The 57,671-nt window shown below is 32.3% G+C and carries 59 protein-coding genes and 1 pseudogene (1 of these 60 running past the window's edge); 20 read left to right on the top strand and 40 right to left on the bottom strand.

The features are described 5' to 3' along the window. The 3 genes from Z054_RS0105410 to hisS form a co-directional block, all read right to left on the bottom strand. Positions 1–1,822, bottom strand: partial view of a hypothetical protein gene (locus Z054_RS0105410; RefSeq protein WP_024769063.1) — the 5' end (the start) only. It extends 2,918 nt beyond the left edge of the window; only the first 1,822 of its 4,740 coding nucleotides appear in the window; the start codon lies at positions 1,820–1,822; the stop codon falls past the left edge of the window. 394 nt (positions 1,823–2,216) lie between these two features. Continuing rightward, positions 2,217–2,708, bottom strand: a complete 492-nt coding sequence (locus tag Z054_RS0105405; protein ID WP_024769062.1) for a hypothetical protein — start codon at positions 2,706–2,708, stop codon at positions 2,217–2,219. A 90-nt stretch (positions 2,709–2,798) separates the two neighbouring features. Beyond that, positions 2,799–4,169 carry a histidine--tRNA ligase gene (gene hisS / locus Z054_RS0105400; RefSeq protein WP_024769061.1) on the bottom strand — a complete coding sequence of 457 codons (1,371 nt, stop codon included), beginning with the start codon at positions 4,167–4,169 and terminating at the stop codon, positions 2,799–2,801. A 319-nt stretch (positions 4,170–4,488) separates the two neighbouring features. Between hisS and Z054_RS0105395 the strand changes: the two genes are divergently transcribed. After that, entirely contained in the window at positions 4,489–5,724 is a 1,236-nt protein-coding gene (locus tag Z054_RS0105395; RefSeq protein WP_024769060.1) for an ABC transporter permease, read from the top strand. Positions 5,725–5,795: 71 nt separating this feature from the next. Here Z054_RS0105395 and Z054_RS0105390 read toward each other — a convergent pair whose 3' ends face one another. Beyond that, positions 5,796–6,275 (bottom strand): DUF6495 family protein, encoded by a 480-nt coding sequence (locus Z054_RS0105390; protein ID WP_024769059.1) that lies wholly within the window; start codon positions 6,273–6,275, stop codon positions 5,796–5,798. Between the two features lie 217 nt (positions 6,276–6,492). Here Z054_RS0105390 and Z054_RS0105385 point away from each other — a divergent pair, with 217 nt between their 5' ends. Next, positions 6,493–7,734, top strand: coding sequence for a M20/M25/M40 family metallo-hydrolase (locus tag Z054_RS0105385; RefSeq protein ID WP_394331055.1), 1,242 nt, complete (start codon positions 6,493–6,495; stop codon positions 7,732–7,734). Between the two features lie 74 nt (positions 7,735–7,808). Here the strand turns inward: Z054_RS0105385 and Z054_RS0105380 are convergent, their stop codons facing one another. The 4 genes from Z054_RS0105380 to rpsF all read right to left on the bottom strand — a co-directional run bounded on the left by Z054_RS0105380 (position 7,809) and on the right by rpsF (position 12,239). After that, positions 7,809–10,970, bottom strand: a complete 3,162-nt coding sequence (locus Z054_RS0105380; RefSeq protein ID WP_024769057.1) for a TonB-dependent receptor — start codon at positions 10,968–10,970, stop codon at positions 7,809–7,811. Positions 10,971–11,130: 160 nt separating this feature from the next. Continuing rightward, on the bottom strand, positions 11,131–11,583 hold the full coding sequence (gene rplI / locus Z054_RS0105375; RefSeq protein ID WP_024769056.1) for a 50S ribosomal protein L9: 453 nt from the start codon (positions 11,581–11,583) through the stop codon (positions 11,131–11,133). An 18-nt stretch (positions 11,584–11,601) separates the two neighbouring features. Beyond that, positions 11,602–11,901 carry a 30S ribosomal protein S18 gene (gene rpsR, locus Z054_RS0105370; protein ID WP_174412104.1) on the bottom strand — a complete coding sequence of 100 codons (300 nt, stop codon included), beginning with the start codon at positions 11,899–11,901 and terminating at the stop codon, positions 11,602–11,604. After that, complete coding sequence (gene rpsF, locus Z054_RS0105365) at positions 11,901–12,239, bottom strand: 30S ribosomal protein S6 (protein ID WP_024769054.1); 339 nt, start codon at positions 12,237–12,239, stop codon at positions 11,901–11,903. The genes rpsR and rpsF overlap by 1 nt, the downstream gene beginning before the upstream one ends. Positions 12,240–12,410: 171 nt before the next feature. On the opposite strand from rpsF, the gene Z054_RS0105360 reads away from it, so the two are divergent. Beyond that, positions 12,411–13,118, top strand: coding sequence for a LytR/AlgR family response regulator transcription factor (locus Z054_RS0105360; protein WP_024769053.1), 708 nt, complete (start codon positions 12,411–12,413; stop codon positions 13,116–13,118). Here the strand turns inward: Z054_RS0105360 and priA are convergent. From priA to nadC, 7 genes are all read right to left on the bottom strand, one after another. Then, positions 13,115–15,568 carry a replication restart helicase PriA gene (gene priA / locus Z054_RS0105355; RefSeq protein ID WP_024769052.1) on the bottom strand — a complete coding sequence of 818 codons (2,454 nt, stop codon included), beginning with the start codon at positions 15,566–15,568 and terminating at the stop codon, positions 13,115–13,117. The genes Z054_RS0105360 and priA overlap by 4 nt on opposite strands. 144 nt (positions 15,569–15,712) lie before the next feature. After that, positions 15,713–16,279, bottom strand: a complete 567-nt coding sequence (locus Z054_RS0105350; RefSeq protein ID WP_024769051.1) for a chalcone isomerase family protein — start codon at positions 16,277–16,279, stop codon at positions 15,713–15,715. Between the two features lie 114 nt (positions 16,280–16,393). Beyond that, positions 16,394–16,831 (bottom strand): DUF2147 domain-containing protein, encoded by a 438-nt coding sequence (locus tag Z054_RS0105345; protein WP_241461389.1) that lies wholly within the window; start codon positions 16,829–16,831, stop codon positions 16,394–16,396. Positions 16,832–16,934: 103 nt separating this feature from the next. Beyond that, complete coding sequence (locus Z054_RS0105340; protein ID WP_024769049.1) at positions 16,935–17,498, bottom strand: chalcone isomerase family protein; 564 nt, start codon at positions 17,496–17,498, stop codon at positions 16,935–16,937. A gap of 143 nt (positions 17,499–17,641) precedes the next feature. After that, positions 17,642–18,202 carry a chalcone isomerase family protein gene (locus Z054_RS0105335; RefSeq protein WP_024769048.1) on the bottom strand — a complete coding sequence of 187 codons (561 nt, stop codon included), beginning with the start codon at positions 18,200–18,202 and terminating at the stop codon, positions 17,642–17,644. A 33-nt stretch (positions 18,203–18,235) separates the two neighbouring features. Further along, positions 18,236–19,159 (bottom strand): YihY/virulence factor BrkB family protein, encoded by a 924-nt coding sequence (locus tag Z054_RS0105330; protein ID WP_024769047.1) that lies wholly within the window; start codon positions 19,157–19,159, stop codon positions 18,236–18,238. Positions 19,160–19,162: 3 nt separating this feature from the next. Beyond that, a complete protein-coding gene (gene nadC / locus Z054_RS0105325) occupies positions 19,163–20,020 on the bottom strand; it encodes a carboxylating nicotinate-nucleotide diphosphorylase (RefSeq protein ID WP_024769046.1) in 858 nt (285 codons plus the stop codon). A gap of 141 nt (positions 20,021–20,161) precedes the next feature. On the opposite strand from nadC, the gene rlmH reads away from it, so the two are divergent. After that, positions 20,162–20,635 (top strand): 23S rRNA (pseudouridine(1915)-N(3))-methyltransferase RlmH, encoded by a 474-nt coding sequence (gene rlmH, locus Z054_RS0105320; protein WP_024769045.1) that lies wholly within the window; start codon positions 20,162–20,164, stop codon positions 20,633–20,635. A 104-nt stretch (positions 20,636–20,739) separates the two neighbouring features. Here rlmH and Z054_RS0105315 read toward each other — a convergent pair whose 3' ends face one another. From Z054_RS0105315 to Z054_RS0105295, 5 genes are read right to left on the bottom strand one after another with little or no spacing between them, the layout of a single operon-like run. Next, positions 20,740–21,765 carry a hypothetical protein gene (locus Z054_RS0105315; RefSeq protein ID WP_024769044.1) on the bottom strand — a complete coding sequence of 342 codons (1,026 nt, stop codon included), beginning with the start codon at positions 21,763–21,765 and terminating at the stop codon, positions 20,740–20,742. Positions 21,766–21,790: 25 nt separating this feature from the next. Beyond that, the gene (locus tag Z054_RS0105310) at positions 21,791–22,207 is read right to left on the bottom strand and encodes a hypothetical protein (protein ID WP_024769043.1); all 417 of its coding nucleotides are present in this window, start codon (positions 22,205–22,207) and stop codon (positions 21,791–21,793) included. Positions 22,208–22,235: 28 nt separating this feature from the next. Then, positions 22,236–22,682, bottom strand: a complete 447-nt coding sequence (locus Z054_RS0105305) for a hypothetical protein (RefSeq protein ID WP_024769042.1) — start codon at positions 22,680–22,682, stop codon at positions 22,236–22,238. Between the two features lie 24 nt (positions 22,683–22,706). Next, positions 22,707–23,387: a response regulator transcription factor gene (locus tag Z054_RS0105300; RefSeq protein ID WP_024769041.1), complete on the bottom strand. Its 681-nt coding sequence runs from the start codon at positions 23,385–23,387 to the stop codon at positions 22,707–22,709. A gap of 3 nt (positions 23,388–23,390) precedes the next feature. Continuing rightward, positions 23,391–24,785 carry a sensor histidine kinase gene (locus tag Z054_RS0105295; protein ID WP_024769040.1) on the bottom strand — a complete coding sequence of 465 codons (1,395 nt, stop codon included), beginning with the start codon at positions 24,783–24,785 and terminating at the stop codon, positions 23,391–23,393. A gap of 293 nt (positions 24,786–25,078) precedes the next feature. On the opposite strand from Z054_RS0105295, the gene Z054_RS0105290 reads away from it, so the two are divergent. From Z054_RS0105290 to Z054_RS0105265, 7 genes are all read left to right on the top strand, one after another. Beyond that, positions 25,079–25,981 carry a geranylgeranylglycerol-phosphate geranylgeranyltransferase gene (locus tag Z054_RS0105290; protein ID WP_051473678.1) on the top strand — a complete coding sequence of 301 codons (903 nt, stop codon included), beginning with the start codon at positions 25,079–25,081 and terminating at the stop codon, positions 25,979–25,981. A gap of 3 nt (positions 25,982–25,984) precedes the next feature. Beyond that, on the top strand, positions 25,985–26,566 hold the full coding sequence (locus Z054_RS0105285; RefSeq protein WP_024769038.1) for a Maf-like protein: 582 nt from the start codon (positions 25,985–25,987) through the stop codon (positions 26,564–26,566). Between the two features lie 184 nt (positions 26,567–26,750). Further along, complete coding sequence (locus tag Z054_RS31580) at positions 26,751–26,912, top strand: hypothetical protein (RefSeq protein ID WP_161635244.1); 162 nt, start codon at positions 26,751–26,753, stop codon at positions 26,910–26,912. A gap of 286 nt (positions 26,913–27,198) precedes the next feature. Next, positions 27,199–28,149: a hypothetical protein gene (locus Z054_RS0105280; protein ID WP_024769037.1), complete on the top strand. Its 951-nt coding sequence runs from the start codon at positions 27,199–27,201 to the stop codon at positions 28,147–28,149. 36 nt (positions 28,150–28,185) lie between these two features. Continuing rightward, positions 28,186–28,473: a 4a-hydroxytetrahydrobiopterin dehydratase gene (locus Z054_RS0105275; RefSeq protein ID WP_024769036.1), complete on the top strand. Its 288-nt coding sequence runs from the start codon at positions 28,186–28,188 to the stop codon at positions 28,471–28,473. 171 nt (positions 28,474–28,644) lie between these two features. After that, positions 28,645–29,370, top strand: a complete 726-nt coding sequence (locus tag Z054_RS0105270; protein ID WP_024769035.1) for a YebC/PmpR family DNA-binding transcriptional regulator — start codon at positions 28,645–28,647, stop codon at positions 29,368–29,370. A gap of 98 nt (positions 29,371–29,468) precedes the next feature. Further along, entirely contained in the window at positions 29,469–29,969 is a 501-nt protein-coding gene (locus Z054_RS0105265) for a hypothetical protein (RefSeq protein WP_241461388.1), read from the top strand. Here the strand turns inward: Z054_RS0105265 and Z054_RS0105260 are convergent. The 4 genes and pseudogenes from Z054_RS0105260 to Z054_RS0105250 all read right to left on the bottom strand — a co-directional run bounded on the left by Z054_RS0105260 (position 29,966) and on the right by Z054_RS0105250 (position 33,953). After that, the gene (locus tag Z054_RS0105260) at positions 29,966–30,484 is read right to left on the bottom strand and encodes a 1-acyl-sn-glycerol-3-phosphate acyltransferase (RefSeq protein WP_316929919.1); all 519 of its coding nucleotides are present in this window, start codon (positions 30,482–30,484) and stop codon (positions 29,966–29,968) included. The genes Z054_RS0105265 and Z054_RS0105260 overlap by 4 nt on opposite strands. Positions 30,485–30,544: 60 nt before the next feature. Then, entirely contained in the window at positions 30,545–31,606 is a 1,062-nt protein-coding gene (locus Z054_RS32400; RefSeq protein WP_024769032.1) for an iron-containing alcohol dehydrogenase family protein, read from the bottom strand. A gap of 78 nt (positions 31,607–31,684) precedes the next feature. Further along, a pseudogene (kdsB, locus tag Z054_RS32395) lies at positions 31,685–32,389 on the bottom strand (3-deoxy-manno-octulosonate cytidylyltransferase); the annotation flags it as partial. Positions 32,390–32,525: 136 nt separating this feature from the next. Then, complete coding sequence (locus tag Z054_RS0105250; protein ID WP_024769031.1) at positions 32,526–33,953, bottom strand: ATP-dependent DNA helicase; 1,428 nt, start codon at positions 33,951–33,953, stop codon at positions 32,526–32,528. Between the two features lie 136 nt (positions 33,954–34,089). Between Z054_RS0105250 and Z054_RS0105245 the strand changes: the two genes are divergently transcribed. The 3 genes from Z054_RS0105245 to rsmD are packed head-to-tail and all read left to right on the top strand — an operon-like array spanning position 34,090 to position 36,078. Further along, positions 34,090–34,734, top strand: a complete 645-nt coding sequence (locus Z054_RS0105245) for a type II secretion system protein (protein WP_024769030.1) — start codon at positions 34,090–34,092, stop codon at positions 34,732–34,734. Beyond that, positions 34,715–35,539 (top strand): DUF3822 family protein, encoded by an 825-nt coding sequence (locus Z054_RS0105240; RefSeq protein ID WP_024769029.1) that lies wholly within the window; start codon positions 34,715–34,717, stop codon positions 35,537–35,539. Before Z054_RS0105245 ends, Z054_RS0105240 begins: the two co-directional genes overlap by 20 nt. 2 nt (positions 35,540–35,541) lie before the next feature. Beyond that, on the top strand, positions 35,542–36,078 hold the full coding sequence (gene rsmD, locus Z054_RS0105235; protein WP_024769028.1) for a 16S rRNA (guanine(966)-N(2))-methyltransferase RsmD: 537 nt from the start codon (positions 35,542–35,544) through the stop codon (positions 36,076–36,078). Positions 36,079–36,103: 25 nt separating this feature from the next. On the opposite strand, the gene Z054_RS0105230 is transcribed toward rsmD, so the two are convergent. The 9 genes from Z054_RS0105230 to Z054_RS0105190 form a co-directional block, all read right to left on the bottom strand. After that, positions 36,104–36,559, bottom strand: a complete 456-nt coding sequence (locus tag Z054_RS0105230) for a hypothetical protein (RefSeq protein ID WP_024769027.1) — start codon at positions 36,557–36,559, stop codon at positions 36,104–36,106. Between the two features lie 261 nt (positions 36,560–36,820). Continuing rightward, positions 36,821–37,723, bottom strand: coding sequence for an aldo/keto reductase (locus Z054_RS0105225; protein WP_035090713.1), 903 nt, complete (start codon positions 37,721–37,723; stop codon positions 36,821–36,823). Positions 37,724–37,769: 46 nt separating this feature from the next. After that, positions 37,770–40,694, bottom strand: a complete 2,925-nt coding sequence (locus tag Z054_RS0105220) for a glycoside hydrolase family 3 N-terminal domain-containing protein (protein ID WP_084050110.1) — start codon at positions 40,692–40,694, stop codon at positions 37,770–37,772. Positions 40,695–40,701: 7 nt separating this feature from the next. Then, complete coding sequence (locus Z054_RS0105215) at positions 40,702–41,187, bottom strand: hypothetical protein (RefSeq protein ID WP_024769024.1); 486 nt, start codon at positions 41,185–41,187, stop codon at positions 40,702–40,704. Positions 41,188–41,300: 113 nt separating this feature from the next. Beyond that, entirely contained in the window at positions 41,301–42,092 is a 792-nt protein-coding gene (locus Z054_RS0105210) for a (Fe-S)-binding protein (RefSeq protein WP_024769023.1), read from the bottom strand. Positions 42,093–42,149: 57 nt separating this feature from the next. After that, the gene (locus Z054_RS0105205; RefSeq protein WP_024769022.1) at positions 42,150–42,596 is read right to left on the bottom strand and encodes an HAD family hydrolase; all 447 of its coding nucleotides are present in this window, start codon (positions 42,594–42,596) and stop codon (positions 42,150–42,152) included. Between the two features lie 80 nt (positions 42,597–42,676). Beyond that, positions 42,677–44,002 carry a (Fe-S)-binding protein gene (locus Z054_RS0105200; RefSeq protein WP_024769021.1) on the bottom strand — a complete coding sequence of 442 codons (1,326 nt, stop codon included), beginning with the start codon at positions 44,000–44,002 and terminating at the stop codon, positions 42,677–42,679. A gap of 6 nt (positions 44,003–44,008) precedes the next feature. Then, on the bottom strand, positions 44,009–44,959 hold the full coding sequence (locus Z054_RS0105195; protein WP_024769020.1) for an MlaD family protein: 951 nt from the start codon (positions 44,957–44,959) through the stop codon (positions 44,009–44,011). 86 nt (positions 44,960–45,045) lie between these two features. Next, the gene (locus Z054_RS0105190; protein ID WP_024769019.1) at positions 45,046–46,170 is read right to left on the bottom strand and encodes an N-acetylmuramoyl-L-alanine amidase family protein; all 1,125 of its coding nucleotides are present in this window, start codon (positions 46,168–46,170) and stop codon (positions 45,046–45,048) included. A gap of 201 nt (positions 46,171–46,371) precedes the next feature. On the opposite strand from Z054_RS0105190, the gene Z054_RS0105185 reads away from it, so the two are divergent. Both Z054_RS0105185 and Z054_RS0105180 read left to right on the top strand, forming a co-directional pair. After that, positions 46,372–49,140, top strand: coding sequence for a putative LPS assembly protein LptD (locus Z054_RS0105185; protein WP_024769018.1), 2,769 nt, complete (start codon positions 46,372–46,374; stop codon positions 49,138–49,140). A 57-nt stretch (positions 49,141–49,197) separates the two neighbouring features. Continuing rightward, positions 49,198–49,578 carry a RidA family protein gene (locus Z054_RS0105180; RefSeq protein WP_024769017.1) on the top strand — a complete coding sequence of 127 codons (381 nt, stop codon included), beginning with the start codon at positions 49,198–49,200 and terminating at the stop codon, positions 49,576–49,578. 188 nt (positions 49,579–49,766) lie between these two features. Here the strand turns inward: Z054_RS0105180 and Z054_RS0105175 are convergent, their stop codons facing one another. Further along, positions 49,767–50,084: a 2Fe-2S iron-sulfur cluster-binding family protein gene (locus Z054_RS0105175; protein WP_024769016.1), complete on the bottom strand. Its 318-nt coding sequence runs from the start codon at positions 50,082–50,084 to the stop codon at positions 49,767–49,769. Between the two features lie 113 nt (positions 50,085–50,197). Here Z054_RS0105175 and Z054_RS0105170 point away from each other — a divergent pair, with 113 nt between their 5' ends. Beyond that, a complete protein-coding gene (locus Z054_RS0105170) occupies positions 50,198–50,539 on the top strand; it encodes a cupin domain-containing protein (RefSeq protein WP_024769015.1) in 342 nt (113 codons plus the stop codon). A gap of 111 nt (positions 50,540–50,650) precedes the next feature. Here Z054_RS0105170 and Z054_RS0105165 read toward each other — a convergent pair whose 3' ends face one another. The 3 genes from Z054_RS0105165 to Z054_RS0105150 all read right to left on the bottom strand — a co-directional run bounded on the left by Z054_RS0105165 (position 50,651) and on the right by Z054_RS0105150 (position 53,458). Beyond that, the gene (locus tag Z054_RS0105165) at positions 50,651–51,652 is read right to left on the bottom strand and encodes a S41 family peptidase (RefSeq protein ID WP_024769014.1); all 1,002 of its coding nucleotides are present in this window, start codon (positions 51,650–51,652) and stop codon (positions 50,651–50,653) included. Beyond that, positions 51,652–52,527 carry a hypothetical protein gene (locus Z054_RS0105160; protein WP_024769013.1) on the bottom strand — a complete coding sequence of 292 codons (876 nt, stop codon included), beginning with the start codon at positions 52,525–52,527 and terminating at the stop codon, positions 51,652–51,654. The genes Z054_RS0105165 and Z054_RS0105160 overlap by 1 nt, the downstream gene beginning before the upstream one ends. A 484-nt stretch (positions 52,528–53,011) precedes the next feature. Continuing rightward, complete coding sequence (locus Z054_RS0105150; RefSeq protein WP_024769011.1) at positions 53,012–53,458, bottom strand: toxin-antitoxin system YwqK family antitoxin; 447 nt, start codon at positions 53,456–53,458, stop codon at positions 53,012–53,014. 104 nt (positions 53,459–53,562) lie between these two features. On the opposite strand from Z054_RS0105150, the gene Z054_RS0105145 reads away from it, so the two are divergent. Next, complete coding sequence (locus tag Z054_RS0105145; RefSeq protein WP_024769010.1) at positions 53,563–54,162, top strand: hypothetical protein; 600 nt, start codon at positions 53,563–53,565, stop codon at positions 54,160–54,162. Here Z054_RS0105145 and Z054_RS0105140 read toward each other — a convergent pair. Next, a complete protein-coding gene (locus tag Z054_RS0105140) occupies positions 54,110–55,165 on the bottom strand; it encodes a hypothetical protein (protein ID WP_024769009.1) in 1,056 nt (351 codons plus the stop codon). The genes Z054_RS0105145 and Z054_RS0105140 overlap by 53 nt on opposite strands. Before the next feature lie 144 nt (positions 55,166–55,309). On the opposite strand from Z054_RS0105140, the gene Z054_RS0105135 reads away from it, so the two are divergent. Together Z054_RS0105135 and Z054_RS0105130 are read left to right on the top strand one after the other, a co-directional pair. Next, entirely contained in the window at positions 55,310–55,675 is a 366-nt protein-coding gene (locus Z054_RS0105135; RefSeq protein ID WP_024769008.1) for a helix-turn-helix domain-containing protein, read from the top strand. Positions 55,676–55,885: 210 nt separating this feature from the next. Next, positions 55,886–56,230 (top strand): thermonuclease family protein, encoded by a 345-nt coding sequence (locus tag Z054_RS0105130; protein WP_024769007.1) that lies wholly within the window; start codon positions 55,886–55,888, stop codon positions 56,228–56,230. Between the two features lie 91 nt (positions 56,231–56,321). Here Z054_RS0105130 and Z054_RS0105125 read toward each other — a convergent pair whose 3' ends face one another. Further along, on the bottom strand, positions 56,322–56,729 hold the full coding sequence (locus tag Z054_RS0105125) for a hypothetical protein (RefSeq protein ID WP_024769006.1): 408 nt from the start codon (positions 56,727–56,729) through the stop codon (positions 56,322–56,324). Next, positions 56,707–57,671 (bottom strand): RHS repeat-associated core domain-containing protein (locus tag Z054_RS27900; protein WP_035090706.1); only part of this gene is annotated, 965 nt, incomplete at its 5' end. The genes Z054_RS27900 and Z054_RS0105125, both read right to left, overlap by 23 nt.

Below are 57,671 nucleotides of genomic sequence, written 5' to 3'. Positions count from 1 at the left end.
GAGCATCTGCAGCAAACCCCTTTCCCATCAGGTTTACCTTTAGGTCAAATTCAATTCCCGCTTCATGCTCATTTGAAGTAAAAGCAATATCGGCTATAGATACAGGGAAGCTGCTTAGTTTTACTTCATCTTTATATCCGAAATAATCAACTTTCATAATCGGTGAAGTCGTTTGAAGTACCAAATTTTGAAATTCGATTCCTTTAAATTGAACCGTTTTATCTTTATCAATTTTATCGCCTTCATTAGCCAATGATTCTTTTTGACTTGCAGAAATAGCCATTCTTCCATTAAGGATAGCTTTGGGTTGAAAAGAACCATCTTTTACCATTAGTTCTACGGCAGAATTAGGTAGTAATTCTGCTTTGGCTTGAAACACATCAAATTGTAGTGTGTCTAAAGTAGAAACAACAAGGCCATATTCTTCTTCTGATATGATTCCTTTATATCCCAATCCCATTTTCTTATCATCATTCTGTTTTTTTTCATTATCAGAAATCGGAAGTAAGATACGGCCACTAAAATCTGCTCCTATTAATCTATTTGAAGCCAATTCGATACCAATCTTATCAACAGAGAAAGCCCATGCCTTAGATTCTGATGTTCTTCCTGATTCTAAAGGGATTATATTTTCGGCAGCAAATTGCCCTGAAACTCCATAACTATCAATGAGTAAATTAGCAGCTTCAAAACGTACTCTATCATTTTTAGAAATACTTTCTTTTGTTTTAAATTCTTTTGGAAGCACTACTTCTAGGGACTCAACAAATACTCCTCGCCATGATTCTTCACTGGGTAATAAAAGTCCCTTTTCGTAATAGTGCTTTGGAAAAGTAACATTTTCTGTTCTTAGGTCACTAAAATCAAATACTGCTTTGTTTAGCGAAAACATAAATTTGTCTTTCTGATTGGTCAGAACAAATGGTGTAATTCCGATCTCTACGATCAGATCATTCCAATTTGATGCTACTGCTTTAAAATTTCCGCGTACTCTATTAGGTATCTGCCTAATTTTATTATCCGCACCAGTATATGATCTCGTTTCTTCTAAAAGTTTTCCTTTCTCATCAACCGGAAGTAACATATTACGAGAAAATTGAACTTCTCCATCCAATCTCATTTCTTTTACCCCATCGCAATTAATCGTTACAGACGTTTTGTTTTGGGTATCTCCGGTTTTAAAATCAAACCCTCCTTTTAATGACAGTAACCAATTTCCTCCATTAAAAGGTATAAACACATCTCCAAGTAATACTAAATTAGCATCGCCCATTAATCCACCTTGGTGTGAAAGTTTTACATTATTAGCTCCAAAAAAAATCTCTAGAGGATCTCCTTTTTCATCTGTTTGTGGGAGAATAACTCTTACAAAAACAGTGAGTTCTGTATATTCTTTATTAAACCTCGCTTTTGTAAAACCAAGTTGATATTCGACTTCGTTTGCTATGTATTTTACCCCAACAGGTAACGTTTGTATATCTTCATTACTAAATGATGTAACCCATTTTCCTTCCTTATCTATTTCTTCAAAACCAACTTTAGCTTCTTCTTTTCCTTTATTAACTAATTCTCCCGGTGCATTGTATTCTTTCTGAATATTACTAAATGTAAATTCTGGAGCATAGGAGACATCTAAAACATTTTTTAGAGGAAATTCTTTATCGAGTTCGGGAAATTTAACAAACTTAGAAATCGTTGTATTCTCTCTTACTACTTTTTCTCCTTTATCTGTTTTAACAGTAAGCGAATCTTTACCATTACTAAAAGGGTATAATAGTGCAGGGACTATCCAAGATAAGATTAGAAGTACTTTTATTTTCATAAAAAATAATTAAAAGTGATGGTACAATAATTATATACTTAAAATCTCTAAAACTGCTATAGTATTATTATTTATATAGGTATCTAAAAGTTTTAAAGAGTTAACATTCTGTGCAAATATATACATATGAATAGCAAATATATCCCCCTGAATTCAGTGAAAAAAGCATGTTATTCAGTATAATTAGTGATTTTTAGGAATTATAATCAAATGCACCCAACATAAGCTATGTTGTTAAAATTGAATATGAAAATCGATTACAAAAGCAGGTGTAAAGAAGTATTTAAGAATCAATACACCTTGCCTGTTTTGGTGTTTCAAATAGGTTATATTACCTACCGAAAGAGAAATTAGTGATTATTTATTCCCTTTTTAAAATATTGAATTAAAAAGACTACATTTTAGAAGATAGCTCTGCAAGTTGCTCGGATTTAACTTGCATATATTCACTTAATTTTTCTATTTCTTCCCCAGGAAGTATATTCATAAGGCGGTTATATTGCTTACTAAGATCGCTACTTGCGTCACTTAATTTAAGAAAAGAATCCATATCGTTTGCTTCTACAGCTTTCTCATAATTTGCCACATATCGTTCATAATCCTTTATATACTTTTTGGAATATGTATTATCTGTAGTATCAAAGGTTCCTGGTATATGGTATGTTTTATCATCAGTAGTACTTTCCTTCTTGGCAGGTTTTTTCTTTTTGGTCGACTTTTTCTTCTTTTTTGCTTCGGACTCCTCATCAACTTCTTCAATAAAATCAGATGTATCTCCTCTAGCAACTTCTACCGGCTCCAAATTATCAGTTTTAGCTTCTTTTTTGCAAGAAACTACAGATAATAATGCTAGACAAAGAAAAATGGTCAAAATAGGGGTTTTCATAATTTTAGTTTTAAGACAATATATAGTTAAATTAATGTTATAAGAAGTAACGTTAATTTAGTATTTTATTTCTTAAAAGTAACAAAAAAATTATCGTAAAAGCTCTTTTAAGCCCTTTAAATCCATTTCTTTTTGAGTTCCGGATTCCATATCCTTGACCGTAAATGTATTATTATTCATTTCTGAAGTCCCTGCAAGTACAACAAATGGTATTGTTCTTTTATTTGCATACCCCATTTGTTTCTTCATTTTGGCATTATCGGGATATAGCTCTGCTATTATCTCATCATTTCTAAGTGCATTAACTGCTTTCAGGCAATAAAACGCTTCTTCTTCTCCAAAATTTATGAATAGTACTTTTGTCGAAGGTGCAACCGTTTCTGGGAACAATCCTAATTCATCAAGAACAAGATAAATTCTATCCAAACCAAAAGAAATTCCTACACCACTAATATCTTTTAATCCAAAAATCCCTGTTAGATCATCATATCGACCGCCACCACCTATAGATCCCATTTTTACAGTATCTGGTGCTGATACTTCAAAAATAGCTCCTGTATAATAGTTTAATCCTCTCGCTAATGTAACATCAAGATCCAAAATTGCTGTTTCTAATGAAATCTCTTTAATAGCATTAACTATAAATTGTAATTCTTCTACTCCTTGCATCCCTTCTTCAGAAGAAGCTAACATATTTCGTAATTTATCTAACTTTTCTGATGTCGTTCCTGTAAAATTAAAAAGTGGTTTTACACTTTCTATAGCTGTTTCGGAAATACCTTTATTCAACATCTCCTTCTTCACTCCATCTTCTCCAATTTTATCTAATTTATCCAGTGCAACCGTAAAATCAATTAATTTATCGCTTGCTCCTATTACTTCTGCAATCCCAGAAAGAATTTTGCGATTATTAATTTTAATGGTTACCCCCTGAAGTTTTAGTTTGGTAAAAACAGAATCATATAGCTTGATAAAATCAACCTCTTGCCATAAAGAAGCGCTTCCTACCACATCTGCATCACATTGATAAAACTCTCTAAAACGTCCCTTTTGTGGTCTATCTGCCCTCCATACGGGTTGCATTTGGTATCTCTTAAACGGAAAATCAATTTCATTCTGGTGTTGCACAACATAACGTGCAAATGGTACCGTAAGATCATAACGAAGTGCTTTTTCGCTAATCTTTGTAGTCATTTTAGTACTATTCTTAGATGAATATAAAGCTTCATCCACCTTATTTAGATAATCTCCACTATTTAATATCTTAAAAATCAATCGATCTCCCTCTTCTCCATATTTACCCATCAAGGTTTCACTATTCTCAAAACTAGGGGTTTCGATAGGATGAAAACCGAATAATTGAAACTGTGATTTAATAACATTCATAATATAACTTCTCTTAGCCACTTCTATAGGTGAAAAGTCACGTGTTCCTTTTGGTATTGATGGTTTTTGTGCCATTATCTAGTTTTTAGTGAGTATTGGATAGACTATAGATATAGTACAGTACCTATTTATCTTTGTAAGCCTGCAAATATAATATTCTATTAGTACTCATAAATCATTTTAATTCGTACATAAGCAGCAATTAGTTTACTGATAATCAATATCATAACTACAAATCATTAACTAACCTTTACTAACTACCTGTTATTTCAAGCTGCAAATATCTAAAAAAAGTATAAAGACCTTGATCAATACTTATAAAAAATCTGGTTTTTTGAGTAACTTTAAACACGTTTTGTAGTCCTATATAAAGAACTCACTATTAAAAACTATTATGTTTTCACTTTTTAGAGAAAATATCCGAATTGCAATGGACTCTATAAAAGGGCAAGTTCTACGAACTGTTCTTACTATATTAATTATTGCAATTGGTATTACATCATTGGTTGGAATACTTACTTTGGTTGGTGCTTTAGAAAATACAATTTCTGGAGATTTTGCTTCAATGGGTGCTAATACTTTTAATATCCAACGCTACGAATTTAGTACGAGAAACAGTAGAGATCGAGATAAAATCAATCCTATTATTAGCTATCGTAATGTAAAAGAATTTAAAGATAAGTATAGTTACCCTTTCTCAAAAACATCTATTCATTTTACTGGTACTCGTAATGCCGAAGTAAAATATGATAGTGAAAAAACAGACCCGGAAGTATCTGTAGTAGGAATTAATGAAAATTACCTTGAAAATACCGGAACCGAAATAGATAATGGTAGAAATTTCACTTTTTTTGATGTAGAAAACAATAACCACGTATGTCTTATTGGATCCGATTTTAAAAAGAATTTATTTAAGGATACTAATCCTATGGGTAAAACCATAAGTATTAGAGGAGTAAAATTTAAGGTAATCGGGCTTCTGGAGAGCAAAGGAGCTACATTTAGAAATAATCAGGATTTACGAGTCCTGATTCCTTTACAGATAGCGAGATCCATTTTTACACTTCCTAATATTAATTATGGTATCAGTGTAAAGGTAGATGACAAACAATTTCTAGAAGGTGCTCAGGATGAGGCTATTCTGACTTTTAGAAACATAAGAGGACTAAATCCGATCGAAGAAAATAATTTTGGACTTGAGCGTAGTGATGACTTATTAAATCGAATAGCCAGTATTACTGTTTATCTGTACTATGCTGCCTGGATTATTAGTATTATTACCATATTTGGTTCTTCAATTGCTTTAATGAATATCATGTTGGTTTCTGTTACCGAACGAACCCGAGAAATTGGAGTGAGAAAAGCCTTGGGAGCCAAAAAACATACTATCGCAGGTCAGTTTTTTATGGAAACCGTTATTATCGGTCAAATTGGTGGCTTTGTGGGTATTATTCTAGGAATCCTGATTGGTGGAGGAATTTCGGTAATGATGAGTTTCTCCTTCAGCACTCCTTGGCTTGCTATATTTGCTGCTACTACTATTTCTTTTGTAATTGCAGTTGTTTCTGGATTGTATCCTGCCGTAAAAGCAGCAAAACAAGATCCTATAGAATCTTTGAGATACGAATAGTAATTAACTCCATATTACCTTTCACAATATAATAAGACATTTCTTATGATACTGTGATCACTATTTTGCTATTATTCTCTGTTTTCGATCATATTAGCAAAATAGTGATATAACTCTCCTTTAGTGATATTTGCTCCTTTTTGGATTAATGTAAATTTATCCATGTTTTTATCATCACTATATTCCTTAGACGCATTATAAAATACCACTTCGTCATTTAGTAAATTACCTTGCAACCATTGATACCCTTCTTGTGTAGTGATATCAATAGCTTCATTATTCACCTTTACCGCAATAAGACACATCTCGTTATCCTGTAATTCGAACAAATGTATCTGATCTTTCGAAAAATGTTCTAGATATTGCGCATTGGCAAGTACTTTTTCCCATACCAAATCACTAAAAATATCAATTTCTTCTTCGGCGACCTGAGGTTTATTTTCTTTAATATCACTCCACTCTTCCGCTGTAATGGATTGTGTTGCCAAAAAGTTGATGAACTCTGCATGTAATTCTTCTAATTGTTCCTTGCTTAATCTTTGATATTTCATTGTAAAAAAATTGACTGCAAAAGTAATTATAAAAAGATGATTTTAAAACAATAAACACTGTCTTCTAACCTCTATTTTCCCTTTACCCCAAAATATAAAATCTATAACCTCTAAAGTCCTTATATTTATCATTCAACAAATAACATCACACAAAATGAATACTTTTTTCACTACACGTACTTCACATATCTTTTTATTTCTCTTCATAACACTTACTATGAATGCTCAAGAACTTTCTAAAACAGAAAAAAAAATCATTAAATCGATAGAAGCCAATCATAAATCAGCTATTCAATTTCTAGAGAAAGTAGTAAATATTAATAGTGGAACAATGCATCATGCTGGTGTAAAAGAGGTAGGAATGGTATTTAAAGAACAATTTGATGCAATTGATTTTAACACACGTTGGATTGATATGCCTGCAGAAGTAAATCGAGCCGGACATTTGTTTGCAGAAATTTCTGGAAGTAAAGGAAAAAAAATATTACTCATTGGGCATTTGGATACCGTATTTGAAAAAGATAGTCCTTTTCAAAAATTTAAGAAAGATGGAGATATTGCATATGGTCCCGGGACTAATGATATGAAAGGCGGAGATGTTGTTGTGTTATATGCCTTAAAAGCATTACATGAAAATAAATTACTTAATGATGCACAGATCATAGTTGCCTTTACGGGAGATGAAGAAAGCACAGGTCAACCATTAGATATTAGTAGAAAAGATTTGATCGATGCTGCTAAAAAAAGTGAAATAGCATTAGGGTTTGAGACATCTACAGGATTTAATTATGCCACAGTTGCCCGAAGAGGGTCTTCTGGATGGAAATTAGAGGTTAAAGGAAAAAGAGCACATTCATCTGGCGTTTTTAATGAACGAGTAGGTGCAGGTGCCATTTTTGAAGCTTCCAGAATTTTAAACGCCTTCTATACAGATGTTAAAGGAGAAGAGTTTTTAACTTTTAATCCTGGAGTAATTCTGGGAGGAACAGAAGTTAAATTTGATAGCTCAATAAGCGAAGGAGAAGCTTTCGGAAAAAGCAATGTAGTACCACAAACGGTTATGGTAAAAGGAGGATTACGTTTTATTTCTGAGGAACAAAAAGAAAGAGCACGCTCAAAAATGAAAAAAATTACCGAAGAAAATTTACCACAGACCAGTGCTACTATCTCTTTTAATGATAGTTATCCTGCTATGCAACCCACAGAAGGCAACCTAAAACTACTAACATTATTAAATAAGGTAAGTAAAGCTCTTGATCAAGGGGTAGTTGAGGCATATGACCCGGGTAAACGAGGAGCAGCAGACACTTCTTTTGTAGCTGATTATGTAGACTGCCTGGATGGATTAGGAACAATGGGAAGTGGAGCACATACTCCAAAAGAAACATTAGATCTAACTACCTTTGAAGCTCTAACCAAACGTACAGCAATACTTATCTATCGATTAATCAATCAATAGTTTTAATAAAACAATAAAAAAAGCCTTCAATGTGAAGGCTTTTTTTGTTCTTTAAAATAGAAATAAATTCTCTTTTAGAATATATATCGTAATCCTACCTGAGCCTGCCATCTTGATTGAAGACTCGAATCATATCCATAAGTATCAACCAAATTTGAATCAAAAGAATAGGTAGGTGTATTTGTAGCTGTATCTACATTAACTCCTAAAACCTGTACATTATTTGGTTGTTGTACTAATCCCCAATCCGAATTAATTAAATTACCAACATTTAAAACATCTAAGCTAACCTGAATCGTATTCGTTCTTTCTCCTACATTAATATTAAAATCCTGTAGCAGCTTAACATCCACCTTATTTCTCCATGGTGCTATAGCTCCATATCGTTTTGCATAGCCTCCTCTATTATCCCTAAGATAATCATCTTGTTGAACATACGCTTCAAAAGCTGCTCTCTGCGCTTCTCTTTCATTAAAAGAAGCTCCGCTAAATGAATACGTAGCTAATTCGGTCTGTGTAGGAATATAAATCAAATCATTCAAAGAAGATCCATCTCCATTAATATCGCCTGCATAGGTGTAATTAAATCGACCACCTTGAGCAAATTCAGCAAAACCAGAAATAGTAGTTGCAAATTTCTCGTTACCATATGTCCATTTTTTAGAAGCAATAGCAATGATTCTATGTTTATCTCCATATTTAGAGTACGATAGAACATCATTATTTACATTTCCTAAAGCAGGATTACCTGCAAATGCATCTCCGGTAATTTCTGCTTCAATAGAATTTACATCCTTAGCATCCAAATAACTATAGGCTACACTAGCATACAGGTTATTATCAAAATTCTTAGCTGCTTTAAAAGAAGCGTTTACAATTCTTCCTTTGTTAGAATTGGTTAGCACAAAAGCATTATTAGCACCTCTATCTGTAGCTCCATATATTTGTCTATTATCAACTCCTGATAATGTTTGAGTTGGTTCACGTAATCCCCAATTCTGAACATGAATTCCATTTATATCCTCTGTATACGCAAAATCACCAGTAAGGATCACACCATTATTCAATCTATAATCAACTCCTAAGCTAGATCTCCATACCTGCGGAAACTGAAAATCAGGATCTACAATCTGGAAAAAACCATCATCTGCCCCACTCACCTGGTTTCCTATCCACACAAATGGTAGTCTACCTGTAAATATACCTGTACCTCCACGGAGTTGGAAAGTTTTATCTCCTTTAACATCATAATTAAATCCTAATCTTGGTGATATCAAAAGTCTATCTGTAGGTAAAGTAGTTGAGTTTAAAGATACCTCTCCTTCGTTAGGATTAAAATATACAATACTTTCATCTCTGCTAGCTCCATTATCAGTATCTATATATTCCTGAATACGCTCATCGGTATCAAAATATAATGGTTTATCAAACCTAATCCCGTAACTAAACTTAAATCGTTCTGTAATATTCCATTCTTCCTGAATATAAAAAGCCAATTGCCCCACATTTAACTCTGCTAGTTTCCAACCTCCATCATTACCATCTCCTGCAGCGTTTAGTGCTGTAAAACGATCTTGAGCAAATTGTATATTAGCAGCGACTACACCATTATTTGCATCATCCAAAAAGGAACTTACCGAACCATAGGGTGAAAATAACCCACGATATGTAGATCCAAAATTAGCAAAATCTTCATATGCCGTTAAATTAAACGAGTTCTTAAATCTAAACATCTCGAAAGAAGCTCCAACTGTAACCGTATGATCTCCAAGAAAAATATTAAGATTATTAGTTGCCTGAATTACTTTTTGATCTAATTTATTATTGATAGAAAATGGTTCATGACCAGCAATGATATAATTTGATCCAGCTCCATCCTGAATTGTTATTACAGGTGCAGGTGCTGATAATGGATTTCTAAAATCATCAAAATGCGTGTAACCTGCCTGGAATTTATTAGCAAACTTGCTTGAGAATGTAGAATTAACTTCTAACTGAAAAGAGTTTATATTATTATTAATCTCATAACCCGAATTTTCAAACTGCAATGTAGAAGCGCTAGGTCCTCGGATTCCTAATGCCGTTGGGTGTGCAGGTTTTTCTTTAGAAGCTCTTAAAAAATTATAAATAATAGCTGCTCTATGTTTATCATTGATATTCCAATCTAGCTTAAGGATTCCTTTGGTAGATTCAGAATCATAAGTAAATCCCTGATATGCGCCTGTAGTATACCCCAAATTTGCCAGTGCATTGCTAACCGCAATCATATCCGATTCTAATACACGAGATTCATTAATACCACCACTACCCGTATTAGGTAACCAGGATGAACCTAAATCAGTACGTTGATCTCTTTCTGCATTAGCAAAAAAGAACAGTTTATTCTCAATGATAGGTCCGCCAATACTAAATCCGTATTGAGTTTGCTCCAGATCAGACTTAAATACATCCTCTCCCTTTACTTTACCACCGGTAAGGTCTTCATTTCTAAAGAATCCATAAACAGTCCCTTTAAAAGTATTGGTTCCACTTTTTGTAACTGCATTAACAGATGCTCCTGTAAACCCTGATAATGTTACATCATAAGGAGCTGTAGATACTTGAATCTGTTCGATAGCATCCAACGAGATTGGTTGTGAATCAGTCTGGCCTCCCGGAGTTGCAGCATCTAATCCAAAAGGATTATTAAATACAGCTCCATCTAAACTGAAATTATTAAATTGATCATTTCTTCCTCCAAAAGAGTTTCCGCTTGCTGTAGGTTCTAATCTTGTAAAATCAGCAGCAGAACGTGATATTGTAGGTAATGTTTGTAATTCTCTTCTACCAACACTAGTTTCTGCACCAGTGCGATCACTACTGAATGTAGAATTTTTATTAGTAGTAATTATAACTTCTTCTAATTGATTACTATCCTCAACCAACGTTATATTAAGGTTAAAGGTTTGTCCCAATTGTAAAAACACTTCATCAATAAGTTGCTTTTTAAAACCTACATAACTTATTGTTATTCTATAGGGCCCGCCTACACGTAAATTGTTTAGATTAAAACGCCCGTCAAAATCAGTCACTCCACCATAAGAAGTACCTGTAGGTCCATGGACTGCCGTAACATTAGCACCTGGTAGTAATTGACTCCCATTATCACGTACTATTCCCGAAATATTGGAAGTAGTAACCTGAGCATTGATCGTAGTCCCCATCAACACTAAAATTAATAGAATAATTTTTTTCATGTAATAATAACTTTTAATTAATTGATTAAGAATGAAGTTGTTTAAACTTTTTCGCTAGAATCAAAAAAGTTTAAACAACTTCAATAAAAATAAAATAAAAAAATCGCTCAAAAGAGCGATTTTTCATAATATTATAAAACAGTTATCAACTGTTATTTACCTATTTAGCTTTAGTAATTACTTCAAAAGCAACAGGAATAATTACTTCTCTATGAAGGCGTACAGAAGCTTCATACTGACCTAAACGTTTAATTGTTCCACCAGGTACAGTAATAAATTTCTTTTCTAATTCAACACCTTCCTTAGCAAATACTTCTGCAACATCAGCATTAGATACAGAACCAAATAATTTATCTCCAGCTCCAGCCTTCGCTAAAATTTTGATTTCTAATCCAGTAAGTTTCTTTCCTATTTTTTCTGCATCTTCGATCTCTTTCTTTTCTTTAAAAGCACGTTGTTTCAACGTTTCAGCAAGTACTTTTTTTGCAGAAGGAGTTGCTAATAATGCAAATCCATTAGGAATTAAATAGTTACGACCATAACCATTCTTAACTTCTACTACATCGTCTGCGAATCCTAGATTCTCAACGTCTTTCTTTAATATAAGTTCCATAATATGTTATGACGAATTTTATTTTAATAAATCACCAACGTATGGCATTAAAGCTAGATGTCTTGCTCTTTTTACAGCAACACTTACTTTACGTTGATATTTTAATGAAGTTCCTGTAAGGCGACGAGGTAATAGCTTACCTTGTTCATTTACAAATGCCATCAAGAAATCCGGATCTTTATAATCAATATACTTGATACCAGACTTTTTAAAACGACAATATTTCTTCGTTTTTGATGTATCTATATTAAGAGGAGTAAGATATCTAATCTCTCCGTCTTTTTTTCCTTTAGCTTGTTGTTCTATAGATGACATAATTAAGCTTTTTGTTTGTTTCTATTTCTTCTCTTCTCTGCCCAAGCAATTGCATGCTTATCAAGGCGTACAGTAAGGTAACGCATTACTCGTTCGTCTCTTCTGTACTCAACTTCTAAAGCATTGATAGCTTCACCAGGTACCTGGTATTCAAATAAGTGGTAAAATCCACTTTTTTTGTGTTGGATTGCATATGCAAGCTTTTTAAGCCCCCAATCCTCTTTTGATATCATCTTGGCACCATTAGAAACAAGAATGTCTTCGTATTTCTTAACTGTTTCCTTTATCTGATCTTCAGATAAAACGGGATTCAAGATGAAAACAGTTTCGTATTGATTCATAAAAATCTATATTTAAATTAAAATTGGCTGCAAAAGTAAGACTATTTTTTGGATTTTCAAACCCTAATATCATTTCGATGAAACACTATTTTTATCGATAAAAAGCCGAAATTGTTTGTGGAAATAAGATATATTCATTAATATTGTATTGGAATATATAACACTATACAAGTGGAGCAATCTCAATTAAAATGTGCGGTAGTAGATGATTCCCGCCTCCAAAGACTAGCTATTGTAAAGCTAATAGACGAACATTCTTCACTAGAATTAGTGGCTGAGTGGAATAATGCTATTGAGACAAAAAATGGTTTACTCGATACTCAAGTGGACTTATTATTCTTAGATATTGAAATGCCAATCCTTACTGGCTTTGATCTTTTGGATGATTTAGAGAATAAACCTCATATTATTTTTGTCACAGGAAAAACAAAATATGCATTTAAAGCTTTCGACTATGATGCAATAGATTATTTAAGAAAACCATTAAAAAAAGATCGTTTTAATGCTGCTGTTGACAAAGCTCTTAGCATGTCCCGTATAGGAGGAGAAAATGCTATTGTAGAAGATGACGATTATATTTTTGTAAAGAGTAATCTGAAAAAAAGGAAAATCTTCCTTAATCAATTAAAATATGTAGAAGCTTTAGGAGATTATGTGAAACTTATAATGGAAGAAGGTGATCCTATTGTTGTTTTAGCTACAATGAAATCTTTTGAAGCACAACTGCCTAGTGACCGTTTTTTAAGAATTCACAAATCTTATATTGTGAATCTGGATAAGGTAGAGCGTTATAATAGTCGTAATATAGAAATTGCGGATGAAAAAATACCGCTTAGCAGACATAAAAAACACTCTTTGATAGAAGCTTTGAATAACTAGTAGTTATCTACATTAATTATAACTCTTACTCCTGAAAATTCTTTTATACTTTTAAAAGAAGTGTTGATTTTTCTTATCACTTCTTTTGTTTTATTTAAAGATTGACCTTGCGGTATTTTTATAACTATATTTTTATGATATTGATTTCGTATTCTTGAGACAGGAGGAAATTCTGGACCCAGAACATTTTCATTAAATACGTTTCTAAAAGATCTAGCTAACCAGTTTGTAGCTTCATTTACCTTATTATAGTCCTTATGTTTACCTGTAATCTTTATTGTTTTATAAAAAGGAGGGTATTTATATTGATGTCTTTCTTCGATTTGATCTCTATACATCCCAGAATAATCATTAACAGATACTTGTTGTAAAATCTGATGAAAAGGATTGTATGTTTGGATCAAAACTTTACCTCTTTTTTTGGTTCTACCTGCTCGACCTGCTACCTGCTGCATTAATTGAAAACTACGTTCATGCGCTCTAAAATCTGGAAAATTAAGTAGGTTATCTGCATTCATTATACCGACTAAGCTTACATTTCTAAAATCCAATCCTTTAGAGAGCATTTGTGTACCCACCATAATATCAATATCTCCTTCTTCAAAACGGTTTATGATCTTTTCATATCCATGTTTTCCTCTGGTTGTATCCTGATCCATTCTCCCAATATTATGATCAGGAAAAAGCTCTTGTAGCTCTTTCTCTATTTGCTCAGTTCCAAAACCTTTTGTAGTTAAATCAACGCTATCACAAGCCATGCATTTTTGGGGCATTGCAATATGGTACCCACAGTAATGACATCGTAACTGATTTCTGAAGCTATGAAACGTAAGACTAACATCGCAATTCGGACATTGAGGAGAGTGTCCACAAGTATTGCATTCTACTACAGGAGAATATCCTCTTCTGTTTTGAAAAAGAATAACTTGCTCTCCTTCTTTTAAAGCATCATGAATACCTGTTAACAAAGTATCACTAAAATGCCCAGTCATTTCTTTTTTTCGATATTTTGTTTTTATATCTACTAAATTAATTTCTGGCATTAGTACATCACCATATCTTCTGGTTAATTGTACAAATCCATATTTCTTTTGCCTGGCATTATAGTATGTTTCAAGAGCTGGAGTCGCAGATCCTAATACTACTTTGGCGTAAAACATTTTGGCTAAAACGATCGCTGTATCTCTGGCATGATATCTTGGGGCAGGGTCATATTGTTTAAAAGTGTTTTCGTGTTCTTCATCTACTATAATTAACCCCAAATTGGCAAATGGTAAAAATATTGCTGATCTAGCACCAATAACCACCTGTGCTTTTGGTTTTTTGGTTTTTACATTATTCCATGCTTCTACTCTTTCATTAACAGAATACTTAGAGTGATATACTGTGAGTTTCTCTCCAAAATATTCCTGTAATCGGGTAATAAGCTGTGTTGTTAGCGCTATTTCTGGCAGTAGATACAATACTTGTTCTCCTTTCTGAATAACTTGTTCTATAAGTTTTACGTACACTTCTGTTTTACCAGATGAAGTAACTCCATGAAAAAGACATACGTCTTTATCTTTAAAAGATTTCTTTATTTCTTCATAAGCCTTATCTTGATATTCATTAAGCTGTTTAGTATTTGCTGTCGTTTCTCCTGTATATTGAACACGATCGGTTTGCAAATGGTATTCGTCTAATATATTCTTATCAACTAATGCTCGTATTACAGCTGCAGAACTATTAGAAGCTTTTACAAGCTCACTTACCTTAATTGATTTGGTAGTTTGGGCCTGTAATGTAAATAAATGCATCAACACCTCTCTCTGTTTAGGCGCTCTAGACATTGTATCTAATAAAACTCGTAGTGATTCTTCTTTATTATATTCTGTGTTTAATCGAATATATCGTACTATTTTAGGCTTATATTGCTCATATATTTCTTCCTGAACCGTAATAACTTCTTTTTCTATTAATCGTTTTATGACGGGTAGTACATTTTTTTTACTAACAATATTCATCACTTCTTGTATACGAAGTAAGCTCTGATATTGTAATGCTTCATAAATCAGAAACTCATCATCTTTTAACAAGGATTCGTCAAAAAGAGATTTTTCATTTTTCAGAATTATAGTTTCACTTTCTAGTAAGAAGGCTCCAGGAAGAGCAGCTCTCATTACTTCTCCTTTTGTACACATATAATAGTTAGAAATCCAGGACCATAGCTCTAACTGATGTTGAGTAACTATTGGTGATTCATCAAGAATATGTTCTATTTCTTTAGCTTCATATACCAAAGGGGGATTTTGATGTATCTTCGTTACTAGAGCAGCATACACCTTACTTTTCCCAAATTGAACAGCCACCCGCATTCCTGGTTGCAAAAAAGTAGCTTCAGTTTTATTAATACTATAGGTAAACTCTTTATCAAGAGGTATAGGAAGAATTACATTTATAAAGTATGACATTACCAATTATAACAAAATTCGGAATAGTTTAGTCTAAAACAACAAAAATACAAGTTTAACCCATAGAATAAAGTTTAATCTTAAGAATAAAAAAGTCCGATTTATTAATTAAATCGGACTTACTACTATATAAACTTGTATTCTTTATTTACTTAACCCTAACATTCCGCCTTTAATAAGTTTGCAAGCAGGCTCATTTCCTAACCAGATTTTAAATAGGGCATATTTAAAATCTCTACCTTTTATAAAACCAAGTTCTTCACCATTTTTATAGGTTTTGATTCCTTTTCCTTTGATGTATACTAAATCAAAATAATCATTAATCTGCATTGGCGAAGTAAATAATTTTAAGAACTTTTCGATTCTAACATCTAAGGTTTGGGTATTACCAAACATTGCATCATCAAAGCCTTTTCTAAAAACTTTAATCATTCTCTTATTTGTTACTTTCTTAGATACTATATTTAAACGGATAGACATACTCTCATCAGAATCTAAAACTACTCCCGGATCATTATATTTTTTCTTGGTATATAAACCTCCCGAATAGGTATCAAACCCAAGAATACTTCTCATTCCTGCTCCGTTTAATGATAGCTCTTCTCCGTCAAAACTAACTTTATATGGTAATACAATATCCCCTACTCTTACCTGCGCCATAGCGAAGGTAGATATAAGGACTATAGTTGTTAATGTAATTATTTTTTTCATGGTTTAGATTTTTATAATTTCAAGGGGTTAGTCCTGAATCTTTAAAAACCTAACCAAAAGAATTGTTAAAATTTATAATTTGATAAATTCTAAGAAGGAAATATATCTTATGTATTACACACGAATCCACTTTTGTGTTCTATATAAAAAAGCTATATACCCTCTCACATTAAGGACATTTGGACTATCCTCATCAATCCAGATTTTACATCGATATATTTTTCCGTTCTCTGGGTCCATAATAGTTCCATCTTCATACTGATCCCCATCTTTTTCAAGCTCTTTGATAATCACCATTCCTTCTATAGGTTTATTATAATCACTGCCTTTACATTCGATACATAACTTATTCTTCTCTGCTTCATCTAATACTTGTAGAATCTTCCCAAACAGCTTGTTTCCTTTCTTATAAATTTCTACGATAGATCTCGGCTCTCCAGTATTATCATCAATAGTTTTCCATTGTCCCACTATTTGTTGTTGTGCATTTACTGTTGTCGATATTAGTAATATTGCTACAAAAAGAATTTTGCTAAAACTCATAACTTTCATGATAATTTGTGTTTATTAATCCTAAGATAAAAAAATATGATAAAAACAAAAAGCTACCAATTAAAATCGATAGCTTTTTACTTATTATTTTAATGGTATTAGGTTATTGTATTCCTAACATTCCATTTTTAATTTCTTCACTTGCTGGTTCATCTCCAAGCCAAATTTTAAATAAAGCATATTTAAAATCACGCCCCTTGATTACTCCAAGTTCTTTTTCGTTTTTAAAAGCAGTTACTCCTTTGTCTTTAATATATACTATATCAAAAACATCGTTCTTTACTATAGCTTCAGAGAAAAAACTAATAAATTTATTTATTCTTTTATCTAGTGCTTTTGTATTACCAAAAGTGGCTCTATTAAAACCATCTTTTACTGCTTTTATCATTTTCTTTTGTGTAACAAAACCAGAGACAATATTCAATTTTATAGCCATAGTTTCATTTGCATCAAGGATTTCTTTAGGGTCTTTGCTCTTTTTTGTTAAATAAAGTCCTCCTGCATACATATCAATCCAAAGTACTTTTCTCATTCCGGCACCATTCAATTTCAAATCGGTATCACCAAAATTCTCTTCATAAGGCAAAATAGCTTTACCAATCCTAATTTGCGCAGTAGCGGCAGACAGGGAAATTAGTGCTACCAGTACTAAAGTAATTTTTTTCATTTTAACTAAAGGTATTTGGGGTATTAATATTTGTTTGTACTTATTTTTTAAAGCGCACAAATATAAAAAATATTATGCACGCACAACATCTTGAAATACATTTACTTAATTTTTTAACAAAAATACGATTATATCCTATTGGTTTAACTACCAAGCATTTCTTTTTTAAGTCCTTTATCCGCAGGTTTATTTCCTAACCAGATTTCAAAAAGTGCTTTTTTAAAATCTAATCCCTTAACGTATCCTTTTTCTTTACCATCTTTATAGATTACACTTCCTTTTCCCTTTTCATATACCATATCATACACCTGATCTACTTCAATTTCATTATTAATAAAGCCAATAAATTTTTCTATTCTTTCATTATATGCCTCCATATTTCCGTTAGTTGATTTTTTAAACCCTTCACGTAAAGCATTAGCCATTTTACTTCTAGACATCATACCAGAAAGAATATGTAACTTAATTGCCATAGTTTCATCTGCTTTAGCTATTGCGCTGGCATTACTACTTTTTTTCTTAAGATATAAAGCTCCTGCATAAATATCAAAAAAGAATTTTTCTCTAAGGCCTCCTCCATTAATCGTCAAATCTTCTCCATTAAATTTTACCGTATTAGGTAATGTAGCATCCCCTATTTTGGTTTGAGCCTGTGCAGATACAATAGTAAAAAGGGCAACAAATAATATACTTAGTTTTTTCATATTAAAAATTATTAGAAATCTATGTTAGTGAAATTATGTATTAAAATTCTTTCTTAATTGGTTTAATGATGCATTTAGTTCAAAACCCAGCAGTACTAAATTAGCATTAAGCCATATATATAGCATTAATATCAACATTGCTCCAATCGAACCGTACAATTGGTTATAATTTGAGAAATTATCAATATATATCCCAAACAGATATGTTGTGATTATAATCAAAAAGGTAGTCATAAATGCTCCCGGTGAAAAGAACTTATTCTGTTTTCCTTCTGAAGTACCGAAATAAAATAAAGTAGCTATGATCACAAATATCATAAAAACAAATAATCCATATTTACCCAAAGTTAACCAAAAAACAGTATCATCAACAACACCCATTTTATTTAAATCATCTACTAAATACGAAAAGTATAAAGTTCCTATAACCGTAATTAACAATAACGATGCCACGATAATTGACACTCCCAACGCTACTACATACTGCCTTACAAAATTTCTATTTAGAGTTACATGATAAGAGTATTCAAAACCAGAAAAAACTGCATTGACTCCATTGGTCATAAAAAGTATAGATAGTACAAAAACAGTGGATAGTAGTCCTCCTCGGGGATTAGATGCTATATCTTCGAATATCCCAGAGAAAAAATCTGAAGATTGATTCGGTAATGCTCCTTTCACAAATTCAAAAAAATTCTCCTCAAATCCATCTATTGGTACATAAGGAATCAAATTAAGAAGAAATAACAAGAATGGAAACAGAGAAAGGAAAAAACTCCATGATATCGCACTGGCTCTAGCCGAAAAAGTACCTTTTATAATCCCGATAACATAGATTTCTATTAGGTCGTATATCGATAACCCTTCAAAACCAGGAAGAATAAGTTTCTTCCCTATTTTGACCAATATATTGATCACAGGAATCTTGTTAAGCTTATCTTCTACGGGTTTTGACATATATTATACAGCTTTCAAACTCAAATCCAGATTATAAACAGAATGTGTTAGCGCACCGCTGCTAATATAATCTACTCCACATTCTGCATATTTACGAACAGTTTCTTCATTAATTCCTCCACTGGATTCGGTAAGACACGAATCACCAATTAATTTCACAGCTTCTCGAGTATCTTCATAATTAAAATTATCAATTAATATTCGATACACTCCTGGTGTTTGAAGTATTTCTTTGATCTCATTAAGATCTCGGGCTTCAACAATAATTTTAAGATCAAGGTTTTGGTCAGAAAGATATTTTTTAGTCTTTACTATAGCTTTGGTAATTCCTCCGGCAAAATCGATATGGTTATCTTTTAGCATTACCATATCATATAATGCAAACCTATGATTCTCTCCTCCTCCAATCTTTACCGCCCATTTTTCTATTGCTCGTATTCCCGGAGTTGTTTTTCGAGTATCCAGAATCTTTGTTCCTGTACCATCCAAAAGAGTAACAAAATGATTTGTTTTGGTAGCAATTGCACTCATTCGTTGCATGGCATTAAGTACTAATCGTTCTGCTTTGAGGATAGACTGTGAACTTCCTGAAACATAAAAAGCTACATCTCCGTATTTAACACGAGATCCATCTTCTAGTACAGTCTCGATTTTTATATTTGGATCTACATAATTAAACACGCTCTTGGCAAAATCTACTCCCGCCAGGATGCCTTCATCCTTAACTAAAAGTTTTGCTTTTCCGGTGGTGGATTCTGGAATACAAGCTAATGAACTATGATCACCATCTCCTACATCTTCGCGTATGGCATTGGTAATTATCAAATCAATTTCTTTATTGAATTGGGTTTTGCTAATCATATTGAATGGTTATTTTTGCTAATGTAAAAAAAGAAGTCGGAAGTACGAAGTGAGAAGCACATCGTATTTTTATTTACTTTACACCATAAATATAAGTTTCACCTGGTTTTTGAGTAGAAATTACTACAATATTAAATACACATGAATATTAAATTACTTGCCGTGGGCAAAACAGATGACAAACAACTCAATGACCTTATCAACAACTATATCAAAAGGTTACAGTATTATATTAAATTTAGTTTTGAAATCATTCCCGATATTAAGAATGCAAAAAACCTTAGTGAATCTCAACAAAAAGAAAAAGAGGGAAAATTAATTCTTAATCACGTCGAAAATTCTGATGTATTGGTATTATTAGATGAAAATGGAAAGCAATATGATTCTGTACTATTTTCTGAAGTATTGCAAAAGCATATGAATAGCGGGATCAAACAATTAATTTTTACAATAGGAGGTCCTTATGGATTTAGCCCAGAAGTGTATAGTAGGGCTAATAGCAAACTATCATTATCCAAAATGACATTTTCGCATCAAATGATACGTTTATTTTTTGTAGAACAATTATATCGTGGATTTACCATTTTAAAAAATGAACCTTACCATCATCGATAAGGTTCATCATAATGTGTAATTATAATTTTAGTTTAATATTACTGTAAAATAACTTGGTGAAAGAGATAGGAAAGATCAATTTTTTACCAAAGAAATTTACAGCATTATTCTAGGTATTCTTTTAGATATTGGTCAAATGACTTGTTTTCCAAAAAAATATCTTTTTGATATTCTATTTTTAATTTCTCGAGAACTCGAGTTAAGTTAAACCCTAATGAATAATAATATCCTCCTCCTAAATTGTACATCCATTCGTCCTGTTTCAAATTATAATCTTTAAATCGATTGGCTACATATTTATTGTCTATTTCGGATAAAATATGATTATTAGAATTAGTCGACAACATCAATTTGACACAGTACTCAACGTATCTGGCTGTACCTTCTGATTTTGACAGGCTAGCTTCTAATTCTGATATGTCAATTCCGAATTCGTTTCTAACTTGAGAAAATCTTTGCTCTTTACTTTTTAAATATTCTGAAATATGATTTTTAACACTATCATTATTGTTTTCTTGTAATATCTTAAGAAGAAGCTGGTTTTCGTGTTTAATGTTTGTATTGAACCAGTTCTTATTTTTAAACAAATAATTTAGTGTATCTCTATCAAAATCTCTTTGACTTGACATTTGTTTCTCTCTAAACTTTTTGAATTTTTTTTGATATTGATGAAATATTTCATGAATAACCATTGTCATCCATTCTTCGGTATCTTTAACATCGGTTATGAATTTTTCTGTCAATTCGACATCACTAAACATTCCCAATGTATTTTTATATTCTAATGCCGAAGTATTTTTATCTTCATAAGACACATTCATATAAAAATTTGTAGTATCAATTATGGGAGTAAACCCAACGGATACATCCGAATCATTACAGTTATACGCTACTATATCTACTTTTTCTTTCAATGCCTCATTAGCATTTATCGTAAAAAGACCATCTTTTGTATAGTATAACATAGGGCCAAAAAGTAGCTGCTTATCAAAATCTTTCCAATATTTTTTTGCCACATTACTTTTAGCATCTACCAGATAATTGATTCTTTCACAGGTCAAATCAGAATCGTTTTTTTTACAACTAAATAGTCCTAATAAAACAATTGAAAATACTATAAGTTTTCTCATATCCAAATTATTATAAAAGATCTAGTTATTCTTTTACGATATCTTTAAGATCGCTAAACATGTCTATAAGATCTTCTACTACGTCTGCTGACACAAATTCTTTATCCATAAAAACGTTTAGTTTTCCTCTTTTCAGTTTTACAACATACCCTGTTTCTCCTTTGGTATTGTATTTCCAGGTAGATGTCGTTCCATTTTTAGTCATTTCGGGAGTTAAATGATCTTTTAAAAACTGTTTTAGTTTTCCTGTTTTGGATAACGGGAAGCTAGCTTTTAATGTATACATATCTTCTGTATTAGAGATAGAAATGTTTACTCTATAATTATCTTCTCCAGGTTCGTCGCTAGAATAACTAATAGACACTTTAGAGTTTGAAGCTGTTTGGGCATTGCTCAAAGAAAGAGCAAATACAAGACTTAATACACAAATAATTGTTTTCATAATTTTTGTTTTTTGATTGATGATTGATTTAATTTTCGTTTTTTGATGTAATTGATTTTAATTCTTTGCCTATTCTTTCAAATTTCTTAATCAGTTTATTCGAGGCTAGTTCTTTATCTACATTGATTCTTAATCTATTTTCTTTGAGTCGTACTTCATATAATTCTTCATTTTCAGTTTCTTTTCTCCACAAATAAGCCTCATCCTCGATGGTCATATTTTCTTTTCCAAATTGATCGATGAGGTAAGATTTTACATCATTTTCCATATACTTCATAAATCTTATTTTGATTCTAAAACTCTTTCCCATATCAATGATAGCAAAGGATCTAGAATAACTTTTCTCGTTCGTATCATCATTAATACTTATAGTTACTTCTGATGTTGACTTAGAAGAACTTGTGGAGCTTGTTTGGGCATTCATGGTTAGTAATCCTATAAGAAGGTTTACCAAAATGGTGATTAATGTTTTCATATTATTCGTTTTTTGATTGATGATTTAAGCTATATTAAATGTGAGACCAACCCCACGTACACTTTCTATATTTATCTTATGGTCTTCTTTAAAATATTTTCTTAATCGACTTATGAATACATCCATACTTCTACCAGAGAAAAAATCATCATTACCCCAGACATCCTTAAGCACATCTTCTCTTTTGATCATTGTATTTCTATGTTCCCATAAATATTGAATTAACAATGTTTCTTTTTCTGTTAATCGTTGTGATTCTCCATTCAATTTTAATTGATGATTAACAATATCAAACTCATAATTCCCTATTCTTACAATATCTTCTTTTATGGATTCTACTTTTCGTGTTCGTTTCAAAATATTTTGAAGTTTAAGGACCAAAATATCTGCTTCAAATGGTTTCACGATGTAGTCATCTGCTCCTAGTTTTAATCCTCTGATTTTATCTTCTTTCATTTTCTTAGCAGTGAGAAATATGAATGGAATTTCGGGATCAATATCTACTACTTTCTCTGCCAATGTAAATCCATCCATTTTTGGCATCATTACATCAAAGACACATATATCAAATTTTCCTTCAGAAAATATCAATAGTGCTTCTTTACCATCCTTGGCCCAGGTTACAGTATAATTATGTATTTCGAGGTATTGTTTTAATATACTTCCAAAATCAAAATCATCTTCTGCGAGTAGTATGTGTTTCATATATTAAATTGTTGGTATCGTTATTTTAAAATTTGTTCCTTCATCGGGTTTACTTTCAATATCTATTTCACCCTGGTGTGCCTTAATGATTTGGTTGGTATAAAAGAGTCCCAAACCTAATCCTTTTACATCGTGCACATTTCCTGTTGTTACTCTATAAAATTTTTCAAAGATTCTATGATATTCTTTTTCAGAAATCCCGATCCCATTATCTCGAATCGAAATTGTATATCTGTCATTTTTAAGTTCTGTTCGTATCTTAATTTTGACTTTTTCTTTACCGTATTTTACAGCATTTTCCATTACATTAAATAAGGCTGTAGTAAATAGAAATTTATCAATATTAAGATCAACATCTCTAAACTCTATCTTTGTACTCACCTCAACTTCTTTATTCTTAACCGATAACTTAAAATCGGCTACAACTTCTTTAAAATATACACTATCCAGCACTTTTTCTTTCTTTAAAATAATTTCTTCTGATCCTAAAGTATTATTCATCACCTGATCGATTAATTTTTGTAATCGGTTATTTTGTCGATCTAATATATCTAATGCACTAGAGAATATTTTTGGTGAATTTTGAGTCTCTTTGTTTCTTAAACTTTTAGACGCAATACTTAACGTAGCTAGTGGAGTTTTAAGCTCATGAGTGATATTATTTATAAAATCATTACGTACATCGGCAATTTTCTTTTGTTTAATCACTGTTTTAATTGAATAGAAAAGTAAGGCTACCACGAATAATAACAATACAACAGAGAATAAAAACAGGCTTGCCATTTGCCCAAAAACTATTCTTTTCCATCCAATAATACTAATCGAATCTACTGTTCGAATTTCTAGATTAAGTTGAGTTTTTATAATTTCAACACCACTATCATCCTCTATATCTTGTTCTGTAAACCATCTACCACTACTTATTACATTACCTTCTTCATCAGGGAAATCTTCTCCGAACAGAAAGTAATTATTTTCTTCTTTTGCTTTAAAAACGGTATCTAAAAGGTTATTATCATGAATAATAATACTCTTTATTGTTTTCTTATATTTTAACTCATATCCCAGATTAACTTTTCCCATTTCTTTTTCATAGTACTCGTTAAATGTATCATTTAACGAATCTGTAAAAGGCTTGAAACGTTCTATAGTTTCATTTTTAAGAAGGTTATTCTTTCTATACTCTATTAGGTTTTTTGTTAATTGATTATACCAAAGCTCTGCTATAGAATCCATTTCTTTGGTATTATCGATACTCGAGACGGCTTTCTTTGTTTCTTTAATAAACACATCTTTTTTAAGTTGATATGTGTTATAAATCAAATACCCCTGAATCCCAGATAATGCTAATAAGGTCAAAATGGATGTAATGATAAGTATGTTTATTTTTTTCTTCATTATGGTAATATATAGCTTGTTTATTTTTTTAATACTTGATGTATTAAAAGGTTGCTACGTTAACAAAAAATGTAACTTTCTTTATTTTAGCACCCATTCGTTTTTTGATTGATGATGATCCCAAAAGTATAGCAAACATCTTTTGAATCAATAAAACCAGCCTTCATTAACCGTCTATTAACGTTAACACACCTAATCATTACTGTAAAAACAAGGCTTTTAAGTATCTATGTTAATAGGCCAAAAATTAGTATTAATTATTACATTTGCTGACTAATTAACCAATCACTTCTATGCTATCCTATTTGAAGCTTATAAAATTTGATAACTTACTTATAATTGCCTTTGCACAATTATGTATTAAATACGGCCTATTTGCCCCCTTTAATATTGCTATTACTCTAAATGGTTTAGGTATTGCTATTCTAATGATTGCTACATTTTGTATTGCTGCTGCGGGTAATATAATTATTGAAATCTATAATCAAGAAGATACTGGTGTAAAAGGCTTATTATATGATTCTATAACTGAAAAATCAGCCAATCGATTATTCATTATTTTTAATATCGTAGGGGTACTTATTGGGTTTTATCTGGCCAATCTTATTGATAGACCTGGTTTTGCAGCATTGTTTATAGTAATTTCTGGAGTATTTTATATCTACGCATCTTATCTGAAAGAAATTTTAGTTCTTAAAAATTTTATTCCTGCATTACTTGCTGCATTGAGTTTAATTGTTTTGGGGATTTTTGATCTTCTTCCTGCTATCACCGAAAAAAACAGAGAATCACAAACCGTTATTTTTTCTATTATCTTAGATTACTCAATATTTACATTCATTATTGTGCTATTAAGAGAACTAGTAAAAGATTGTCTACACATAGATAGAGATCATAATATTGGGATTAGAACTATCCCAATAGTTTTGGGTAAAAATCGAACAACAAAATTAATTGGAGTATTAACATTACTTCCTATTTTTTCTATTGTTTATTATATATACACTTATCTTTTTTCAAACAGTAAAGCTGTTATTTTTGTACTGATCCTTATTGTTGCTCCACTGCTCTATTTTATGATTAAAAGCTTTAGTGCCGAATCAGATAAACAACTTACCAGATTATCATTGCTTTTAAAGATAATTTTATTTACCGCATCTATCTCACTCTTATTTTATCAATTTGTTTTAGTATAACGTATGTTAAAAGATATATTAATAAATAAAAATGTAATTCTTGCATCTGGTTCTCCCAGAAGACAAAAGTTTTTTAATGACCTGGATCTGGATTTTACAATACAATTAAAAGAGGTCGACGAAATATATCCCGATCATCTCAAAGCCGAAGAAATTTCGGATTATCTGGCTAAGCTTAAAGCAAATGCATTTACAGATTTACATCCGAAAGATATTTTAATCACCAGTGATACTATTGTTTGGCATAACAACAAAGCCTTAGGCAAGCCAAAAAACCTGATAGAAGCTTCAGAAATGATTAATTCTCTATCTGGAGATACCCATGAGGTTATTACTTCGGTATGTTTTAAAACAATCAATCAGACTATTATAGTACATCAAACTACCAAGGTTACTTTTAAGAAGCTATCTACAGAAGAAATCGAGTACTATGTACAAACTTATAAACCTCTGGATAAAGCAGGAGCTTATGGTATACAAGAATGGATTGGTTTTATTGGAATATCTAATATCGAAGGGAGTCATTTTAATGTAATGGGGCTTCCCACACATCTTGTTTATGAAACATTAAGACAATTAGCTTAGGAACACAATCCAAGCAAACTTAAAACACTCATTATACAATACACATCAAGTATTTTAAATAATACTTCCCTAATCTTTCAGTTTCTCGTAGTTTATCTAACAACAAAATGTTAAATGAGGTTTTTCCGTAATTACTTGATTTTTAATTTGTTTATATTTCTTTATTATTTTAAAACTTAATATTATGCTAAAGAATCTCTTAAACTTAAACGGTATCAAAACACTTAACAAAACAGAACAAAAATCCTTAAAAGGAGGCTGGACCTATGTTATGTGTCACTCATGTGATCAATACTTACCTCCTGGATATGTATGTATGAATGAAGTTTTTTGCGGGCCTAACTAATACTATATAAAAAATAAAAACGGGATATATTGATCCCGTTTTTATTTTTAAATTACCAAATACATCTTTAACATACTAGTTTATTAACTTCAACCTATTCTACACTTCTTTATCACTATAAATAGATTCATCTTCATATTGAATAAAAAAGAACACTCCATACAGCCTACATTATTAGGTAATTTCTCATTCATCTATCAATTAAAAGAATTAGATAGTTACTGAAACGTTAACAGTACTTGCCAAATCCAAGGTTTATTGTAATTTGCTATATAAAAACGTTATCATGAAAAAGTCAATACTACTATTCGCTTTATTGGGCGTATTAGTCTTTATTGCTTGTAGCAATATTAAGGCAGACGAAGTGACCAAAGCTTCTACATCTAATGAGATCATTAAAGAGAAGATGCCTCCTGCAAAAGCTCTATCTGAAGATTTTAAGAAGTACTGGTATGCAGGTAAAGCAGAAATATCATCATATCAACTAGAACAAGCTCGATATGGAGAAATAAGAAAAGGAACGGCGGTACTAATTTATGTTACTGAAGATTTTTTACCCAAAAAACAGGTGAAAGCAGATCGTCAAAACACAAATAACATACCTGTTTTAAAACTTAATGCTACCAAAAAGTTTAACACAGGAATCTACCCATATTCAGTTATGCAAAGTACATTTTATCCTGTAGCAGATAATCAACATGCCATTAAAGTATCTAATTCGATGCAAGAATGGTGTGGTCACGTATATGCGCAATTAAATAACAAAAAACAATTTGAGATTACCTCGCATTCCTATTTTGAGAATGAAGCGGATCAGGATTTTAAATTAGACAAAGCTATTTTAGAAAATGAACTTTGGGCAAAAATCAGAATCAATCCAGATGCATTACCACAAGGGGACCTACAAATCATCCCTTCTTTTGAGTATTCTAGATTGAGACATAAAGATATTAAAGCATACTCGGCTAAGACGTCTGTACAAAAAGACACTGATACTAATACATATACAATAGAATATCCCGAACTTGATCGAAGTATCAGTATCACTTTTAATGCCTCTTTTCCGTATGAAATTGAGCATTGGACAGAAACATATAAAAGCGGGTTTGGCCCCAATGCAAAGAAGCTTACTACAAAAGCAACTAAAATCAAAAGTATTAAATCTGCTTACTGGGGTAAAAACAGTAATAAAGATGAAGTCTTACGTGATGAATTAGGACTTACGAATCAAAAATAAACATCAATTAATTTACAACTAACTAATACTATACTAATGGTAAAATTATCAGAATCTGACATAAAAGAAAAACTAAACACTATTGATGGTTGGGAATACCATGATAATGCTCTTCATACCACTTTTGAATTTAACGATTTTAAAGATGCTTTCTCTGTAATGACTCGTATTGCTTTTGAAGCCGAACTACAACAACATCATCCAGACTGGTCAAATGTCTATAATAAATTACATATTAGTCTTTCTACCCATGATGCTGGCGGTATTACTGAAAATGATTTTAAACTGGCAAAAACTATAGATAATATTATCGAAGGAGAATAAGGGTTAAACTTATTTATAATCAAAAAATAAATATTAAATTCTAAGGTCAAAACTTCTTGTTTTACTTTTTGAATTTTGGTACTTTAGGCGTAATCAAAATTGATCGTACACAAACATTTGTCAAACACTTGGTTTCTACTTATGTTTGTATTTAGATTTTAAAATTAGCATATGGGAAGAGCTTTTGAATTTAGAAAAGCACGAAAGATGAAACGCTGGTCAGCAATGGCAAAAGCGTTTACTCGAATTGGTAAAGATATTGTAATGGCTGTAAAAGAAGGTGGTCCTGACCCAGCTTCTAACTCTCGTCTAAGAGCAGTGATCCAGAATGCCAAATCTGTGAACATGCCAAAAGATAATGTCGAAAGAGCAATTAAAAAGGCATCTGATAAAGATCAAGGTGACTATAAAGAAGTTCTTTTTGAAGGGTATGCTCCTCACGGAATAGCTATTTTGGTAGAAACAGCAACAGATAACAATAATAGAACGGTTGCCAATATACGATCCTATTTTAACAAATGTGATGGTAATCTGGGAACATCTGGTTCTGTAGAGTTTATGTTTGACCACACCTGTAATTTTAGAATTAATAGTGAAGGACTAGATCCTGAAGAGCTTGAACTTGAATTTATCGATTTTGGAGCAGAAGAAGTTTTTAAGGATGATGATGGAATATTAATTTACGCTCCTTTTGGAAGTTTTGGAACGATACAAAAAGAATTAGAAAGTCGCGAAATCGAAATTCTATCCTCAGGATTTGAACGTATCCCGCAGGTAACCAAAAAAATAACTCCAGAGCAAGCTGCTGATGTAGAAAAGTTACTGGAAAAAATAGAAGAAGATGATGACGTTCAGAACGTCTACCACACCATGGAAGAGTCTTCTTCTGAAGAATAAAGATATTTCTAGTTATCATAAAAAAAGAGTTTAGCATGGCTAAGCTCTTTTTTTGTTATGTTTACTATAATACCCCGACTATAGATAAAATATAAGCTATGAAAAGATTAGCCATACTTCTTCTATTTTCATTTGTGGGCATACTACATTCCCAACATATGGATAATGACAAACTAGAGTTAATTATCAAAAAAAATGCAGATACTCTAAATGGTATTCCCGGTAACTGGAAATTTATATACAAAGAGACTCCAATGCTTTGTGTTACTGATAAAACCAATAATCGGATGAGAATTATTTCTCCTATTACATCATCAGACAATCTTGATAAAGATTTATTACTTGATGCAATGACTGCCAATTTTCACTCTGCTCTTGACGTAAAATATGCTATCACCAACAAAATTTTATGGTCGGTTTATATTCATCCTTTAAAAGAACTTACCGAGGAGCAGGTAAACAGTGCTATATCACAAGTATATTATGCTGCAAGGACTTTTGGCTCTACTTTTTCTAGTACAGAACTTATTTTTGGAGCAGGAAATACAAAGAAAAAATCTAAAGAAGCTATCCCTGAAGAAAAAATTCGAAAATTTTAAGTTCCGTCGAAGCTATTTTCAGGAACTTTACCCTTAACCCCTACAAAGAAACTATACATACATTCGAAATCCTTTTTAATATCCTCTGTGGGATAATAAGGATCAGAGACTACACATTGTTTTTTTCCAAAATCAAAAGCAACCATAATAATAGGAACATTTGCAGCTTTAGCAATATGGTAAAATCCAGTTTTCCACTCTTTAACTTTTTTCCTTGTTCCTTCTGGAGCAATAGTTAAACGTAACTCATCTTTTTTTCTAAATATCTCTGCAATAGCTTCAACCTTATTCTGGCCAGGAGTTCTATCCAAAGAAATCCCTCCTACCCTTCTAAGGTACCAACCTAGCGGCCATCTAAAAAGTTCTTTTTTGCCTAAAAAGCTTATCTTAATCCCAGCTAATTGTCGTATCAAAAGGCCAATATAGAAATCGTGCCAACTTGTATGAGGCACTACAATAACTATGCACTTTTTAATCGTATCAGCACTGAAATTACCGACAAACTTCCAGCCCATAATTTTGTAATATATGAAGGAAGAAAAATATCGCATGAAAATAAAAGATTGAAAAGCAATTTACAAAGAACGATATAGTTCTTTCAGCATATCAGCATTTATTTTAGATTTCCAATTGTATCCTAGAGCATTTTCCCAGAGTGGTTCTAAGCTTAGTGCAACCTTAGTCATAACATCTAATTGATCTTCGGTTACATTAGCACAAACACCTGTAGGTAAACTAATATTATGAAATTCTTTCATTTTTTTGAATACAGCTACACCTTCAGGATAGTATTTTTCTAATTTATCAAATACAATACAATTACCTATCCCATGCTTTGTTCCCAGGACATATGCCAGTCCATAGCTCATAGCGTGAGCAATACCAACCTGAGAATATGCAATACTCATTCCGCCATGCCAGGAAGCCATCATTAGTTTTGCATCTACCTCTTCTTTACTCAGATTATTTTCCAAGAAAATCTCTTTACATAAATCTAAGGCCTTTTCGCCATAACTCTGGCTAAATGCATTCAGATACGTTCCATCTAACGACTCTATGCAATGAATATAACAATCCATACCCGTATAGAACCACTGATCCTTAGGAACATCTTTTATTAACTCTGGATCTAATACAACCTGATCAAAGGGTGTAAAATCAGAATTGATTCCTAATTTGCGTTCGGGTCCTGTAAGTACTGTAGTACGAGACACTTCTGCTCCTGTTCCTGAAATCGTAGGAATTCCTACATGAAATACAGCTTTATTTTTTACCAGATCCCATCCTTGGTAATCTGCAGCACTTCCAGGATTAGTAAGCATGATCGCTACAGCCTTGGATAAATCCAATATAGAGCCTCCTCCTATTCCAATAATTCCACTTGGAACATATTGATAATCATTTCTTATTTTAGAAACTATCTCATCTACCTGAGATGTTTTGGGTTCTTCAACAGTTGATACATAAATTATCTCATCTGTATACGATAATGGTATCCTATCCTCAATAAATGAGGTGTTGTTTTTAAAAACGTCATCTACCAAAAAGATAAAAGGAGCAATACCATTTCGCACAGGCGAAATAATATCACAAATCTGATTAAAAGCTCCTCTCCCAAATACTACTTTTGGTACCATTGGGAAATTTTTATGCATAGAAGTAGATTCTTCTGGAGTAATTATAGATTTTGGATTCAATAGATTTTCTTTATTTATTATTCTTTTTGCTCTTTCTAAATCTTCCGGGGTATCGATTTCTACACCTTCGTGGTGCGTTTCAACCATTTTAATATTTTTACCGTATTCAAGATATCGAATACATTCTATTTTCTCTGACGCTTCTAAAGAACGCATTGGTAAACGGTAAAAATCTAAAATAGCTTGTTTCTTAAATGCATAAACACCTTTGTGTTTATGGTATACATGGTTTATTTCTTTATCTCTTGGATATGGTATAGGTGCACGAGAAAAATATAATGCGTAATTATTTTCATCTACAATAACCTTTACACTATTAGGGTTCATGATATCATCCCAATCATCCATAGGAGTCATTAGACTAGCTAAATCTATACGATCAGAGTCTTCCTGATAAAATACACTTAATACTTTTCCTAAGCTCTCCCTATCGGTAAAAGGTTCATCTCCCTGGACATTAACTACAATATCGACATCCATATCTTCGACTGCTTCGGCTATTCGATCACTGCCACAGCTATGTTCTTTCTTGCTCATAATAGCCACACCACCATGAGAAGTAATTTCTTTATAAATAACATCGCTATCAGTAACTACATAAACAGCATCAAAAAGTCCGGAATTTAGAGTAGCTTCATATGTTCTTCTTATGACGCTTTTTCCTTCGAGATCTTGCATTAGCTTGCCAGGAAATCGCGTGGCAGCATACCTCGCAGGTATCATCGCGATAGTTTTTAGAGTATTTTTGTTCAAAATTTGTTGCTTTTCTAGAGTTGCAAAAATAACTTTTTTTAATCAATTTTCGGGCCAACCATATATTTTATATCACAAAACACCAAATATGCCTCTTTTGTAGATTTTAATTTTCAATAAAAAAATCATCTTTAAACCCAATTAAGTATAATTTTTTCTTGGCTCTGGTAACTGCCGTATATAACCATCTTAAATAATCTTTATTAATCCCATCCGGAAGATAAGGTTGTTCTATAAACACATTATCCCACTGCCCTCCTTGTGATTTATGACATGTAATAGCATAAGAGAATTTAACCTGTAAACTGTTAAAAAACTTATTATTCTTTACTCCCATAAATCGTTTGTACTTAGATTTTTCATCCTCAAAATCTTTTAGTACTTCTTGATACAATTTATTTGATTCTTCATATGATAAAGATGGAGTTTCTGATGTTAATGTATCTAATAACAAGACAGTTTCAAAAGGTTTTTGATTTGGGTAATCAACCATATTAACATTAACTATTGCAAATCGAAATCCATATAATTCTTTTATAGAAAAAATCTCTAAAACTTTAATTATATCTCCATTGGCAATAAAACCAGCCTCACTTTTATTGTCTAACCAAAAATAATTATTCTTAACCACCATCAAATAATCTCCGGGTGATAGTTCTTCTTCTTGAAAAAGTATCCTTGAGCGAATCTGTTGATTATAAATATTAGCTCTTTTATTAGAACGAAGTATAATCACAGATTCTTCATGACCTACACTAGAATATGCCTCATTTAATGCATCCATAATCTCATGACCATCAAAAAATCTAACTATATCAGGATATCCTGATACCTGAAATTGAAAAGAATCGTAAAAACCATCATTAATAATTTCTCTTAGCCGGGTAGCATTCATTAAAATACCACTATTTTCTGCTTGTCGTACTACTTCATCCAGCTCTATCTGAGTAACTTCTTTATTAAACCCCATTGCAAGATTATTAGGATCAAGCGCAGGGCTTACTTCTAATTTTACAGGTGGCAATTGCGCCGTATCCCCAATAAAAAGAATTTTGCAATTATGTCCAGAATACACATACATCATTAGATCATCTAGTAAAGATCCATTTTCGAATAATTTACTATCGCTAGGAGTATCTGGTATCATAGAAGCCTCATCTACAATAAAAATAGTGTTACGGCTTTTATTTTGTTTTAATTGAAAAGCTAATCCACCACTTTTATTCTTTTTAGGATAATAAATATTCCTATGAATAGTCTGGGCCTGCTTTCCCGAAAAATTACTAATCACTTTGGCTGCACGCCCCGTAGGAGCAAGTAAAACTGCATTTAATTTAGCTTTCCATAGGTTTTTAACCAAAGATCCTATCAAAGTAGTTTTTCCTGTACCCGCGTATCCTTTTAATAGAAAAAGTGATTCTTTTGCCCCTGATAACACAAAATAAGATAGTTTTTGTAAGACAATATCTTGTTTTATAGTAGGTTCAAAAGGAAAATCTTCTTTTAATAATTCATAAAATTCTTTTTCCTTCATTAAAAAAACTTGTCTATATGGTTCATATCTCTATTAATAAATCAAAGATAGGGATGATTTTTTGGCAATAAACTTTTACGATTAAAAAAAAATTGTAGATTTGCGTATACACTAATGTTTAAAGCTAAATCATAAAATGAAAATTGTTGTTCAATTAGTTCTGTGGGTTATTATAGGAGTTTTGGGATACTTAGTATTCAATTCTGTTAATGGTCCTGTAAAGTTCAATAAAATAAAGCAAGCTAGATATGCAAAAGCTGTTGAAAATTTAAGAGATATTCGTACAGCTCAATTAGCATACAGATCAGTGACTGGAAAATTTGCTAAAGATCCTGTTAAATTAGTTGCTTTTATAGATACTGCTAAATTTACATTAACCCAAAGAAGAGATTCTAGTTTTATTAGATTTAATAAGATACTCAAAATTGATGAACCAAGAGATACGGTTATTGTTGACACTCTTGGATATGCATCTGTAAAAGATTCTTTATTCAAAACAGGAAATCATAAAAATATGATTAAAATACCTATAAGTGGTGTTGAGTCTAATTTTGTAATGGATGCTGGTTATATTAACAAAAATGACCTTAGAATCCCGGTTTTTGAAGCTAAAGTATCTAAAGATATATTACTACACGATCAAGATAAAGACTTATTAGCTCAAGAGAAAGAAGTACGTTCTGTTGATGAAGTTAATGGTGGGTTTCTTTCGGTAGGATCAATGACAGAAGTAATGACTTCTGGTAACTGGCCAAGAACTTATGGTGCAAACGATCAATAATACAATTGATAATACATCAAAAACATTGTCCATTCAGGTAAGCTTGAATGGACTTTCTTTTTGTACCGTAAATACTAATAATCAAATAACATCTATAGAGCACGAAACCTTTGGTATACAATTAAGTCCTAAACAAGTACTTGATAAAATCAAATATACTTTTGATCACAATCACAACCTAAAAGAAGTTTTTGATACTATCGAGGTAATATATCAGAATGAGCTATACACTGTAGTTCCTAAACCTCTATTTAGCGAAAAATTATTAAATGAGTACCTTAAGTTTAACACGAAGGTGCTTCAAAATGATTTTATCGCTTTTGATGAATTGAATCCCCATAATATTGTAACAGTATACATTCCTTATACCAATATTAATAATTTCTTTTTTGATACATTTGGGTCTTTTACCTATAAACACTCCAGTACCATTCTAATAAATTCTTTGCTTACTCAAGAAAAAAACAGCGAATCTATTACCGTTTTTGCGAACATGAATGATGCTTCTTTTGATATTATAGTAATCAATAAAGGAAATTTGATATTAAGTAATACATATAAATATCAAACCAAAGAAGATTTTTTGTATTACCTATTGTACACTACAGAGCAATTACAACTAAACCCAGAAGAATTCAATTTGGTATTTTTAGGAGATATTTCTAAAGATAGTGAGTTTTTCAATATTGCATATACTTATATTCGTCACATAAGTTTCGGAAGCCTTCTTCAGAAACCACAAATAACAGAAGATATAGCATCTTTTGAGCCTCATAAACATTTTGTATTACTTAGTCATTTTTAAATATGCGTATTATCTCAGGAAAATATAAAGGAAAAAGACTTACAGCACCTAAAAAGTTGCCCGTACGTCCTACTACTGATATGGCAAAAGAGGCGTTGTTTAATATCTTAAGAAATCAATACAACTTCTCTCAAATATCTGTTTTAGATCTTTTTGCAGGAACAGGAAACATAAGCTATGAATTCATATCCAGAGGAACAGAGGATGTAACTGCAGTAGATTCTCACTATGCATGCCTTGGATATATCAAAAGTGTAGCAAAGGAACTGGACTCTCCTATTGAAACCATAAAAAGTGATGTGTATAGCTATCTCGAAAAAGTAAAACGAAAAACAGATATCATCTTTGCTGATCCCCCATATGATTTTACTACAGATCAGTTTAGTAAAATTGCAACATTAGTTTTTGAAAATGAATTATTAAATGAGCATGGGGTCTTGATTATTGAGCATTCTAAACATACCTCTCTCGAGGAATCACCATATTTTAGTAATTCGAGAAAATATGGAGGATCTGTTTTTAGTTTTTTTGAAAAATAAATCTACAAAAAAGCCTCCTTATATATTAAGATTCAGTCATTACCGAGGTTCTGATCGAAAATTCATCAATAGTCGTAAGGTTGCTTAAAGAATTAATTTGATAAGCAGCATTACTAATAATCTCTTCATAAAAGGCCAAAACTTTGACATCAAACCCAGGAGTATCTTCTGCTGTAATTTTAAATATATCCATTTGGTAAATGAAATTATTTAGGATATGATGACTAGAAGAAAGCATAGCTTTATAAATATTTAGTTTTGCATTTTCCATCTTTACTTTTTTAGCATTTTGCCGTGTGTCTATAAGTAGAAATACAAAAAATATTAATATTGGAATTATCATTTCGTCAAATTCAAATTGCTCTATACTTGCCAATAATGCAATAGCTTTTTCAAATAATTCTAATTCTAAGACAATGGATGTTACGTAAATAAAAATAGATAACACTAATCCGATACATGTTAGTTTATACTTATTCATTAGTTTAGAGTTAGGGGGTTAGGGGAATAACGATTTGTGAAGAATTTAAATGTTACGGTTTACAAATACTACATAAAATTGTAAATAAACGTTCGATTTTCAATACTAAATATATAGGAAAAAATAGCAACTTGTAGTAATTTACATGTATTTTAACATTATTTGTAGTTATAGTTAAAGTTCTTTTATAAGTATGTTAAGTAAACAAACTGACAGTCAACTACATATCTAAGGACTATTTATGATCAAAACAGCATTCTTTTAAGCCACTTCTTTTCCTGTAGAAGCTACCCAAATCATAAACCATTCTTCATCAGTAATTTTAATCGCTAAAGCATCTACTGCTGATTTAATACGATTAATTTTGGTCGACCCAATAACTGGAAGAATACCAGAGGGATGTTTTATAATCCAAGATGTTAGAATCTGATCAGACGTAACATTATATTTTTCAGACAACATATTAACCACTTTATTAATCCTCACAACCCTATCTTCAGGCTGTTTCATAAAGAATTTTCCTCCTGCAAGTGTAGAATACCCCATGGGTTTAACATGTTCGGTAATACATTGATCCAAGGTACCATCTACAAAAGGGTCCAAATGAAGTGGAGAGACTTCTATCTGGTTTGTTGCCAAAGGTATAAACTTATGTAACATCTCAAATTGTTGTATCGTAAAGTTTGACACTCCAAAACGCAATACCTTACCCTCATTTTTAAGTTTGGTAAAAGCCTCTGCAATCTCTTCAGGATTCATTAGCGGACTTGGTCTATGAATCAAAAACAAATCTATATAATCTGTATTTAGATTCTGTAAAGATTGTTCTGCACAATTTATAATATAATCTTTACTGGTATTGTATGATTGAATAACAGTATCAGGGCGGTTAGGTGTTACTAATTTAATACCACATTTGGTAACAAGTTGCATTTTTTCGCGAAGAGAAGGTTGTTTTTTAAGTGCATTACCAAATAATGTTTCTGTAGTATAATGCCCATAGATATCTGCGTGATCAAAAGTAGTAACATCTATAGCAAGACAACCTTCAATCAATTCCTGAGCTTGATCTATGGTTAAATTAGCTCCCCATTCTCCCCAGTTCATACACCCGGCTACTATACGCGAGCATATAGAATCTTGACACGAAACCTTAATACTCATATTTTTAACTTTTGAAAATTACTACCACTCTTAACATCATTATCAATCAATAGTCTATCGCTTCATATATTAACCTTTGTATCTCTGAACGAATATCATGAGATATAAGTTTTCGATTCGCGGCATTAGGGAAAGTACGATTACTTAAAAAGACATATATTATTTCCTGTTCTGGATCTGCCCAGGTAAATGTTCCTGTAAAGCCACTATGACCAAAACTAGTCATTGATATACAACCGCAAGTCGGTCCTACATCACCCAATTGTGGTTTATCAAACCCTATTCCTCGTCGTACATTTCGATGGCAATAATGACATGTATTAAACTCATCTAATGTTTCTTCTCTAAAATATTGCTTGCCGCCATAATATCCTTTATTGAGATACATTTGCATTATCTTAGTAACATCATTAGCATTAGCAAAAAGTCCAGCATGCCCAGCAATTCCTCCTAACATAGCTGCTCCCTGATCATGAACATACCCATGAACAACCTCATCTCTAAAAATCCTATCATGCTCTGTAGGAACAATTCTCTTTTTTCTGAATTGCGTTAAAGGTAAATACGAGGCATTATTAGCTCCCAATGGTTTATAAAAATGTTGCTGAGTGAGCTTATGTAACGTATTGCCATAATGATTCTCTATATATGTTTTTAAAAGATAGTACGGCAAATCACTATACTTATATTTTAATCTATCCCTTAATTCACTATCTCTAATTCTTAGAAGTAAAGAATCCTTCATGTCACTTCTGAAATAAAGATTATTAGTGACTTCAATATTAAAATCTTTAGAGCGGCTTTTTCTATAATATTTCTTATCAGGTTTTCGTGTCACAGAATCCATTGTTTGCAAATAAAAAGGAATCCAAGCCTTTAATTTTGCATAATGCGACAGCATCGATCTTAAGGTGATATTTTCTTTATTAGATCCCTTAAAAGAGGGTAACATCTTTCCTACCCTAGTATTTAAAGAAATTATTCCTTTATCCTTTAGCTCTATGGTAAGCGGTAAAGTAGCTAATATTTTGGTCAAAGACGCCAGATCATAAACATCAGACCCTTTAACTTTTCTAAATTTATTATAGGTATGGTATCCATAATTTTTATTAAACACTACTTTTCCTTTCCTTGCAACGATTAGCTGTACACCCGGTGCCATTTTTTCTTTTAGTGCAAAATCCACTATAGAATCAATTCTATTAAGTTTATAAGAATTCATCCCTACACTTTCGGGCAATCCATAAGATAACCTATTTAAGGCTCTGGTCTCATATCCTGTACCTGCAGGAAATTCTTCTCCAATGCTTACAGGAAGTTTTCCTTTGGCCTCTAAAGCTCCAAAAAGTAATTGTGCCGTTTTCTCCTGAGCCACCTTACTATTTTGATAGGACATCACTATACCTTCAAAATTTGTAGTGGTTAGCATATCTAACATTGCATAAGGTCGTGCAAATATACTAAGAACTGTAGTGTTTAACCTGGCAATCTCGTATAACCAAACCAATTCTTTATCCTTAAACTTATATTCTGCCCAGGGTGAGTCGTTAGATTTATGAAAACCTACAATAACATAATTATAGTTTTTTAATTGCTCTACCATTTCACCCAATTGATTGGCTTTTACCCATTCGACCTGAGTGTATTTGCTTAGTTCTTCATAAAATGTTTCTCCAGAATCGTCTCCAAGGGAAACATAAGCAATTTTTTTTAGGTCAAGGTTTTTAATCGGCAGTGTAGCTCTTTCATTTTTTATAACAGTCAAAGAATTTTCGACCAAATCATGAAGCAGCACTTTATTTTTTACACTATTTAATTCCTCATAAAGGAAATCTGTTTCTACAGGTTGATAGGCATTAAGGCCAGCTTTATATTTAGCCAATAAGATCTTTCTTACAGAATACGATAAACGCTCTTCTGTAAGAGCTCCAGAGTAATATGCAGATACTATTTTTTGGGATGCTAATGGCACATCTTCCGACATTAAAAGAATATCATTTCCTGCCAAAAAAGCTGCTAAATCAATATCGCCCGGGGCTTTAAAATTAGAAGCTCCTTTCATATTAAGAGCATCTGTAAAAATTAATCCTTCAAACCTTAAACTATCTTTTAATACTCCAGAAACTACTTTTTTAGAAATAGAAGACGGATAGTCTGATCTATATTCTAAACTAGGAATATTAAGATGAGCAACCATAATACTGGATAGCCCTTCATTAATAAGTTTTTTATATGGATATAATTCGATACTATCAATTCTTTTGGCATCGAAATTAATAGTAGGTAATGTATTATGTGAATCAGTATCGGTATCCCCATGGCCAGGAAAATGCTTTGCACTAGCCAGAATCCCCTCTCGTTGCATACCTTTCATAAAAGCCAGTGCTTTTTGAGTTACCTTTTCTTTATCTTCTCCAAAAGAACGATTACCAATGATTGGATTTTTAGGGTTTGTATTAATATCTACAACAGGTGCAAAATTAATATGCACTCCCATTCGTTTGCAATGCCTTGCTACTTGTCTTCCTGTTTCTTCTATTAGATGATTATCTTGTATTGCTCCAAGGGTCATATTCCAGGGAAAAGCCTGTGTCGAATCTAATCGCATACCTAGCCCCCATTCTGCATCTATACCTATTAATAATGGTATTTTGGATAATTTCTGATATTCATTATTTAGCTTAGCCTGTCGCTTGGGGCCTCCTTTAGAAAAAATAACGCCTCCAATCATAAACTCTTCAATGAGTCGTTTTATTTTATCTGTTTCTCTTTGAGGATCAGAAGAAGATACATTTACCATAAACAACTGACCCACTTTTTCTTTAAGGGTCATTCTATTATAAATGCTATCCACCCACCTTTGTTGGGTTTCAAAATCTTCTGCTAATAAAGGGTTTTCTGATTGAGCATCAACGCTAAAAGTGATTAGAAAAATTATAAAATAAAAATACTTTTTTATGATATGCCGCACGAAAATTTTAATTTAAAAAACGGTTATGCCAACTATCTCTTGCTGGGACTTCCCAATTGATTCGATATTCGGCAATATTAGTAACCAGGTTATTGAAAACGATAGTATTTGGGGATACTGATCTATTTTTAGCCATTTTCTTAAAATCTGTAAGAGGTTTATAGGCTACAAATTCTCCTTGCTTAAAAGACACATTCATCTTGTCCATTAAGTCTACATCATATGTTTGTTCTAATTCCTGAACAAAACGAACAGAGGCATCTATAGAGCACCCTGTTGCCTGATTCATCCCCTGGTCTAGTCCAATGGTTATAAATCGTTTATACTTTATTTCATAACCTGCTTTTAGATCAGCACCATGGGCTGTCCACTGAGTTATAAATTCTTTTATTTTTTTTTCGATTTCTTCCAGTTCATCCAACGTGAATGACCGATTTGCCTGATAAATCCACACTCGAGATGTTTCCGGAAGGTCATTAAAATCTACCAACATGAGCTATTTTTTACTAAAGTAACAAAAACTATTGCTATTTACGATTATAGAAAAGAGTTAATATGAAAAAACATATTAACTCTAATAAAATTGTGTATAATTAAGAAAAAAAATTACAAATCCTGAGCATTAGCAATAAGTTCGGCCACATCCATAACTTGTATACTTTCTTCTTTTTCTTTACTCTTTACCCCGTCTGTCATCATTGTATTACAAAAAGGACATCCCGCGGCAATAATATCTGGTTTGGTTTCTAAGGCATCTTCTGTTCGTTCAACATTAATATCCTTATTTCCAGGTTCTGGTTCTTTAAACATCTGGGCACCTCCAGCTCCACAACATAATCCATTTCGTTTACAGCGCTTCATTTCTACAAGCTCTACTTCTAATTTTCTAAGTAAATCTCTTGGTGCTTCATATACATTATTTGCTCTACCCAGATAGCATGGATCATGAAATGTAATTCGTTTACCTTTAAATTTTCCTCCTTCAACTTTTAATCTACCTTCATCCAGAAGGGATTTTAGAAATTGAGTATGGTGCATTACTTCATAATCTCCTCCTAGTACAGGATATTCATTTTTTAAGGTATTAAAACAGTGAGGGCATGCAGTAACTACTTTTTTAATTTCGTAGGCATTCATTACCTCTATGTTTGTAACCGCCTGCATTTGAAACAAGAATTCATTACCTGCTCTTTTTGCCGGATCTCCCGTACAGCTTTCTTCGGTACCTAATACAGCAAAATCTACATTAGCATTATGAAGTAATTTCACAAAAGCTTTTGTGATTTTTTTAGCTCTGTCGTCAAAACTACCAGCACAACCCACCCAAAACAAAACTTCTGGTTTCTTGCCTTCTGCCATATATTCTGCCATTGTTGGCACCTTTACTGTCTCACTCATATTATACTATTTAAAGTTTAGGAGTTTACCTAGAGGTTAACATCCTAAAACTCATATTTAATCATGTTTTCCATCATCAAAAACTTCGATGGTCACAACTCTTTCTACCAATTCTGTAAATTTACCAGTATATCGTGTTGCTTTTACCAGGTGATTATCAATCCAATGGTAGTTTCCTCCTCTTGGTTTTCCCATCAAAAGGCTATGGTATTTAAAACCACATTTCTTTAACCATGTCTCGGTCACATCTCTGTGTTCTTCGGTTCTTGAAGTAAAGAAGCATATAACATGTCCTTGGTCATACCATTTATTTAATGTAACTAATGCATCAGGAAAAGGCTCACAAGTAACCATTCGTCCTGGTTCTTCATTAGGTACATCTTCGGTTATAGTCCCATCAATATCAATAAGATAATTCTTGACACCTTCTGGCAAGACCGGACTCACATGTTCTCCTTCTTCTATTTTATCATGCAATAATCTTTCTACTTCTTCCTTTTTCATAATTTCTATTAATTTGTGGTTTAATTGGTTAAAAGTTTTGGTTAAAGTTTAATTTATTTTGATTGGTTATTTAATAAAAATTATTCGTTGCTCCAGTTTAATCTGTCCATTTGGTTAAATGGCCATGGAGCTCCATTATTTTCTATATTGGTCATCATATTATTTAGATCAGATGGTGCTGCACTTTGCTCCATTACCAGGTAGCGTCTCATATCTATAATAATAGACAATGGACTAATACTAACCGGGCAAGTCTCTACACAGGCATTACAACTGGTACAAGCCCACAATTCTTCAGGAGTAATGTAGTCATTCAGCAATTGTTTTCCATCATCTACAAAGCTACCGTTCTTATCAATATTATCTCCTAATTCTTTTAAACGATCCCTGGTATCCATCATAATTTTACGAGGGGATAATTTTTTTCCTGTTTGATTTGCAGGGCATTCGCTTGTGCAACGACCACACTCGGTACACGTATATGCGTTTAGTAATTGCACCCAGTTTAAATCTGCAACATCTGATGCTCCAAATTTCTCTGGTTCTCCTTCTTGTTGATCATCGGCAGGAGCAGCAAAAGGATCTGCACTTGGATCCATCATTAATTGCACTTCTTTGGTAACAGCTTCGAGGTTATCAAGCTCTCCTTTAGGATTAAGATCCCCGTAATATGTATTCGGAAATGCCAACAGGATATGTAAATGTTTTGAAAAATATAAATAATTTAAGAACACTAATATTCCTATAATATGCACCCACCAGCATGCTCTTTCTAATACAATTAGAGCTGTTTCTGACATCCCATTAAAAAGCGGGGATATATACTGACTTATTGGGTATGCCCCAGCCTTGATATAATGATCTGCTCCTAATGTTTGTAATTGAAGATCTGATGCATTCATTACCAAAAACAAGGTCATCAAAACCATCTCGAAATACAGAATGAAGTTTCCATCATTTTTTGGCCATCCTTTCATCTCTGGATTCCAGAAACGTTTTAATTTAATCACATTACGACGAATCCAAAATAAAACAACTCCTACAAATACAAGGAATGCCAAAATCTCAAACGAACCAATTAAGAAATCATACAACCCTCCTAGAAACGCAAAAATCCTATGTGTACCAAAAATACCATCGATGATAATTTCTAATACTTCTATATTGATGATAATAAACCCTAGATATACAACAATATGCAATATCCCAGCTACAGGTCGTCGTACCATTTTAGACTGTCCTAATGCTATCCTAGCCATATTTTTAAATCGCTCTCCTTTATTATCAGAACGATCTACGTCTTTTCCTAATCTGATATTACGAATGACTTTGCGGACATTTTTTGTAAAATATCCAATACCCGCTACCAAAACAAGTATAAATAGGATATTAGGTATGTATTGCATAATTTTTTAATTTATTGAATCTGTTGGTTTTTCGTAAGGAGCATTTTTCTTTCCAAAAACCGAAATATGAACATATCGTTTTGGATTTAATCGTAAATCCTGTATCAGTAATTCCAGTTGTTTACTGGTTTTTTCTAAATTATCATATAATTTATCGTCTTTCAGTAATTTCCCAACTGTTCCTCTTCCTGAGTTAATGTCTTTTGAAATTTTCTCAAAATTGGTCAATACTCTTTCCAGGTCTTTTCCTAATTTGGCCACATTTATCTGAGCTAGAGAATCTGAAACCTTATTAAGATTAGTCGACATTTTATCCAGATTGGTAAATGTATTATTTAACTTTTCTTCATTACCCGAAAGAATAGTATTTAAAGAGCTCGAAGCTCCTTTAAAATTCTTAACTGTTATACTTAAATCTTTAAAAATAGAATTCAGATTATTTTTATTATCTACATTAAGAATCCCGTTAACCGAGTTTAAAAGCGTGTCTGCATCTGTAATTGCAGCTTCAAGTTTTTCTTGCAAAGGCGCGAGCTTATCATTTACCAACTCTAGAAGACCTGCTTCTATCTTGCCTGGTAATGTATCTTTATCTTTTGCTTCGAGGCCTTGCTCATATATAGGCATTATAGCTAGTGATTTTCCACCTATCAAGCCACCGCCATATACTTTGGCCATGCTGTTCTTTGAAAATGAAAAATCGCTATCTACATTAAACTCTACAACAAGGTTACCCTTGGTATCTGCAAAACTAATAGAAACCACTTGTCCTACAACCATACCATTTATGGTCACGGGAGAAGAAGGTATTAATCCTTCTACATTATCATAAATAGCATAAAAGGTTCTATCGTTTTCTAAGAGATTTTTTCCCTTCAGGAAACTATAGCCAAAGATTAAAAGTGCTATTGCGCAGATTGCTAATATTCCTGTTTTGACTTCTCGAGTAAATTTCAAAATAGATTATATTTTAGGACACAAATTTAGAATAAAAATACATTTCTACTGGTAATTTCCTAAGGAATTATCAGTATTTATTTAGATTAATTCGAAGATGTATCAGCTTTTAGAGCTTCTGTTAAAGGAATTAATTCACTATTACGAAAAGCAACGACAAAGCTAGAATCAAATCCTTTACCGACTGCAATTTCTCTTAATTCTTGTATTAAAGTATAATTAGACGTACTTCCGTAGTAATACTTATACAGGTCTCCCGTTTTATTTTTAGACAACTGATCCAAACCATTAAAATTAAACGATTGTAATTCTATGTCACTGGACCCTGCTGCAATTTGCACCTTAAACGTGATATCATCATACACCCGATCTCCTTCCATTTTGGCAGTTACTCGTGTTACTTCGGGGGTTTTGGGCGGATCTACTTTATAAATAGCATCAAGGCTTTCTTTATAATCTACAATCGAGGTTGTGATGGATTTTGCCATAGCTCCCTGTCCTTTTTTAGAATTAAGATATTTTCCTTCGCTATTATTGGTTAGAAAACCTAATTCGATAAGAACACTAGGCATATAGGTTTGATGTAAAACCACAAAACCAGCTTGTTTTACTCCTCTACTCTTTCTTTCTAATGATTTTTTAAATCTATTCTGTACAAAACTAGCAAGTGTAAGGCTCTGATCCAGGTATTCTTCCTGCATTAAAGTAAGCCCGATAATTGATTCGGGAGAATTGGGATCAAACCCATCATAATTCGCTTCATAATTATCCTCTAGTAGGATTACCGAGTTTTCATTTTTTGCTACATTAAAGTTTTCATTATTAGCATGTAACCCCAATACAAAGGTTTCTGTACCATAAGCTTGAGAGCGGTGGGAGTTGCAATGTACAGACACAAAAAGATTTGCTCCGGCTTTATTGGCTATGCTTCCTCTTTCATGTAACTCTATAAAGGTATCTGTTTTTCGAGTATACACTACTTTAAACCTACCATCGTTTTCTAAAGCCGTACCTACTGCCAAAACTACACTTAATGCGATTTCCTTTTCTTTATATCCATTTCCACGGTTCCCGGGATCATGACCTCCATGGCCAGCATCCAAGACAACAACAAATTTTTCTTTTTCCTGAGCAACCACATTGGCATCAAAAACAGGTGTGACACATAAAAAAACTGATAAAAAAACACTACATACTATACTTCGTCTCATCAACTACAATAATTTTACTACTAATTTTGAAACATTTTCGTTATGTTTCAGTATTTAATATAACAAGTTAAAAATCTAAAGATTGTGATTTATATAATAAACCTATATCTTCTATGTTTATACAGCTTAGAAGGTATGCTTTTGACATAATTTTTTATTTTTTTATGAATTACAATCTAAGCATAAAAAATATATGTAATTTTGGCACTTCAAAAACTGAGCCATAGTTATACAAAAATAGGATTTAAACCATTGCAAACAACGGTACGTTACATACTTTATTCACTAAGTTTTTCACTGTTTTGTATTTCTCAAATTACAGCACAGGAAATAAACGAGACTAAGGAGGTTCCCATTCCTGCTAATCAGGATACTATAAACTCTATTATAGTCAATCCAGAGGAATTACTCAATGAAAAAGCTCAGGACACGGTCAAAAAAGACACACTTGCTGCAGAACCACAACTGTTAACAGATAAAGTGGTCTATAAAGCCACTGACTATATGAGGCTAAGTCGTAAAGAGAACAAGATGTATCTTTATGATAATGCCGAGATCGTGTATGGAGAAATGCAGATTAATGCTGGATTTATTGTAGTAGACAATGCTAAAAATGAGGTATATGCCTATGGAATTAAAGATTCTCTGGGTGAATATGTACAAACTCCTGTTTTTAAACAAGCACAGAATGTAGTAGAACCAGATTCTATTCGTTTTAATTTTGATACCGAAAAGGCATTGATATATAATTCTCGAACAGAACAAAACGGGTTTAGGATTAAAAATGAAATTTCAAAACGTGAGAATGATTCTGTGATTTACATGAAAAATGTAAAATTTACTACTTCAGAAAATATTGAAGATCCAGAATATTATTTTTATGCCCGTAGAATTAAGTTTGTCCCTAAAAAGAAAATTGTAACGGGGCTTGTTAATATGTTTATTGCCGATGTCCCTACTCCGTTGGGGTTACCGTTTGGATATTTCCCATTAACAGAGGACAGAACTTCGGGATTTATTATTCCTAGTCCGGGAGAAGAAAATAATCGTGGATATTTTCTTCAAAATGGTGGGTATTATTTTGCTATTAGTGAATATGTAGATCTAACCCTTATGGGGGATTATTATACTAATGGTAGTTATACTTTTGCTGCAGAATCTGCCTATGCCCTACGTTATAAATATAGAGGAAATCTTAGGTTTAGGTATGAAAACAACCTGCGTAGCGAAAGAGGGTTTCCTGATTTTGCCAAAACCACGACATACAATATCCAATGGACTCATAGCCAGGATGCAAAAGCCAATCCGAACTCCAGGTTTTCGGCTTCTGTGAATTTTGGTAGTAGTGACTTTTTTCAGCAATCTACCAACCAACTCAATACAGGTAATTTTCTGAATAATCAAATCAGTTCTAATATATCCTATGCTAAGACATTTCAGGGAGATCCCCAGGTTAATGTTAATCTTGCAGCTACTCATAACTCTAATACTAATACTGGAACTGTAAATTTATCACTCCCAAATATGAATCTGAGTGTATCACGAGTATTTCCGTTTGCTCCAAAAGTAGGCGCTAAAAAAGGGATCATACAGAATATAAATACACAATATAATTTTAAAGGAGAAAACAGAATACAAACTACCGATGATGATTTATTCTCGGCTGATATGTTTAAAGGTGCCAAAATAGGAATGCAGCATACGATTCCTTTAACTACAAACTTTAAGATATTCAAGTACCTTAGTGCTACAGCAGGGACAAATTTTCAGGAAAACTGGGTATTTGAGACGATAAAGCAAAGTTATGACTCTAATGCTAATGATGGTGCTGGCGAAGTGGTACGAGATACTATAAAAGGCTTTGATGCTTTTCGTACGTATAACTTTTCAACGAGTCTGGGAACAACCATTTATGGTACTTTCAAGTTTAAGAAAGGTAAAAAAATAGAAGCGATTCGCCATACCATGAGACCTTCTATTAGCTATAGCATCAACCCTGCGTTTAGTGAATTTTATGATAGCTATACGGTTACCGATGATCCTAATACAACTAATATTAATGAAACAGAAGTTGTAGAATACTCCAGATTTGAAGGGGGTTACTTTGGAGCACCGAGTAATGTATTTTCTAGCAGTATTGGATTTTCTCTTAGTAACAATGTAGAAATGAAGGTAAAAAGTAAGGACAGTACTGCTACAGAAGCCAAAAAAGTCACCCTATTAAATAACCTTAACTTTAGTACATCTTATAATGTTGCAGGAGATTCTTTAAAGTTAAGTCCGCTATCTATTACTGGTAATATTCCTATTATCCAAAATAAGCTAGATATTAACTTTAATGCACAATTAGATCCTTATGCGTTAGATAACAATAATCGCAAAATCGATGTGTGGAATATCGATAATGGAGGTAGTCTTTTTCGCTTAACCAGAGCTAGTGCTAATTTTGGGTATTCATTTTCTAGTAAAGATTTTGAGAAAGGAAAAGTTAATGAAGATCCTCTGGATAATCAAAACTTTAGAAATGAAGGCCGGCCTGACAATCTGTTTGGGGGAGTTACCGATTTTGGAGAGGATCGTTCTTTTGATAAAAACAAAAGTAAAAATGCAGATAAAGACATAAAAAACTATAATTACAAAATACCCTGGACTTTGCGACTGTCATATAATGTTAATTATAGTAATAGTGCTCGGCAAAATGAAATATCATCGCACTCTATCATGTTTTCTGGTGATGTAGAACTCGCGCCGCGATGGTCTGTTGGAGTATCTTCGGGATATGATTTAAAGAATCCCGGGTTTACATATACCAATTTAAGATTTCAGCGAGATCTAGAAAGTTGGGTTATGAATTTTAATTGGATTCCATTTAGTGAAAGAACATCATGGAATTTCTTTATAGGTATCAAATCATCGATGCTTAGTGATATTAAATGGGACAAAAGACGTGAACCAGACAGACAGTTATAGGTAGTTTAAAGTTTCTAGTTAGCAATAAAATTATAAATTAATACAATATACTATCACATGAAAAAAATCATAACTACGACCAAAGCCCCAGCTCCTATCGGTCCTTATAGTCAGGCTATTTTAAACGGAAATACATTATATACATCAGGTCAGATTGCTATTAATCCAGAAACAGGAGCATTAGTTCTGGATGACATTACAACTGAAGCCAAGCAGGTAATGCAGAACCTAAAAGCTGTATTGGATGAAGCCGGAATGACATTCGAGAATGTTCTTAAAACCACTATTTTTTTAAGTGACATGAATAATTTTGCTGAAGTAAATGCCGTATATGGTAGTTATTTTAATGAAGAGACTGCACCAGCAAGAGAAACTGTAGCGGTGTTAACTCTACCTAAATCGGTGAACGTAGAGATCTCTGTAATTGCTGTAAAGTAATCTACTATACCAGTATTGTTAGTCCGAGCTTGTTGAAGTTTTTAGCGATTAATCTTATAAAAATCTCAACAAGCTTTGTTTAATCTTCGTTTTACATTAAAACTCTACTTGTTACACTTCCTTTTTTATTTTTGGCAACATCTCATTATCGATATAAGATGGGATCGATATCAGAAAACACATAGTGATTAATCCCCTCCTATAATTTCTATTTGCATAGCATCAATATGTTCGTCTAAAAGAATTTGACATGCCAATCTGCTGTTGGGATAATACTCTAATTGATTTTTTAGTATGTTGTTCTCCAGTCCTTCAAAAAACTGCATTGGAGTATTAGATAAATGAACCCGAATATGGCAGGTACCACACAGCCCTCTACCTTTACAATCCCCTATTTCATCATGTAGCCTGTTGACTAATAATTCCATAAGGTTGCGATACTCAAATCTTTTAAATTCTAAAACATAAACATCCCCAATAGTATCTTTGACATATACCGTATACATTACATCTAATTATGTCTGCAAATTACAATTAGGAGTTTACTTTACCTTATGATTTAACTCATAAAATAAGTAGAAGAGTATATGTAGCTTTGTTGTATAAAAAAACAATTACTATGCAATTAACCTCATTACTTAAGGATCTTACCTACGGGGACGCAAAACCTGTAATCACCAAATTAATAGAAAATGATGCTACCAAAGAAATTAGAATCGTTTTTAAAAAAGGACAGGAAATGAAAAGTCATAAAACCCCGTTTCCGATTACTGTGTCTATTTTTGAAGGCGAAATCAATTTTGGTGTTCATGATGCCGATCATATTCTTAAAAAAGGAGATCTTATTTCTCTGGAGCCTAGCATCATTCATAATCTAATCGCACTAGAAGATAGCATAGTACGACTATCGCTCTCTAAGAACGATTCTGTAGAGAGAGTACAAAAAGTAACCGAGCAATAAACCTCATATATAAGTAAAAGCAAAAAACAGTCACTAAAGTGTGACTGTTTTTTGCTTTTACTATGTTTCATGGATTACGAATCCGAGCTGAAACAGTATTAAAATAATGCCTTATTGCAGTTCCAAAATTGCACGCTCCAGAACTTCATCTTTTGTTAAATCACCCCAATCTACAAGTGCTTCAATATCTGGTGGAACTCCATTTTCATAATCAGGACTCTTATCTAATGTCAGTGCTTGTGTAATAGAGAATCTATATGTCCAACCATTAGGTAATTGTCCTCCATTAGGCAGGCCAAGGCCTCCTCCTGTAGTATCTCCTATAAGCGTAATGTTTGGAAGCGCTTTGGTGGCAAGTGAGAAAAATGAACCAGCACTATATGTTCCTCGATCCACTAATACAACAATTTTATTTTCATATCGTATTCCATTATACGGAGAGACATATACCGGCTCGGCTTCAGAAAAATCATTTCGCCCTGGACCGCTTTTTATTCTAGAATAGTTAACCAGCGTTTTACGCTCAACAAAACGACTTAAAATTTTGAAAATATCGGTTACAGCTCCGCCTCCATTTTCTCGCATATCCAAGATTAGCCCTTTTGTATTTTTATATCTATTTAGAACAAAATCCAGATTCTTAGCATCCACAGTACCAGGAAAAGAAGGAAAACGCACATAACCAATTTCTTTATTATCAAGAAACTTATGCAAAAACGGTCCTGTAATGTAATAGTCTCGATTTAGATAGCGGTCTTCAATAATACGCCAATCAAAATTATCCTGCCCTAAGTAATCTACTCTATACGTAGAAACATTAAAGTTGGATATTAGATTTGTGTGATCATCTCTTAGCTCTGTTAACATCCCTCCCAATACTTTAAATAGTGAATCTTGACTCATTCCATCATAAATTTTGGCAGAATATTCGGATTTCACAACATCCCAATCAATATTTTTTACATCAAAGTAGGAATATTTCTCATTACATTCATTCCATAGATATTCAAAATTATCTTTTGGATTTGTAGAGGCCAAGTCGTTTTCAAAAAGTGCTTTCTCACAAGAGATAAGTGATAGACTTATTAATAATATACTATATAGCTTTCTCATTATTTATTATTGGTATTAAATAGAAAAGTGAGTTTAAGAAGATGGGCAGACATTTCGAATTTATCAAAATCTCCTCCGGTTTTATAAGCATCCCATACATACGAAAATCGTAATGCATTTTTGTTCTTAAGAGAAATTGTATAGTCTAAAGAGCTATTCACCCTAAACCCAGAAAACATATCGAACTCATACTCATCAAATATATTTGCTTCATTTAACAAGCCTGATTGCCCATTATACACATATCCATTTCGAAACGAGCTATTTACTAATCCTACATTTAGCCTAAATGCTAAATTTCTCGTTCTCTTTTTCAACTTATATTTAATAAATAAGAATTTTTTACTCTTTTCTTCTTTGCGGCTTATATCTTTTTCGATTTTAACAGAGCCAAAAAGAGTTGGGATAATTTCGACTCCCACTCCGTTATTACCAAATCCCTCATTCGTTCTAAAATTAGTGGTGGTATTAAATAATCCACCTACTTTTACATTTAACTTTGGAGAACTAAGCATGTTTAACCGGTATAACCTAGAATAGTACAAGGATACACTATGAAGCTTACTACTTTGGGAATGACTGTTAAAGCCATTATGAAACTGTCCAAAAAGGTAGGATGCTCCAATTTCGGATTCTCTTTCTACATCGGCTTTAGTATATGATAGCGCTATGTTTCTTGGTGTCCCTTTATAAAAAAGTGGAGAGGTTGCAAAATCTCTAAAAGATGATCTCCCTAACCCTGCAGTAAACCCTATATAGGCAGGTCTGTTTTTTCTTTTTTCTTTCTTAGAAAGCTCCGGATTTTCCGTTTGCGAAATACCTGCTACCGATATAAACAGTAACAGCATAATGACAATTCTATTTTTTCTTATCATTTAGATGTTAGTTTTGATTTTAATGATTTAATGATATGAGTGTAAGTTGTTAACTTAATGACAACTGAAAAAGCAATAGGTTGCATCGTTTCCAAAATCTTTAATGAGCTTAGTGTGGGTTTTATCTTAAATCCACGCCATCAGGTTTATTAATAATTTACCATAACAAAAAAACAGCCACATTATAAGTGACCGTTTTGATATTACTTATGTTTCACGGATTGCAAATCCGCGCCATCGGGGCTTTTCATAATAAAACGAAGAAAAATTGTATTTCGGCAAGCTCTGTAGAACTATCGAGAATAGCTTTTTTGATCCCAAATCCTATTCTCGATACACTTCTTTCTATGGGCGAAGCACTCGAATTGACGAATTTGGGATTCAAAATATCAAAATGCACAATGGGTTAATTATATAATTCATTTGATAATCAAACTTTATAATGCTTTTTTTCAAAAGCACTAGTTTGAGACATTACCATCTCTTAGTCCTTTTCTATAGATATAACAATACCATTCTCATCAAAATACTCCCAAGTACCTACTTTCTTATCAAGTTCATAACGACCTTTCTCCGCTATATTACCATTAGGATAATATTTCTCATAATTACCATGCCATAAGCCCGATTGGTAATGATAAATTTCTGTTATAAGACCATCTTCACTATATTCTTTCCATTCACCATCATTATTACCATTATGATAATAGCCAGACACCATCAACTTCCCATTTACATAAAATTCTTTATGATTTCCATGCAATCCTCCGTTTTGAATTTGAGTCACTAATTTAGGATTACCATTGGGATGAAAATACTTCATTTCCCCTATTAACATACCATTTTTATACTCTTCTATAGAATGGATAGCTCCACCGTCATGATATGATTTCCATATCCCTTGCTTTTTATCATTTTTATCTAAGTACATGACAAAAATATAATCAGTTGATTATCAATAAAATATGAATAAAACAATTAGGATAAAGCATTGATTTTCAGTAAATTAGATGAATAATTCGACCTATTTATCTAATGGAGAAAACCAATGCTATCACTAAAAATAGTGAATTAACTTCTGTTCTCAATACTCATTTTCAAGGAAAAATAAATTTAGCAAGAGTAAAACTCATTTCGCATATTATTATAGCCTTATGCAAAGTGCAAACAGTTACTTTTGAGAAACTATCCAATGCTTTTGACACCTCAGTAAACACAGAGTCCTCTTTGAGGCGTATACAGCGATTTATTGCAGACTATAGTTTAGATTCTGATCTTATAGTCCGTCTTATTTTTAACCTTCTACCTAAACAAGATAAGTTTATCTTGAGTATTGATAGGACCAATTGGAAGTTTGGACAAACCAATATTAATATTTTTATGCTTGGCGTTGTTTATAAAGGTGTTGCTTTTCCATTGTTATTTACAATGCTTGATAAGAGAGGGAATTCAAATAGCACAGAACGCATTGAGTTGATCAATAAATTTATTCGCCTTTTTGGTAAAGATGTCATAGCATCTATTGTTGCCGATAGAGAATTTGTGGGTGAACAATGGTTGGGATTTCTTAACCGAAACGGGATTAGGTATTATATTCGTATTCGGGTAATTCTAAGTATTCTGCGTAGGGGTTAATTACTCGTATGGGTTGTAATATCCTTTGTACATCTCGTAAAAATCTGGCATTTATAAATTCTTCATCTTTGTTTACTTTTCCTGCTGATAATAACCTCTGGTATTGCATAATCTTTTTATCCTGCTCGCTACTTTCATCGATATATAATAAGAAGTTTCTGTTACTATTATCTTCATAGATTGATTCTTGGGTGGTGCAACCTGATACACTTACAGGGCCTTCTACAGTAAGATGTATTGTTTTGGTATTTCCTTTTCTATCTTTATGTACTACGGTTTTTGTAATCTTCTTTTTTGATTGTAGTTCTCTAAGAGGATAGAGCACAGATTCTGCACCGTCTAAATCCTCTATGAGTATGAGTTTATTTCGTAGTTCTGTACGGTTAAAATAATAAAAGGCGTTTGCTGATAGTACCGTAATTTCTATTTTATCTTCTTCGGGGATTAACTCTGCTACTTTGGATTGCAGATGTGTTTTACCAACTCCACTACTACCTAAACTTATACAATGTAATGGATTATTGGTTTTTCTACTGGTAAAGATCAGATACATTAATAATCTGTTGGTTTCTTCTCCTATCACACCGCTTTTACCGATTAGGTCATTTGTCTTTTGTAGTAAATCTTTCCTTTTTAAAAATTTGGTGGCTGCTTGTTTCTCCTTCGTATCTAACTCACGTACATAAATTTCATTTTCTTGATTCTCTTTATCGATCTGATCAATACGGTATTGTTCTAACGCACTTGTGAGATTTTGTAATGTTTCTCGAACTACACTTGTACCTATTTCTATACGTTCTGCTACTTTTCTTACTAATCTCTCTATTGTATTATCGTTATATAAATCTATACTATGTCGTAGTACATTATGATTTTTAGGCTTCTGTATGCTTAATGTAACTCTCATACGTTCTAGATTATTGAACTTGATACCACCTAGAATATGGATTTCTAAATGTTTTGTGAGATAATTGTAGTTGTGTGGATTGGTTGTGTCTAGCATGTTTGAACTATTATTTACATTTAGATATATATCTTTTATTTACACAAATATATATTTAAATATATATAATTACCAAATATATTTTCATTCAATTGTATAAATAGTCCTTTTTGTTTAGTTTTGATATATAATTAGATCATCTTCATGAGTAATACAATAGATACTATAGCAAACAACATTAAGAGATTACGTACTCTTAAAAAACTTTCTCAAAAAGAAGTGTCTTTATCGGTTAGTATTCCACAAGGTCAATATTCGCGTATTGAAAATGGTAAAGTAATGCCTACCATACCTACATTAGAGAAGATTGCGTCTTTATTTGAAGTATCATTAGTAGAGTTTTTTAAAAGTGATAATGCAGAAGAAGCTGTTAATTTACCTTTATTAGAAAAAATTAAAGTAATCGATACGCTTGAAGAAGATGAACGTAATGCATTACTTAAAATGATAGATATGGCTATTTCTAAGAAAAAACTAAAAGATAATCTTACTAATCTTATTTCTTCCTAAAAGCATATTCATAAATAAAACAATATCATTCCTACAAAATATAACTTATCATTTTATACTATATATAATTCGCATGCATTTTTGATCTTAAAAATGTAGCCATGTTTCATAATAAATTAATATACAGTTTGTTACAACGATATTTTAATACTTTTTTGAACCCTTTTTTGAACCAAATTACATTTTCATGTATAAAAATGTAGTACTTTTATGGCTATGTTTAATTATAAAGCTAAGGTTGTTAGGTGGATCGATGGTGATACCTTGCAAGTAGAGATTGATTTAGGGTTTTATGTACAGACCACACAAAAGATACGACTAGCTCGTATTGATGCTCCAGAGTTAGGAGATAGCGTAGCATACAGAGAACGACAAGCCAAACACGCCAGAGCTGTAGCTAAAAAATTCTGCCCAGAGGGTGCGATCGTGACCATTACTACGACCAAACAAAACAAAGACCAATATGCACGATACATTGCAGAAGTTATCTATAATGGTACCAATATGTCTGATTACCTAATCGATAAAAATGTAGCTAAACTATACAAAGAATAAATCTGCCTATAATAAAAAAACCAGCTACATCGCTGTAACTGGTTCTTATATTTATTGCTTACTCTTGCCTGCCAACCTTTGACGGCACCCGTTACAAACGGGCGCTAGCAGGAGCTAGATTTTTTTTATTCAAAATTTTCTTTCCACTTAAATACAATAAATAGATTCCAAAGATTCCTAATATCGATAATGATACTTCACTATACCAAAGTAATAAATGATTTAGCGGACCATCTACGATGCATACCCACACCATAGCTATTGACACAATAGCTAATAAATAAGAAGCTACCCTTTGTTTTTTGAGAAAAAACAAGCCTATTATACTCAATAAGCATAACATCCATTTAATAAAAGTTGTCTGATTACTTTCGTAAAATGCTTCTGTAATATTTGAATATTCGGGATTCATCCTCATTGTAAAATAGTGTAATACATCAACAATAAGGAAAATGATTATAATGATATTTATAGCTTTATTTTTTATCTTCTTTTTCATCTTCTTTTTTGTTTTGTTTTTTCTGATATTCGTTTACCCTTTTTGCAGCAGCATTGTATTCTTTTTTATTATTAAATCTCCTATATGCAAAAGTTCCATCTTTTGTTTTTACAGAAAGCATATATTCTGTAGATGTTTCTCCTCCCTCTGATTTTTCATAACTAAAACCTAAAAACGTACTTCCACCAGCTTCTACGCTTAATATTTCTGTAAAATCTTTTACCCCTTCGCCTTTTCCATTATATGATTTAGGATTGTCATTAAAACTTAAGCCTAGACCAAAATAAGATGTTCGCATATCATCTTCGCCATAAACAGACCTTAAATAATTACCAAACCTTACAGAGGAACCTTCATTTTGTTTTCTTGTTAAGCTAAACCCTTTATCGTGATCATAAGCGTGATTTATTTCATGCCCTGTAACATAGGTGCTTCCTGGATCTCCACCATTAATGCCAAATCTCCAAACAGATGAAGGATAATATATTGTTCTTGATCTTCCATTTTCTCCTTTACCATCATAAGCTGAGTTTCTTGACCAAAAAACACTTTCCATTGTGTAATTTCGAGTTGAATTAATTAATTGGTCAAGTCTTCCTCTTCCCAAATTAGTAGCTGCTATTTGGGCAAGTTTTGTCAAAGCATCTTTTGTGTTATCCCCAACAATAATTTTTTTACCATCAGGATCTAGATACAAAATGGGATTGTTTGCTGTATATGCATAGGTGCTAAAATCTCTATATTTATCTGCAAGAGGATCAATATTCATCCAACGACCAATAGAGGCATTATAGTTTCTTGCTCCAAAATCCATCCAATCAAGACCAAGCTCGTCCTGTTCTTCTTTCCCACCAAACCCATAGTTATGTTTTCTACCATTCACGGCAAAATTGTAACCTTTATGTTGCAGTCCAAAGGGATAATAGTTTACGCGTTTTTTTT

Source organism: Aquimarina macrocephali JAMB N27 (assembly GCF_000520995.1).
GTDB lineage: Bacteria > Bacteroidota > Bacteroidia > Flavobacteriales > Flavobacteriaceae > Aquimarina > Aquimarina macrocephali.
This window is presented reverse-complemented; position numbering and strand designations above follow the sequence as displayed.

Excerpts from the sequence above, each read along its gene's own strand:
- Z054_RS0105405 (WP_024769062.1), bottom strand. The coding sequence starts at position 2,708 with ATGAAAACCCCTATTTTGACCATTTTTCTTTGTCTAGCATTATTATCT.
- hisS (WP_024769061.1), bottom strand. The coding sequence starts at position 4,169 with ATGGCACAAAAACCATCAATACCAAAAGGAACACGTGACTTTTCACCT.
- Z054_RS0105395 (WP_024769060.1), top strand. The coding sequence starts at position 4,489 with ATGTTTTCACTTTTTAGAGAAAATATCCGAATTGCAATGGACTCTATA.
- Z054_RS0105390 (WP_024769059.1), bottom strand. The coding sequence starts at position 6,275 with ATGAAATATCAAAGATTAAGCAAGGAACAATTAGAAGAATTACATGCA.
- Z054_RS0105385 (WP_394331055.1), top strand. The coding sequence starts at position 6,493 with ATGAATGCTCAAGAACTTTCTAAAACAGAAAAAAAAATCATTAAATCG.
- Z054_RS0105380 (WP_024769057.1), bottom strand. The coding sequence starts at position 10,970 with ATGAAAAAAATTATTCTATTAATTTTAGTGTTGATGGGGACTACGATC.
- rplI (WP_024769056.1), bottom strand. The coding sequence starts at position 11,583 with ATGGAACTTATATTAAAGAAAGACGTTGAGAATCTAGGATTCGCAGAC.
- rpsF (WP_024769054.1), bottom strand. The coding sequence starts at position 12,239 with ATGAATCAATACGAAACTGTTTTCATCTTGAATCCCGTTTTATCTGAA.
- priA (WP_024769052.1), bottom strand. The coding sequence starts at position 15,568 with ATGTCATACTTTATAAATGTAATTCTTCCTATACCTCTTGATAAAGAG.
- Z054_RS0105350 (WP_024769051.1), bottom strand. The coding sequence starts at position 16,279 with ATGAAAAAAATAATTACATTAACAACTATAGTCCTTATATCTACCTTC.
- Z054_RS0105345 (WP_241461389.1), bottom strand. The coding sequence starts at position 16,831 with ATGAAAGTTATGAGTTTTAGCAAAATTCTTTTTGTAGCAATATTACTA.
- Z054_RS0105340 (WP_024769049.1), bottom strand. The coding sequence starts at position 17,498 with ATGAAAAAAATTACTTTAGTACTGGTAGCACTAATTTCCCTGTCTGCC.
- Z054_RS0105335 (WP_024769048.1), bottom strand. The coding sequence starts at position 18,202 with ATGAAAAAACTAAGTATATTATTTGTTGCCCTTTTTACTATTGTATCT.
- Z054_RS0105330 (WP_024769047.1), bottom strand. The coding sequence starts at position 19,159 with ATGTCAAAACCCGTAGAAGATAAGCTTAACAAGATTCCTGTGATCAAT.
- nadC (WP_024769046.1), bottom strand. The coding sequence starts at position 20,020 with ATGATTAGCAAAACCCAATTCAATAAAGAAATTGATTTGATAATTACC.
- rlmH (WP_024769045.1), top strand. The coding sequence starts at position 20,162 with ATGAATATTAAATTACTTGCCGTGGGCAAAACAGATGACAAACAACTC.
- Z054_RS0105315 (WP_024769044.1), bottom strand. The coding sequence starts at position 21,765 with ATGAGAAAACTTATAGTATTTTCAATTGTTTTATTAGGACTATTTAGT.
- Z054_RS0105310 (WP_024769043.1), bottom strand. The coding sequence starts at position 22,207 with ATGAAAACAATTATTTGTGTATTAAGTCTTGTATTTGCTCTTTCTTTG.
- Z054_RS0105305 (WP_024769042.1), bottom strand. The coding sequence starts at position 22,682 with ATGAAAACATTAATCACCATTTTGGTAAACCTTCTTATAGGATTACTA.
- Z054_RS0105300 (WP_024769041.1), bottom strand. The coding sequence starts at position 23,387 with ATGAAACACATACTACTCGCAGAAGATGATTTTGATTTTGGAAGTATA.
- Z054_RS0105295 (WP_024769040.1), bottom strand. The coding sequence starts at position 24,785 with ATGAAGAAAAAAATAAACATACTTATCATTACATCCATTTTGACCTTA.
- Z054_RS0105290 (WP_051473678.1), top strand. The coding sequence starts at position 25,079 with ATGCTATCCTATTTGAAGCTTATAAAATTTGATAACTTACTTATAATT.
- Z054_RS0105285 (WP_024769038.1), top strand. The coding sequence starts at position 25,985 with ATGTTAAAAGATATATTAATAAATAAAAATGTAATTCTTGCATCTGGT.
- Z054_RS31580 (WP_161635244.1), top strand. The coding sequence starts at position 26,751 with ATGCTAAAGAATCTCTTAAACTTAAACGGTATCAAAACACTTAACAAA.
- Z054_RS0105280 (WP_024769037.1), top strand. The coding sequence starts at position 27,199 with ATGAAAAAGTCAATACTACTATTCGCTTTATTGGGCGTATTAGTCTTT.
- Z054_RS0105275 (WP_024769036.1), top strand. The coding sequence starts at position 28,186 with ATGGTAAAATTATCAGAATCTGACATAAAAGAAAAACTAAACACTATT.
- Z054_RS0105270 (WP_024769035.1), top strand. The coding sequence starts at position 28,645 with ATGGGAAGAGCTTTTGAATTTAGAAAAGCACGAAAGATGAAACGCTGG.
- Z054_RS0105265 (WP_241461388.1), top strand. The coding sequence starts at position 29,469 with ATGAAAAGATTAGCCATACTTCTTCTATTTTCATTTGTGGGCATACTA.
- Z054_RS0105260 (WP_316929919.1), bottom strand. The coding sequence starts at position 30,484 with ATGGGCTGGAAGTTTGTCGGTAATTTCAGTGCTGATACGATTAAAAAG.
- Z054_RS32400 (WP_024769032.1), bottom strand. The coding sequence starts at position 31,606 with ATGGTACCAAAAGTAGTATTTGGGAGAGGAGCTTTTAATCAGATTTGT.
- Z054_RS0105250 (WP_024769031.1), bottom strand. The coding sequence starts at position 33,953 with ATGAAGGAAAAAGAATTTTATGAATTATTAAAAGAAGATTTTCCTTTT.
- Z054_RS0105245 (WP_024769030.1), top strand. The coding sequence starts at position 34,090 with ATGAAAATTGTTGTTCAATTAGTTCTGTGGGTTATTATAGGAGTTTTG.
- Z054_RS0105240 (WP_024769029.1), top strand. The coding sequence starts at position 34,715 with ATGGTGCAAACGATCAATAATACAATTGATAATACATCAAAAACATTG.
- rsmD (WP_024769028.1), top strand. The coding sequence starts at position 35,542 with ATGCGTATTATCTCAGGAAAATATAAAGGAAAAAGACTTACAGCACCT.
- Z054_RS0105230 (WP_024769027.1), bottom strand. The coding sequence starts at position 36,559 with ATGAATAAGTATAAACTAACATGTATCGGATTAGTGTTATCTATTTTT.
- Z054_RS0105225 (WP_035090713.1), bottom strand. The coding sequence starts at position 37,723 with ATGAGTATTAAGGTTTCGTGTCAAGATTCTATATGCTCGCGTATAGTA.
- Z054_RS0105215 (WP_024769024.1), bottom strand. The coding sequence starts at position 41,187 with ATGTTGGTAGATTTTAATGACCTTCCGGAAACATCTCGAGTGTGGATT.
- Z054_RS0105210 (WP_024769023.1), bottom strand. The coding sequence starts at position 42,092 with ATGAGTGAGACAGTAAAGGTGCCAACAATGGCAGAATATATGGCAGAA.
- Z054_RS0105205 (WP_024769022.1), bottom strand. The coding sequence starts at position 42,596 with ATGAAAAAGGAAGAAGTAGAAAGATTATTGCATGATAAAATAGAAGAA.
- Z054_RS0105200 (WP_024769021.1), bottom strand. The coding sequence starts at position 44,002 with ATGCAATACATACCTAATATCCTATTTATACTTGTTTTGGTAGCGGGT.
- Z054_RS0105190 (WP_024769019.1), bottom strand. The coding sequence starts at position 46,170 with ATGAGACGAAGTATAGTATGTAGTGTTTTTTTATCAGTTTTTTTATGT.
- Z054_RS0105180 (WP_024769017.1), top strand. The coding sequence starts at position 49,198 with ATGAAAAAAATCATAACTACGACCAAAGCCCCAGCTCCTATCGGTCCT.
- Z054_RS0105175 (WP_024769016.1), bottom strand. The coding sequence starts at position 50,084 with ATGTATACGGTATATGTCAAAGATACTATTGGGGATGTTTATGTTTTA.
- Z054_RS0105170 (WP_024769015.1), top strand. The coding sequence starts at position 50,198 with ATGCAATTAACCTCATTACTTAAGGATCTTACCTACGGGGACGCAAAA.
- Z054_RS0105165 (WP_024769014.1), bottom strand. The coding sequence starts at position 51,652 with ATGAGAAAGCTATATAGTATATTATTAATAAGTCTATCACTTATCTCT.
- Z054_RS0105160 (WP_024769013.1), bottom strand. The coding sequence starts at position 52,527 with ATGATAAGAAAAAATAGAATTGTCATTATGCTGTTACTGTTTATATCG.
- Z054_RS0105150 (WP_024769011.1), bottom strand. The coding sequence starts at position 53,458 with ATGTACTTAGATAAAAATGATAAAAAGCAAGGGATATGGAAATCATAT.
- Z054_RS0105145 (WP_024769010.1), top strand. The coding sequence starts at position 53,563 with ATGGAGAAAACCAATGCTATCACTAAAAATAGTGAATTAACTTCTGTT.
- Z054_RS0105140 (WP_024769009.1), bottom strand. The coding sequence starts at position 55,165 with ATGCTAGACACAACCAATCCACACAACTACAATTATCTCACAAAACAT.
- Z054_RS0105135 (WP_024769008.1), top strand. The coding sequence starts at position 55,310 with ATGAGTAATACAATAGATACTATAGCAAACAACATTAAGAGATTACGT.
- Z054_RS0105130 (WP_024769007.1), top strand. The coding sequence starts at position 55,886 with ATGGCTATGTTTAATTATAAAGCTAAGGTTGTTAGGTGGATCGATGGT.
- Z054_RS0105125 (WP_024769006.1), bottom strand. The coding sequence starts at position 56,729 with ATGAAAAAGAAGATAAAAAATAAAGCTATAAATATCATTATAATCATT.